Origin of the sequence: Curtobacterium sp. MCLR17_044 (assembly GCF_003234435.1) — a bacterium.
Classification (GTDB): Bacteria; Actinomycetota; Actinomycetes; order Actinomycetales; family Microbacteriaceae; genus Curtobacterium; species Curtobacterium flaccumfaciens.
Window position 1 is genome coordinate 1 of sequence record NZ_QKTC01000018.1, and the last position, 56,061, is coordinate 56,061.

The following is a 56,061-nucleotide window of genomic DNA, read 5'->3' on the forward strand; positions in this document are numbered from 1 at the left end:
TCGGCGCGGCTGCTGTGTGCGCGCCGAACACACCCTTGGTGGGGTGGAGAACCAGCGATGTGCGGCTGGTGAGCGCTCCGGGTGTTTCCCGGTCGTTGCAGGTGATTCGGCACCCTGCGGCGAAGGGTTTGGACGGATCTGCTGTCGTTACCGCTCTGTGACCTTCGGGCGCATCCGGACAGCGCTCACGCCCGCAAGTACGTTCTCTGAGAGGCCGCTGAACGTGGTCCATCGAGAAAGGCACTCCCCATGGCATCGACGTCCAGTCGTCCCACGTCCGTCACCGTCGCGTTCGTCATCTGGCTGGTGGTGGTCCTGGCGAACATCCTGCAGGGCATCATCAACCTCACGTCGGGCTCCTCCGCCGACGTCGCTGACAGTGTCGGCACCGCCCCGCTCGTCGGCGGCGCGATCTTCGCGTTCATCCTCGCCGTGATCGAGCTCATCATCGTCTTCAAGATGCGCGACGGCCGCAACTGGGCCCGCATCGTGCTGACCGTCCTCGCGGTCCTGCAGCTCATCGGTGTCGGCGTCGGCGCGGCCTCGGGTGGCAACGCCTTCGGCTGGATCGGTGGCGTCGCGGTGCTCATCGCGACGATCCTGATGTACGTCGGCGGCGCGAACGGGTACTTCCGTCGCCACTGAGCGCGCGTGCGTGCGGATGCGCTCCTGCGTGACGCACACCGGTCGCTGAACGCGACCACCTGACGGACGGGAGGCCCGGTGCCAGCTGGCACCGGGCCTCCCGTCCGTCGTCCGCTCGGGTCAGAACGCCTTGCCCGGGTTCAGGGTCCCCGCCGGGTCGAGCGCGTCCTTCACGGAGCGGTGCATCGCGAGCACGCGGTCGCCGAGCTCGACGCGCAGGCCCGGCAGCTTCAGCAGGCCGACGCCGTGCTCACCGGTCACGGTCCCGCCGAGCGCCAGGCAGTCCGCCACGATCTGGTCGAACGCGGTCTTCGCGCGGGCCTTCGCGGCGTCGTCGCCCTCGGGCGCGATGATCAGCGGGTGCAGGTTGCCGTCGCCGGCGTGCGCGATGTTGGCGATCGTGACGTCCTGCGCGTCCGCGGTCACCTGGATCCGCCGGAGCATCTCGGGCACCGCGCTCCGCGGCACGCAGATGTCCTCGGTCAGCACCGGACCAAGCCGTTCGAGAGCCGGGTAGGCGAGCCGGCGGGCCTGGAACAGCCGGTCGATGTCCCCGGGGTCGGTGGCCCGCTCGACGTCCGTGCCGCCGGCCTCGGCGAAGACGTCCGCGACGTGGTCGGCGATCGCGTCCCCGGCGGCACCGCGCTCGTCGACCCGCGCGAGCAGCAGGGTGTCGACGTCCGCCGGCAGCCCGAGGTGCATCCAGTCGTCGACGGCGCGCAGGCAGGTGCGGTCGACGATCTCGAGTGCTGCGGGGATGATGCCCGCCCGCGAGATCGCGGCCACGGCGTCGCCCGCGGCGGTCAGCGAGGGGAAGTACCCGATCACCGCCCGTTCGTCACGGCCGGCCAGGGGGAGCAGCTGCACGGTGACCGACACGACGATGCCGAGCGTGCCCTCGGAACCGACCATCAGCCCCGTGAGGTCGTACCCGGCGACGCCCTTCGCCGTCCGGCGGCCGAGCTCGACCACCGATCCGTCGGCCAGCACGACGGTCATGCCGAGGACGTAGTCGCGGGTGACCCCGTACTTGACGCAGCAGATGCCGCCGGCGTTCGTCGCGACGTTGCCGCCGATCGTCGAGATCGCCGAGCTCGCGGGGTCCGGCGGGTACCAGAGGCCGTGCTCGGCGACCGCGGCGCGGAGTGCGTCGTTGATGACGCCGGGTTCGGTGACCGCGTACCGCTCGTCAGTGTTCACCTCGAGCACCCGATCCATCCGCTCGAGCGACACGACGATCGAGTCGGCCATCGCGTTGGCGCCGCCGGACAGACCGGTGCCGGCACCGCGGGGGACGACCCGGAGGCCGGCAGCGGCTGCCCAGCGGACGGCGGTGACGACGTCGTCGGTGCTGCGTGCCAGGACCACGGCGAGCGGTGCCGTGGAGTCGGCCCACTCGGCGTCGTCGTGGCGGTAGCGCTCGAGCGACTCCGGGTCGCGGAGGACCTGGTCGGACCCCAGCAGGTGCTCGAGGGCGGTGGCGTCGGCTGCGGTGGCGGATGCGGCGATGACGGTCATGCGGGGTGCGGGTCCTTCCGGGGCGCGGCGATGCGGTTCGGGTCCGTCGACGATACGCCGGTCAGTCCAGGCAGAACTCGTTGCCCTCGACGTCCTGCATGACGATGCACGACTCGTTCACCTGGTCCGCCGTCATCCGACGGACCTGGGTGGCGCCGAGCCCGACCAGTCGGGTGCTCTCGGCGTCGAGGGCCGCGAGCCGTTCGGCGCCGACCATCCCGGTGCCGACCCGGACGTCCAGGTGCACGCGGTTCTTGACCGTCTTGCCCTCGGGGACGCGCTGGAAGAACAGGCGGGGCCCGGCACCGGTCGGGTCAACGCACGCGAAGGCTGAGCCCTGGTGCTCCGGCGGCAGCGACCGGTCGAACGCGTCCCAGTCGGCGAACCCCGGTGGGGGCGGTGGCACCACGTAGCCGAGGACCTCGCACCAGAACCGGGCGACACGCTCCGGCTCGGCGCAGTCGAACGTCACCTGGACCTGTCGCACCGTTGCCATGGCGCCGAGGATACGACGATGCACGACCGGCGTCCGCTCAGCGTCCGCCCCGTCAGCGGTGGGCGCACGGTGCGCCGGACGGGAGGCACGGTGCCAGGCCGCCACGGGCCTCCCGTCCGCCGTGCAGCCGCGTCAGTGCTGCGTGCCGCGCAGGCGGCCGATGCCCAGCACGATGCCGACGACGACCATGCCCAGCGCGAGGCCGGCCACGGCCGACACAGCGGTGTCGGCGACCCAGACGACGACGGGGCCTGCGGCCTCGAGTGCGTGCTCGATCACGTGCAGCAGGTCGTACGGTCCGTGCCAGACGGTCTCGGCGAGGTTCGCGATGACCAGGTGTCCGCCGACCCACAGCATCGCGACCGTGCCGATGACGCTGATGACCCGGAAGACCATCGGCATCGCGCGGACGATGCGGGCACCGATCCGACGGGTGCGGCGGACGGAGTTCTTCATCATCTGCAGGCCGATGTCGTCGACCTTCACGAGCAGTGCCACGGCGCCGTAGACGACGGCCGTCATGACCAGACCGATCACGATCAGGGCGCCGAGCGTCGGCCAGAGCCCCAGATCGGGGTCGAGGCCCGCCAGCGCGATGAGCATGATCTCGGTGCTCAGGATGAGGTCGGTGCGGATGGCGCCGAAGACGAGCTTCGGTTCGGTGACGGCCTCGTCGGACCCGCCCTCGTGGTGCACGCCGAACCACTCGGTGACCTTCTCGGCACCCTCGAAGCACAGGTACGTGCCGCCGAGCAGGAGCAGCCACGGCAGCACCCCGGGCGCGAAGGCCGTGAGCAGCAAGGCCAGCGGGATGATGATGATGAACTTGTTGAACAGGCTGCCGAGGGCGATGCGCCCGACGACGGGGAGTTCACGAGCGGGCTCGAGGCCCTGCACGTACTGGGGCGTGACGGCGGCGTCGTCGATGACGACCCCGGCGGTCTTCGCGCTGGCCTTGAGGGCTGCGGAGAGGATGTCGTCCACCACGGCGAGCAATCCAACTGACAATGCGTTCTCCACTCGTCTGACCTGTGACCGTGCACAGCGTAGTGGCCGCGGGGCATCCTGAACGCCCGCCGCGGGGCGTCCGTAGGCTCGCGGCATGGCTGACTTCACCGCATCCCAGGCCGCCGTCGTCCGGATCGAGCGTTCCGAGCAGGGCCGCTGGGACCTCTCCGTCATCAGCGACGCCGGTGTCGCGATGGGGCACGGCGTGTACCTGTTCGACGCGGACCACGACGACGCCGAGGACGAGCAGGCCGCGGCCCTCGACTTCGTGCGCGACTACGGGTTCCGGTTCGAGCGCGACGCCGTGCAGGCCGACGGTCCCGACGCCTTCTGGGCGCCGCTGCTGCCGTCCGACCAGCAGTAGGCGCTGCAGCGCGCCGGACTCAGCGCGCGGAGTCCTCGAACCCGATCAGCCAGGTGACCCCGTGCGCGTCGCGGACGGTGCCGTCCCAGTCGCCCCACGGGCGCTGCTGCAGCGGGTCGATCACCGTGCCGCCCTCGGCGAGCTGGTCGAACCACCGTCGCAGGACGTCCGGTTCCGCAGCGCCGAGCAGTGAGAAGAGCAGCCCGGTCGCCGAGAACGGGGTGTCGCCCTCGCTCGCGTCCGCGGCGAACAGCTGCAGCTCGCCGGTGAGCTGGCCGTGCGCGACGGCGTCGGCCGGGCCGTCCGTGCGGGAGAAGTCCGCGTAGGTCGCGATCTGCACGTCGCCACCGAACACCCGCTGCCAGTGCTCGAGGGCCTGCCTGGCGGTGCCGGCGAACTGGAAGTACGGCGCGGGTCCGGTCGTGTGCATGCCCGGCAAGGTACTCCGGAGTGCGGCGTGCGGGAACCCCGGGGCTCGTCAGTCGAGCAGCGCCAGTGCGCGCTCCAGGACGTCCTCCGGACGGCCGTCGCCGTGCAGTGCCCACCAGGTCAGTGCGGCGCTCGCGGCGGCGGCCAGCGTGTGGGCGCGCACGGCGACGGCGAGGTCGTCGGCGGTGACCCCGTCCCGCTCGGCCACGTACCGCAGGATCTCGTCGGTCAGGGCCGTGACCGTGGCAGCGCCGACGTGCTCGAGCGACGGGTTCGCGCGGATGACCCGGAGCCGGTGTCGGGTGACCTCGACCGCGTCGTCCGGGAACGTCGCTCCGATCCGGTAGGCCGCCCGGAGTGCCACCGCCGAGGGTTCGTCGGCCGGCCGTGACCGCAGGGCCTCGCGGAACCGTGCGGCGAACTCGTCGAGACCGCCCCACACCAGCGCCGCCTTGTTCGCGAACAGCCGGAAGAGGGACCGACGGCTGACCCCGGCCGCCGCGGCGACGTCGTCCATCGACACCGCGTCGAAGCCCTGGTCGTCGAACAGCCGGAGTGCGACGAGGGACACGGCGTCGGGGTCGATGGTGCGCGGGCGCCCCGTCGGACGGTCGTTCGTCGAGCTCATGGAGACCTTTCGGCACTGAGTGCTATAACCGGTGTGGCGCAGCGAGCGCCTCTCATCGAGGAGACGACATGACCGACACCACCACCGCCGGACGGTTCACCGGCAGGACCATCATCGTCACCGGAGCGGGTTCCGGCATCGGACGCGCCACGGCGACGCGCATCGCGAACGAGGGCGGGCGCGTCATCGCGACCGACGTCGTGGCCGAACGGCTCGACGCACTCCGCACGGAGCTCGAGGGCTTCGCCGTGGAGACCGTCGTCGGTGACGTCGCCGCGAGCAAGACCATCGACGCACTCATCGCCGCCGCCGGCGACCGGGTGGACGGGCTCGCCAACGTCGCCGGCATCATGGACGCGTTCCTGCCGCCGGACGAGGTCGACGACGCCACCTGGGAGCGTGTCTTCAGCGTCAACGTCACCGGCCCGATGCGCCTTACCCGGGCGGTGCTGCCGCTGATGATCGCCGCCGGCAAGGGATCGGTCGTGAACGTCGCGTCCGAGGCTGCGTTGAAGGCCTCGGCCGCCGGTGCTGCCTACACCTCGTCGAAGCACGCCATCGCCGGGTACACCAAGAGCGTCGCGTTCTTCCACGGGCCGCAGGGCATCCGGGCGAACGCCGTGGCGCCGGGTGCGGTCGCCACGAACATCGAGGCGCCGATGCGCAGCGAGTACGCGGCTCGCCGGGTCGGTCCGATCATGCAGACCACCATCCCGCCGGTCGCCCAGCCCGAGCAGCTCGCCGCCGCCATCACCTGGCTGCTGAGCGACGACTCGGCGAATGTCAACGGTGCGGTGCTGCCGAGCGACGGTGGCTGGTCCGTGGTCTGATGGATTTGCTCAGATACGAGTAGAAATCTACCTGGAGTGGTAGATTTCTACTCGATCTGATCGGATATCTCCATGCAGTTGCAATCTCCCCTCGCGACGGTCACCACCTCCGTGGACGGCGATGTCCTCGCGGTGTTGGCACTGGCCCCCGGACCCCTGACGATCGCGGGAATCTGCAGCCTGGTGCCCGACCGGTCGTACGCCGGGGTCCGGAACAGTGCGGATCGGCTGGTCGAGCAGGGCCTCGTCGACGGGCATCGGACCGGACGGACGAAGTCCTTCACCCTGAACCGAGAGCACCTCGCCGCTGATGCGGTCACCGCCCTGGCCGACCTCCGGCGTGCCCTGCTCGAACGACTCCGCTCCGGCTGTCGGTCGATCCCCCTCCGGTACGCCGCGCTCTTCGGATCCGGAGCCCGCGGTGCGATGCGCCCGGACAGCGATCTCGATCTCTGCTTCGTCGTCAGTCGCGGCCGACGCCCGGACGCCGAGGACCAGATCCACGCCTTGTGCCGCGCAGCCGGTCGTTGGACCGGCAACGCCGTGCGGCCGGTCGTCTTCGACGAGGACGAGATCGAGGGCACGGATCCGCTCCTCGCGTCGGTTGCTCGGGACGGGATTCCCATCGCAGGTGATGGTCGATGGCTGTCCCGGAAGCTCCGTACGCTGAACGGATGACCCCGCGAACCGGCACCACCGCACCGGGTGACGAGTCGTTCCGGCGGGGCCGGCTCGCCAAGGCGACGGAGTTCCTCGACGCCGCTGACGTCCTCCGCACGTTCGGTGGTGACGGAGGGGTCCTCAGTGCCGGGTCGCAGTTCGCGAACGCGTTCGTCACGCTGCGTCCTCAGCGGCATCGCCGCGGCTGACGCGATCTGCGTGGCTCGGACCGGCAGGTACTCGCGATCGGGAGCGCACGACGAGGCCGTGCCCGTGCTCCGTGCAGCTGCCGGGCCGGCGGTCGCGAAGCACCTCGAGGTGCTGTTGGCGGTGAAGACCAAGGCCGAGTACAACGCGAGGTCGGTCAGTGACGGTGACATCGTGCGCGCCGGCGAAGCCGCTGAGGCACTCGAGGCGGCCGCGCGGTCGGTCTGACGCGCTGGTCGAGCGGGCGACCACGACATCGTCGTGCTGCGCGTGCTCCGGTTTGCCCGCGACCGCTCGCGGAACGCACTCGTGTGGCACCGGCCGGCGCGGCGGCGTCAGGGCGTCTCCACCTGACGGACGGGAGGCCCGTGGCGACGCCGCCACGGGCCTCCCGTCCGCCCTTCGCTCGCGTCGACGACGCGCGGTTCCTTCCCAGAGCACGTGCGCTGGAAAGCGGAATCGGGCGTACCGGGCAGGAAGTTCCTGCCCGGTACGCCCGATTCGACCAGGTACGCCCGATTCGACCCCGCGCCCCGCTACCCCCGCCTCAGGAGACGAGCGCCGCCATCTCGCGCACGACGGCACGGAGCCGGTCCGCGAGCTCGTCGTTGCTCCGCACGGTCTCGCGGTGCGCCACCTCGCTGAGCGCCGACATCACCAGGGTCACCGCGGTGCGGGCGGTCTGCGCGTCCGTGCGGGTGCCGACGACGCTGAGCAGGGACTGGCGCGACTCGGCCATCCACTGCATCACCATCGACGACATCTCCGGCCGGAGCACGAGCAGCTCCTTCATGCGGCGGCGGTCCTGCGAGAGCGGGACGGTGGCCGCGACCAGGGCACACAGGTCGTCGACCAGGGCGCCGTCGGCCTCGGCGAACCAGGCCGCGGAGCGCTCCGGGACCTCGACCGAGTCGAGCCCGAGCGCCGCGTGCGCCTTCGACGAGAAGTAGTTGAAGAAGGTGCGGGGGGAGACGTCGGCGTCGGCGCAGATCTGCTCGACCGTGACGCCGTCGAGCCCGTGCGCGGACACCAGGGTGAGCGCTGCGTCGTGCAGTGCCTGCCGGGTCTGCTGCTTCTTCCGTTCACGCAGCGTGCACGGCTCCGTTGCCGCAGCCGCTGCCGGGGTGGTGATCACGTGGACTCCTGGTGGGTTGGTGTGTGTGGGAGGGGCGCCCGCCCGGAAAGGGGGCACGGACGGACGCCCCGGTCGGTCACCGACGGTGCGTCGGCGTGGACCCGGTCGAACCCGAATCGGTCGAACCCGAACCGGTCGGCACGGACCCGGTCATCGGTCCGGTGAACGAGCCGGCCTCGGCTGCGGCGGCGCCCGCCTCGGCCTCGAGCTGCGCCTCGGCGGACATGTCGGCCTGCTCCTGCAGCGCGGAACGCTGGCGCAGCGGCGGCACCCGGAAGAACCAGGTCAGCACGAACGCGAGCAGGATGACGCCGAGACCGACCCAGTAGATCGTCACGGACGAGGCGTTGAAGCCCGCCATGAACGGCCGGGTCAGGCGGCTGTCGGCACCGGTCAGGAACGAGGTGTCGTTCGTGCTGGTGGCGCTGTCGCTCGTGGTGTTGCCGTCGTCGATCTTCTTCGCCAGCTCCGGGGTGAGCTCGTCGACCCAGTAGGAGCGCTGGTCGGCGTCCGCCCAGTCGACGGACACGGTGTCGCCCTGCACGCTGGCGTGCGCCTGGTCGGCGACCTGCTCGAGTGCGGACTGCTCGGCGGCCGGCGTGGCCGCGGCGACCTGCTGGTCGATGACGGTCTGCGCTGCGGCGGCGGGCACGACACCGGCTGCGACCTGCTGCTGCACGGCCGCGGTGACCTGCTCGGTGACCGCGGCGTCGGCGGCCTGCTTCGCCTTCGTCGAGGCGGCGTCGAGCTGCGACTGCACGGTCTTCGTCAGCGGGGTGACGACGGGCGTCCAGATCTTGTCCATGGCGCCCTGGTTCGCCTTCGCGCTGGCGACGGTCGGGTTGAGCGCGGCGTCGAGCGCCGGACCGAGGTCCTTCTGGTTCGCGGTCGCGGTCAGGATGTTCGCCGGCATCACCGAGAACAGGATGGACAGCAGCACGGCGGTGCCGAGCGTGCCACCGATCTGACGGAAGAACGTGGCGGACGACGTGGCGACGCCCATGTCACGCGCCTCGACCGAGCCCTGCGACGCGAGGGTCAGCGACTGCATGACCGAGCCGAGGCCGAGACCGATGAGGAACATGCCGATCATCAGGAACCAGAGCGGCTTGTCGATCGACATGAAGGTCAGGACGACGTAGCCGGCGGAGACGAGCGCGGTGCCGATGACCGGGAAGATCCGGTAGCGGCCGACGCGGGCGACGATCTGACCGCTCGTGATCGAGGCGATCATGAGACCGCCGACGAGCGGCAGGGTCGCGAAACCGGACTCGGTCGGGGTGAGCCCGACGACGATCTGCAGGTAGAGCGGGATGGTGAGCATCGCGCCGAACATCGCGAAGCCGACCAGGAACCCGATGACGGTCGCCATCGAGAACGTGCCCGAGCGGAACAGCTTGAGCGGGATGATCGCCGCGTCGCCCATCTTCGACTCGATGAGCAGCAGACCGATCAGGCCGACGACACCGACGACGTAGCAGGCGATGGCGGCGGGGGAGCCCCAGCCCCAGATGCGGCCCTGTTCGGCGACGAGCAGGAGCGGCACGAGGGTGACGATGACGGCGGTCGCGCCCCACCAGTCGACCTTCGGCTTCACGTCGCCAGCGCCGTGCACCTTCGGCAGGTGCAGGAACACGATGACCATGAGGAGCGCGGCGACGCCGATCGGCACGTTGATCAGGAGCACCCAGCGCCAGCCCGTGATCCACAGGATCTCGGAGGAACCGGCGAGCAGACCGCCGATGAGCGGGCCGATGACGGACGAGATGCCGAACACGGCGAGGAAGTACCCCTGGTACTTGGCGCGCTCACGCGGGGCGAGGATGTCGCCCATGATCGCGAGCGGCAGCGACATCAGCGCGCCGGCACCGATGCCCTGCACCGCACGGAAGGCGGCGAGCATGAGCATCGAGGTGGACATCGACGACAGGACGGCGCCGAGGATGAAGACGACGATGCCAAAGATGTACAGCGGGCGGCGGCCGAAGATGTCGGACAGCTTGCCGTAGATCGGCGTCGCGATCGTCGAGGTGATGAGGTACGCGGTCGTCACCCAGGCCTGCTGGTCGAGCCCGTGCAGGTCGTCGCCGATCGTGCGGATCGCCGTGCCGAACACCGTCTGGCCGAGCGAGGACAGGAACATGCCCGCCATCAGGCCGTAGATCACCAGGAGGATCTGACGGTGGGTCATCAGCGGCTGCTGGCCGGCGCCTCCGGAGGCCGCGGGGGCCTCGGCGGTGTGCCGACCGTGCTGCACCGAGACGGGTGCGGTGGCGGTCATCGAACTCCTTTTTCTGGCTGTGAAACTTTGCAGACCGCGCAACGATACATCTGTTGCTTCCGGCAAGCAACTAAATGTGCCCGCTACGCTGAGCGCGTGACCGACGACCGGCGTGCCGCCGAGCGACTCCTGCGATCCCAGCTCGACCGGCTGTGGGTCCGGCAGACCCTGCGCTCCTCGCTCATCGAGTCCCGCGGCGGCCTCGACCCGACGGCCCGCGTGATCCTGCGTGCCGTCGCCGGGCACGGTCCGGCCCGGGCGACCGCGATCGCCGACGCGACGGGGCTGTCGCGGCCGGTGATCAGCCGCCGGGTCGCCTCGCTGATCGAGGCCGAGCACCTGATCGGGTCGCCCGACCCCGCGGACGGCCGCGCCACGCTCGTCACGCTGGCCCCCGCCGGCCGACGGCTGCTCGACGAGCTGGACGCCGCCGGCGCCGAGGTGTTCGACGACCTGACGGAGGAGTTCGCCTCCGACGAGCTGCGCTCGCTCGCCGAGATGCTGACGCGACTGAACGACCGGGCGGACGCGGTCCTGGGGATCGGCACCACGCGCTCCTGACGTGACCAACACGGCGGACGGGAGGCCCGTGGCGGCGCCGCCACGGGCCTCCCGTCCCTGCGGAGCGCGCATTCGAGATACCGTTGGTGGTATGAGCACGGACACCACCCCCACCACTGAGACCCTCGACGACGGGCCCGTGGTGACGTTCGCCGATCTCGGCCTGAGCGACGCTGTGCTCAAGGCCGTCAAGGACATCGGTTACGAGACCCCTTCCGCCATCCAGGAAGCCACCATCCCCACGCTCCTCGCCGGGCGCGACGTCGTCGGCCTGGCGCAGACCGGTACCGGCAAGACCGCGGCCTTCGCGCTGCCGATCCTGTCCCGCATGGAGTCCGGCAGCAAGAAGCCCCAGGCGCTCGTGCTGTCCCCGACGCGCGAGCTCGCCCTGCAGGTGTGCGAGGCGTTCGAGCAGTTCGCGTCCCACATGAAGAACGTCCACGTCCTGCCGGTCTACGGCGGCCAGGCGTACGGCGTGCAGCTCTCCGCCCTGCGCCGCGGCGTCGACGTCATCGTCGGCACCCCCGGCCGCATCATGGACCACCTGGCGAAGGGCACGCTCGACCTGTCCGAGCTGAAGTACCTGGTGCTCGACGAGGCCGACGAGATGCTCAAGATGGGCTTCGCCGAGGACGTCGAGACGATCCTCGCCGACACCCCGGACGACAAGCAGGTCGCGCTCTTCTCGGCGACCATGCCCGCGCAGATCCGCCGCATCTCGCAGCAGTACCTGACCGACCCGGCCGAGATCACCGTCAAGACCAAGACGAAGACCGCCGCGAACATCACGCAGCGCTACCTGATGGTCTCGTACCCGCAGAAGGTCGACGCGCTCACCCGCATCCTCGAGGTCGAGGACTTCGAGGGCATGATCATCTTCGTCCGCACCAAGAGCGAGACCGAGACCCTGGCCGAGAAGCTCCGTGCCCGCGGGTACGCCGCCGCCGCGATCAGCGGTGACGTCGCCCAGGCCCAGCGCGAGCGCACGGTCAACCAGCTGAAGTCGGGCAAGCTCGACATCCTGGTCGCCACCGACGTCGCCGCCCGTGGCCTCGACGTCGACCGCATCACGCACGTCGTGAACTTCGACATCCCGGTCGACATCGAGTCCTACGTGCACCGCATCGGTCGTACCGGCCGCGCCGGTCGCTCGGGTGACTCGATCAGCTTCGTCACCCCGCGTGAGCGTCGTCTGCTGTCCGCGATCGAGCGCCACACCAAGCAGCCGCTCACGCAGATGCAGCTGCCGACCATCGACGACGTCAACGAGACGCGCCTGACCCGCTTCGACGACGCCATCACCGCGGCGCTCGAGGACCAGGGCCGGATCGCCGCCTTCCGCGACGTCATCGCGCACTACGTCGAGCACCACGACGTCCCCTCGGACGACGTCGCCGCGGCCCTGGCCGTCGTGGCGCAGGGCGACTCGCCGCTGCTCCTCACCGCAGCCGACGACGCGCTCCGCAGCCAGATGGAGCGCGACGCCCGCCGCAGCGAGCGCGACGAGCGTGGTGCCCGCGACGACCGTGGCGGCCGCAACGACCGCGGGGACCGTGGTGGCGACCGCGACCGTGGTGACCGCGGCGACCGTGGCCCTCGCCGTTCGCAGCCGATGTCCCCGTACCGCATCGAGGTCGGCCGTCGTCACCGCGTCGAGCCGCGCCAGATCGTCGGTGCCCTGGCCAACGAGGGTGGCCTGCGCCGCGACGACTTCGGTGCGATCCAGATCCGTCCGGACTTCTCGATCGTCGAACTGCCGGCCGACATGGACCCCGGTGTGCTCGACCGCCTGACCGACACCCGGATCAGCGGCAAGCTCATCGAGATCCGTGCGGACCGCCGTGGTGGTGGCCGCCGCGACGACCGCGACGACCGTCCGGAGCGCAAGCCGCGCTACTGAGACGCGACCCCTTTTTGACGGGAGGCCCGGTGCCAGCTGGCACCGGGCCTCCCGTCCGTCGTCGGTGCGGGTCCCGTGCCCGCGAGACGCCGTCGTGTCGGCTCCACGCCGCCGAGTCGGCGAGACGCCGTCGGATTCGGCGGCGTCTCGGGAACACGACGGCGTCTGCCGGTCCAGCCATGCGGCATCTTGCGGTGCGGGGAACCGCAGATCCGACCCGCAGGCGTTCCCCTGGGGTCAGCGCGGTGCTGTGATACGTGGAGCCGTGACGCAGGGAGCCGCGGAGAAGGCAGGGGAACCATCGTGTACCGAGCACTCATCACCGCGGTCGCCGCCGCGGCGCTCGTCTTCGGAGGTGCGGTGCCGGCGACGGCGCACACCTCTCCGTCGGTGCCGGGCGCACCGACCGCCGTCCGCGTCACCGGCGACGCGGACAGTGCCACGCTGACGTGGCGTGGCCCGAAGCACGGCGCGAAGGTGGCGGGCTGGAAGGTCGCGGTCGCCGCCGTTGCGAACCGCCACGACCGCCAGGTCGACCGACTCCACCCGCGCGCCCGCTCCGACCGGTTCGACGAGCTCTCGCCCGCGACCACGTACCGCTTCTCGGTGCGTGCCCTCGGCCACCGGGGGACCGGCCGCACGATCACGCTGCGCTGGACGTCACCGTCGGTGCCCGAGCCGGAGACGACGCAGTCGCTGTTCGCGCTCGACGGCAACGGTGACGTCGTACGGTTCGCGGACTCCGGCAGCGGTGCGGAGAGCGTCGTCGCGACGGACGGCGAAGGCTTCACCGCGAACGCCGACGGTGACGTGTTCACCCCGTCGGCGGACGGCACCGAGATCCTGCGGGACCCGGCCGACGGCAGCGGGGTCTCGATCATCGCGTCCGGCCTGCACCTGACCCCGGACCTGCGCTCCGACGCCGAGGGCAACCTGTACTGGGTGGACTCGTTGAGCGGTGCGGTGCAGAAGCTGTCCGTCGGCACCTCGACCCCGAAGGTCGTGCTGGACCTGGGTGGCAAGGCCGTCGGGAGCGATCAGCGTTTCTGGACGGTCACCCCGGACGGCAAGGTCGTCGTGCTCGGCGGAACGGTCAGCCAGCCGTACGTCAAGGGCACCGGCATCGCGCCCCGCACGTTCACCGGGCCCGCCGGCTCGACCGTCGGCTACCCCGCCGGTGTGCTCGCGGACTCGCAGGGCAACGTCTACGTCGACATCCGCTCGCCCGGTGCCGCCGGGTCGTGGATCTGGTACCAGCTCAAGCCAGGGGCGACCGAACTGACGAAGATCGAACCGCGGTACGCGTTCGAGTACGCCGCCGCGAACGCGGACGGCTTCTCGCTCCTGCAGTCGGCGCAGTTCTGCCCCGCCCCGTCGGAGTACCCGACCAGCCCGACCGGTTGCACGATCGACCGCGGCATCCCGGACAAGCTCGTGGTGGGCAGCGGCGGGACGTCGACCGTGCCGGTCACCGGGCTGACCGCCGGGTCGCGTGGCGAGCACCTGGGTGCCGCCTCCGCCGACGGGGACGTGTTCGTCTCCATCGACAGCGGCCCCTCGGTCGGGCTGTGGAAGGTCCCCGCCGCGGGTGGAGCTGCGCAGCAGCTCGACGCGGCGCAGTACTCGAGGCTGCTGGTGATCTGACCGGCGGTGCGAGGCGGAAGGGGGTGGGACGCAACGGCGCGTCCCACCCCCTTCCGTGTGTGGCGGCGGCGGCGGGTTGTGGCGGTGGCGGTGTCGGCGGCGGTGGTTCAGGCCGCGCCGGCGGCCGTCCGGCGGCACACCTCGTCCCACGGGGTCGGTTCGATGCCGAAGTGCGCCCGGCTCTCGCGGTCGTCGACCACGTACGGCGCGGTCCACTGGTAGGTCAGGTCGGCCAGCTCGCGCATCATCGGCGACACGAGTGCGCCGACGCGGAACAGGGCCGCGGGCATCCGGCGCACCGGCGCCGAGGGCTTCCCCGCCGCCGCGAGGACGTCGGTGAGCGCCTGCCGCTGCGTCCGCGGTGCGTTGCTCGGCACCATCCACGTGCGACCGTGGGCGCTCTCGTCCTCGGCGGCGGCGACGAGGGTCCGGGCGACGTCGAGCACGTCGGTGAAGGTGTGCGGCAGGTCGGTGCGCCCGACCATCGCCACCGCACGGCCCCGGAGCGCGGCCGGGAGCACACGCGTCACGTGGCCGTTGGCACCGATCCCGGGGCCGAGGTAGTCCGAGGCGCGGACCTCGACGGCGCGGACCCGGCCGGCGTCGTGCGCAGCGAGGGCATCTGCCCACAGCGTCGCCCGGAGCACCCCCTTGTGGTCGGTGGCGGCGTCCGGCAGTCCCTCGTGCATCGGCCCGTCGACCGGGCCGTACGGGTACAGGTTCCCGGTGATGGCGTAGGTCGCCCCGGTGCGTTCGGCCGCGGTGAGCAGTGCTGCGGCGAGCGGGGGCCAGGTGCGCTCCCACTGCGTGTAGTCGCCGGGGTTCGCGCAGTTGTAGAGGGTGGCTGCTCCCTCGGTGGCGCGGGAGAGGGCGTCGGCATCGGAGGCGTCGAGCGCGAGGTGCTCGACACCGGCGATGCCCGTGCTGCGACCGGAGCGGGAGACGACGGTGACGCGGTCGCCCCGGACGGTCAACAGCTCCGCGACGTGCCGGCCGACGGGGCCGGCGCCGACGATGAGGTGGTGGGGCATGGGCTCCTGCTTCCTGGTTGATCGCTTCTTGGTCGATCGCTTCGTGGTCGATCGCTTCGTGGTCGTTGCGAGAGCACCGCTCTCGGAATCGAGCATGACGGTTCGCCGTTGCAAAAGCAAGAGCAGTGCTCTCCTTTGTGTGCGGTGCTCTCTCGTGCCAGGATCGTCGGATGGCACCCACCGCCCGAGCACTCGCACGGCAGACGGTCACCGCGGACATCCTGGCCGCGGCACGCACCCGCCTGACCGAAGAGGGTCCGGCCGCCCTCAGCCTGCGTGCCGTCGCCCGTGACGTCGGGATGGTCTCGTCGGCCGTGTACCGGTACTTCCCGAGCCGCGACGACCTGCTGACGGCCCTGCTCATCACCGACTACGACGAACTCGGCGCCGCGGTCGAGGCCGCCGGTGCCGCGGCCGGACCGGCTCCCGGTGCACGCTGGGTCGCGATGTGCCGGGCGATCCGCGACTGGTCGATCGCGCACCCGGGGGACTTCGCGCTGCTGTTCGGTTCGCCCGTGCCGGGCTACGCGGCGCCGCGCGAGACCGTCGTGCCCGCGTCGCGGACGGCGCTGGCGCTGGTGCGCGTGGTCGCGGACGCCGTCGGGTCCGGTGCGCCTGCTGCGGCGGGCTCGTCCGTCACGTCGACGCCGGGGCCGGCCGGGAGGCCCGGATCACCCACCGCGCCCACGGCGGCTCCCGGGGTGGCCGGTCCCGCCGTCGCCGACGGGGTCGCCACCCTGCGCGCGTTCGGCATCACCCTGCCCGACGAGGTCCTGGTCCGCACGCTGATGGCCTGGACGACGGTGTTCGGGACGATCTCGTTCGAGCTCTTCGGGCACTTCGTCGGTTCCGTGTCCGACCCGGCCGCCTACTTCGACCAGGTCATCGTGCGCCTGGCGGATGACCTGGGGTTCACCGCCACGTTCTGACGCGGGTGCTGTCCCCAGATCGGGTGCGCAGCCTGACAGAGCGCCCGCCCGTGCGGTAGACAGGTCGTCACGCCGAGGTCGCGCCCGATGACCGGAGCGGACGACCGGCACGGTGCCCTCGGGGCAGCTGCCGGCCGGAACCACGCTCGGGCGTGTGTGACGCGGCCGGGGCCCGCGCTGATCAGGAGGCATGCTTGCGACGCAGCACGTGCGGCGGCACGACGGACGGGGCGACCCGGTGACCGCGCTCGACGTCAGCCGACAGGACCGCCGCCGCCTGACCACCGGCACCGCCCGCCGACGCCTGGTGACCGTGCGGACGGTGGCGCTCCTGGCGTCCCTCGCCGGGGTGAACTACATCGTGTGGCGCTGGGCGGCCTCGGTGAACTGGCACTCGTGGTGGATCGCGGTGCCGCTGATCCTCGCCGAGACCTACAGCGTCATCGACTCCCTGCTCTTCGCCCTCGGGGCCTGGCGGCTCCGGGAGCGCGGCGAACCACCGGCGAAGCCGTCCACCGACGTCACCGTCGACGTCTTCATCACGACCTACAACGAGCCGATCGACCTGGTCGAACGCACCGCTCGGGCGGCGAAGGCGATCACGCACCCGCACACCACCTGGATCCTCGACGACGGCAATCGCCCCGAGATGCGTGCGGCGGCCGAGGCGCTCGGCATCGGCGTCATCACCCGTGGTGCCGACTGGGTGGACCGACCCCGGCACGCCAAGGCCGGCAACCTCAACAACGCCCTGCTCGCGACCCAGGGCGAGTTCCTGCTCATCCTCGACGCCGACCAGGTGCCCGACCCGGCGATCCTCGACCGCACCCTCGGGTACTTCAAGGACCCGCGGATGGCGCTCGTGCAGACGCCGCAGTGGTTCGAGAACGTGCCGGACGACGACCCCCTCGGCAGCCAGGCGCCGCTGTTCTACGGTCCGATCCAGCAGTCGAAGGACGGCTGGAACGCCGCGTTCTTCTGCGGGTCCAACGCCATCCTGCGACGTGAAGCGCTCATGCAGCTCGGTATCTCGCGCTACGTGGCCGAGGTCGAGGCGTCCGTGCAGCGCACCCTCGCCACCTCACGCAAGCTCCTCGCCCGCTCCCGTGAGACCGAGACCGACCCGCGCGTGCTCGCCGCCCTCGACGACGCCGAGGCCGTGGTGGACCAGGCGCGCGAACAGGTCCGCGCCGGTGAGCCCCTCGGTGACGTGACCTACGCGTTCCAGCGGGGGATCGACGCCATCGCGTTCCGGTTCGCCGCTGCCGACCTCGAGTCCGTGCGGAACGACCTGCAGGAGCTCGCGGCGATGTCCACCGACGCCAACACCTTCGCCGGTCTCGACGACGCCGCGCTCGACGTGCTCGGCCGGCGCGAGGCCTCACCGGTCGCCGCCATCGAGTCCATCGCGGTGCTCGCCCGTGCCCTCGACGTGAACCGTGACGACGAGGCGCAGCCGATCATGCCGCTGGCGACGATCTCGGTGACCGAGGACATGGCCACGGCGATGCGCCTGCACGGCCTCGGCTGGAAGTCTGCGTACCACGACGAGATCCTGGCGAAGGGCCTGGCCCCCGAGGACCTGCCGACGATGCTCGTGCAGCGACTCCGCTGGGCGCAGGGCACCATGCAGGTGTTCTTCCGCGAGAACCCCCTGGTGCAGAAGGGGCTGTCGTGGGGGCAGCGGCTCATGTACTTCTCAACGATGTGGAGCTACCTGTCGGGATTCGCCGCGATCGTCTACATCGCCGCCCCGGTGCTCTGCCTGTCGTTCGGGGTCATCCCGGTGCAGGCCTACAGCGTCGACTTCTTCGCCCGGCTCATCCCGTTCCTGGTGTGCAACCAGCTGCTGTTCTGGGTGGTGGCCGCCGGCAGACCGACCTGGCGCGGGCAGCAGTACTCGCTCGCCCTGTTCCCGGTCTGGATCGAGTCGGTGACCAGCGCCTTCCAGAACGTCTACCGGGGCAAGCCGCTCGGGTTCCGCGTCACCCCGAAGGTGCGCGACGAGACCGAGCAGAAGCCGCGGTGGGACCTGGTCAAGCCGCAGCTGTACGCGATGGGTGCCCTGGTCGCCGCCCTGGTCATGATCGGCATCCGCTACCTGACCGGCCAGGCCGAGGGGATCGCGCCGCTCGTGAACACCGCGTGGGTCGTCTTCGACCTGTTCATCTTCAGCATCGTGATCCGGGCCGTCCGGTACCGCGGCCCGGCCACCCCAGCCCAGTCCGAACACGAGTCGAGCACCGCCGGAGGACCCCTGTGAGCACCGAGACCACGTTCGAGGTCGCCGCGACGCCCGACTCCCTCGACGAGGTGCAGGACCGCTTCGCCGCGTGGTGGGACGGCCTGGGCATCGACGACGTGCGGCTCCGGTTCGCACTCGAGACCGCGTTGGCCGAGGTCGCCGCGAACATCGTCGAGCACACCGTCCGTGCCGACCGGGGGACCGGGCGCCGGTACTCCGTGCGCCTCGAGGCCACCGACCAGGCCCTGACCGCGGTGCTGACCGACAACGGGATGCCCGTCGACATCGACCTGAGTGCCGTCACCATGGCCGACGTCGAGCAGGAGAGCGGCCGCGGGTTGGCGCTCGCCATCGCCGCCCTCGACCGCCTCGAGCACCGGCACGAGCCCGGCCACAACGTCTGGACGCTTGCGTGCGACCGGTGAAGCAGCCGGTGGTCCGCGCGGTCGCCCTCCTCGTCACGATCGCCACGCTCCTGCTCGGTGGTGCGCTGCCGGCGTCGGCTGCGTCCGTGCACCCGGCCGCCGCCGTCCAGCCGGCCGAGGGGACGACGTGGTTCGGCCCCGACCTCGACTGGGCCAGCGACTCGCCCGAAGGGTACGAGGGACGGCTCGGCGCGACGCCGTCGATGTACGGGGTCTCCGTCGACTACCCGCTCGACCGCACGGCGAAGCAGGAGATCCTCCGCTCGGCGCGCGCGGCGGCGACCCAGGGCGCGGTGCTCGTCGTGAGCCTCGAACCCGACCGCGAACTGCGGTCGCTCGACACCGCGGACACCCGTGCCGTCAACACCGTGTTCGAGGACCTGCACGACCAGTACGACACCCAGGTACTCGTCCGGTTCGCACCGCAGATGAACGGCACGTGGGTCCGCTGGGGCCAGCAGCCGACGGAGTTCGTCCGGGCGTTCCGGGCGCTCGGGACGACCGTGCACGCGGGCACGTCGGACGCGCTCATGGTCTGGTCGCCGGGGTACGGTGCCGGCTACCCGTTCGGCGAGTCCGCCGGGCGGCTGCGGAACCTGTCCCCGGTCGACGTCGCGAAGGCGGACACGAACGGCGACGGACAGCTCACCGGTGCCGACGACCCGTACGGGCCGTACTGGCCGGGGGCGGAGGCCGTCGACTGGGTCGGGCTCTCGATGTTCTCGTACGGCAAGGGCGACCCGACCGAGGCCGCCGGTCGCGCCGTGCCGCTCACCCGCAGCGGTGAGGTCGAGTCGCGGTTCGACGAGGACTGGGGCTACGACCAGCCGCAGTCGGGCACGTTCTACGACCGGTTCGCCGCGGCCGACGACCGTCCGATGCTGCTCGACACCGGTGCCCTGTACAACCGCGAGCTGCAGGGCGACGCCGAGCTCCAGGTCAAGCGGAGCTGGTGGCGGCAGGTGCTCGCCGCGGTGCAGGAGCGCCCGCTGATCCGGGGCATGACCGTGCTCGAGGCGGAGCGACGCGAGCCCGAGGCCGGCAACCGCGTGGCCGACTGGCGGCTCACCGCGGACCCGGACGTCGCGGAGGCCTTCCGCGCCGATCTCGAGCGGTCCGGTGACTTCGCCTTCGGCCCGGTCACCGACCGCGTGACCGTGCAGCAGGGCAACGCCGCGATCTCCCAGGAGTACGAGACCGGCGGCGACCAGATGGCGTGGATCGTCTGGCTGGCCGCCGGCCTGGCGATCGTGTTCCTGCTGAGCGGGGTGTTCGGTCGGCTGCTGCCGAGCTGGCGCTACCCCGACGACGGCAAGCCCGGCCGTGACCTGCGCCTCGACCTGTTCCGCGGGTTCATCATCCTCGCCGTGGTGATCACCCACATCGAGATCGGCGGGCCGTACTCGTACCTCACGCTGCACGCCGTCGGGGCGATCACCGGCGCCGAGATGTTCGTGTTCCTGTCCGGCATGGTCCTCGGCATGACGTACCCGTTCGCCGTGAAGAAGTTCGGCGAGTGGGCGGCCGCGATCGGGGCGTGGAAGCGCGCGCGCAAGCAGTACGTCGTCACGCTCGTGGTGATCCTGGTGGTCTTCGCGCTGAGTTTTGTCCCGTTCCTGAACACCGACGCCATCACCACGTTCACCGACCGCGGCACGGGCACCGGCGGCGTCGAGGCCGAGGGCCGGGTCTACGACCTGTACCCGAACGCGATGCAGCTGCTCGCCTACCCGCCGCCCTGGTACGCGATCCGGCAGTTCCTGCTGCTCGAGATGGGGCCGTGGCCGTTCAACATCATGGGCCTGTTCGTGGTGCTGAGCCTGTTCATCCCGGCGTTGATCTGGGTGATCCGCCGCGGGTTCTGGTGGGTGGTCCTCGCCGCCAGCTGGGCGCTCTACGTGTTCCAGGCGCTCAACCCCGACTTCCGTCCGCTGAACTCACAGTTCGAGGCGGTGTTCCCCCTGTTCACCTGGCAGGTGGTGTTCACCCACGGGCTCGTGCTCGGGTACTACCGGCGGCAGATCGTCGGCGCGCTCACCGGACGTCTCGGCAAGGTCCTGGTCGGCGTCGCCGTCGGCGGGTACGCGGCGTTCCTGGTCTACGTGTGGGCCGGTGACCACTTCGGGTTCACCCCGGTGCCGTTCCCGGCGACGATGTACGAGTCCCTGTACAACACGGCGTACCAGCGGGTGGACCTGCAGTGGGGCCGCCTGGTGGACATCGCGTTCTTCGCGGTCGTGTCCTACGCGATCCTCACGGTGTTCTGGAAGCCCATCGCCGCCGCCATCGGCTGGCTCTGGATCCCGCTCGGGCAGGCGAGCCTGTACGTGTTCGTCTGGCAGGTGTTCTTCGCCCTGGCGATCGCGTCGATCCCCGGTGTGCCGTGGGGCGACTTCTGGATCGGGTTCGTGGTGCACACCGCGCTGATCCTGCTGGCCTGGTACATGGTCCGCAAGAAGTTCCTGTTCTCGGTCATCCCGCGCTGACCGCGCGCACGGATGGTGAGCAGGAATGGTCGGGTCCGACGTGCGGACCCGACCATTCCTGCTCACGAAGCGAGGCAGGACGGACGGGAGGCCCGTGGCGGTGTCGCCACGGGCCTCCCGTCCGTCCTGCGGTCGCGTCTCAGGACGCGGGCAGGCGCTCGCGCAGGGCGCCGCGGACCGACTCCCAGCCGGCCAAGCGGTCGCGGATCGCGTCGTCCTGCTCGGCGGCCAGGGCGTCCCGGTGCGCCTGTTCGAGCACCTCGTCGATGACGACCCGGCGGCCGCTGCGGGCCGACGTGATGGCTGCGTCGACCATCGTGAGGCTCATCACGTTGCCGTGCACCTCGCCGTCCGGCACCTCGCCCGAGCGGACCGCCCGGACGAAGGACGCCAGCGACCCGGCGATCTCGTGCCCGACCGACGGCGCAGCGGCAGGGGAACCGGGGGTGCCGTCGAGGTCGCTCGACGGGTCGTGGTCGCCGTCCCAGAGCGCCGTGCCGGCCGCGCCGGAGGCACGCCAGTCGCCGTTCCACGAGGTCTCGGCACCCGGCGCGCACCACGAGCCGTCGTAGACGTAGCGGACGTCGTCCTCGAACGTGAAGACGGCCGCGGCGGCCGCGTCGCCCCGGTACCAGGACCACGACGGGTTCCACGACTCGCAGTACACCGACACCGGGTCGCATTCGAGCACGTACCGGGCGGAGTCGAAGGCGTGGATGGCCATGTCGAGCAGCAGGACGTCGTCCATCTCCTCGCGGAACCCACCGAAGTGCGGCGCCTTCGCGAACCGGGTGCTCAGCCCGCCCACGGCACCGAGGTCGCGGACGTGCTGCCGGAACGCGACGAGCTGGTCGTTGTACCGGCGGGACTGCGACACCATGAACAGCTTGCCCGTGGCCTCGGCGGCGGCGGCGAGCGAGAGTGCCTCGGCGACGGTCTGCGCTGCTGGCTTCTCGCCGAGCACGGGGAGCCCGGCCCGGAGCGCCTGCAGCGTGACCGGGTGGTGCGCGACCGGCACGGTGATGTCGAGGACGGCCTCGGCACCGGTCTCGGCGGCCAGCGCGGTCAGGTCCGTGCCGACCGGGATCGACGGGTTGCCGGCGTGCTCGGCCCCGGCGCGTGCGGCGTCGAGGTCGAGGTCGACGATGCCGACCAGCTCGACCTCGGGGTCGGCGGCGACGGTGGCGAGCCAGGCCCGTCCCATCCCGCCGGCGCCGACCTGCAGGACGCGGAGCGGGCTCACGCCTGCGCCCCGTCGCGCTCGGCTGCCTGCTCGCTGGCTGCCGGCTCGCTGGCTGCCGGCTCTGCGGTCTCGGGCTCGGCGTCGTCGAACGGGCCGCGGTAGTGCTGCCCGTCGAAGTACTCGCCCAGGTCGTATCGGCGGAGCGTCGGGATCTCCCGCTCCCGCTCGGGCCGGGCCCACTCGGCGCCGTTCGCGATCACGCGGCGGACGTCCGGGTGGTGGTAGACGGGGAAGTCCTGGTCACCGGGGGAGAAGTAGAAGATCTTCCCGAGGCCGCGGCGGTAGGTCATGCCGCTCCGGAACACCTCGCCGCCCGTGAAGCCCGAGATGAACACGAGCTCGTCGGGCGTCGGGACGTCGAAGTACTCGCCGTACATCTCCTGCTCGGGGATGACGATCGGGTTCGGCACCCCGCGGGTGATCGGGTGCTGCGGGTTGACGGTCCAGACGAGCTCCTGGTCGTGCTCGCTGCGCCAGCGGAGGGTGCAGGTGGTGCCCATCAGCCTGCCGAAGATCTTCGACCAGTGCCCGGAGTGCAGGACGAGCAGCCCCATGCCGGAGAGCACGTGCTTGTGCACGCGGTCGACCACGGCGTCGTCGACGTCCTGGTGTGCGGCGTGCCCCCACCAGGTGAGGACGTCGGTGTTCGCGAGGACCTCGTCGGTGAGGCCGTGCTCGGGCTCCTGCATGGTGGCGGTCCGGACGACGGCCTCGGGCAGGTGCTCGCGGATGCCGTCCGCGATCGCGCCGTGCATGCCGTCGGGGTACCGCTCGGCGACGTGCTGCTCGACCTGTTCGTGGACGTTCTCGCCCCAGACGGTGATGCGGAGCGGGGTGGTGGTCATGGTGTGCCTTTCGGGGGATGCGTGGCGGCGTCGGTCCGGTGCCGTCACTTGACGGCACCGCCGAGGGCACCAGCGGAGATGTACTTCTGCGCGAAGATGAGCAGGACAGCAGCGGGCAGGGACGCCAGCACCGAGGTCGCCATGACGGGCCCCCAGTCGGTGACGTTCGACCCGATGTAGTTGTAGATGCCGAGCGTGATCGGTCGGACCGCTGTCGTCGACGTCAGGGTCAGTGCGATGAGGAAGTCGCCCCACGCGCCGAGGAAGGTGAAGAGCGCCGCGGTGACGATGGCGTTCCGGCTGATCGGCACGACGATCGACACGAACGCCCGGAAGTCGCTGGCGCCGTCGACCAGTGCGGCCTCGACCAGGCTCGGCGGGATCGACTCCATGAACGCCCGCATGAGCAGGATGGCGAAGGGCACCTGGACCGCGCTGTCGGCCAGGATCAGGCCGACGTAGCTGTTGAGCAGCCCGATGTTGTTGAACAGCGTGTACAGCGCGTTCGCGATGACGATCGCCGGGATCATCTGGGTGATCAGCAGCACGAGCAGGAACACCCGGCCGCCGCGCATCCGGAACCGTGCGAGCCCGTACGCGGCGGGTGTCGCGATGGCCAGCGTCAGCAGGACGGTGCCGAGTCCGATGATCATGCTCGACACGAAGTTCTGCCCCTGCTGGGCGAACGCGGCCTGGTACCCGGCGAAGGTGGGGGAGAACGGGAACCACGTCGCCGTGGCGGCCCCGGACGTCGCCTGCAGGCTGGTGTTCACCATCCAGTAGACGGGGAACACCATGATCGCGAGGAACACGCAGCCGAGGATCGTGAACGGGATGCCCTTGGCCGAACCGCGTGGCCGGGGAGCACGGGCGCTCTTGGTCGTGATCGCGCGGGTGGCGGTGACGGTCTGGTTCGCGAGTCCGACGCTCATTCGTCGACCGCCTTCCGTGAGATCGCGATGTACACCATCGCGAAGACGAACGAGACGACGATCAGCACGTTGCTGACCGCGGCTCCGATGCCGAACTGGAAGTTGATGAACGACTGGTGGTAGGCGTTCGTGGCCAGGGTCTGGGTCGAGTTCGCCGGGCCGCCGCCGGTCAGGCCGAGGATGATGTCCACGACCTTCAACGTGTAGACGACCCCGAGCACGATCACGACGCTGACCACCGACCGGATGCTCGGCCACGTGATGTACCAGAACGCCTTGAACCCGGTGGCGCCGTCGAGCGAGCCGGCCTCGTAGAGCTCCGGGGGCACGGACTGCAGACCGCTGTACAGGATCGTCGTGTTGAACGGGATGCCGAGCCAGACGTTGACGCCGATCACGGCGATGAGCGCCAGGCTCGGGCTGACCAGCCACGGCACGGGGGCGATGCCCACCACTCCGAGGAGCTGGTTGAGCGCGCCGCTGTCCTGGTCGAGCAGCCACTTCCACACCGCGCTCGACGCGATGAGCGGCAGGAGCCACGGCAGGAGCAGGAGCCCCCGCAGGAAGCCCGACAGCGGGAAGTGTCGGCGGAAGAACAGCGCTAGGCTCAGCCCGATGACGAACTGCAGGATGATCGAGCCCGCCGTGAACAATGCGGTGTTCACGAGGCTCGTCGTGAAGACCGAGCTCTGGAACACCGAGATGTAGTTGGCGAGTCCCACCCAGGGGGCCTCGCCGGTGAAGAAGGTCGCCGTCGTGTAGTCCTGGAAGGACATGACGATGTTCTTCACCACCGGGTAGCCGAAGAAGACGGCCACGAAGACCGCCGCTGGCACCACGAAGAGCCATCGGGTCACGCCGGATCGGAACCGGGCTCGTCGTTGCCCGGGTCGTGGTGTCGTCACGGGCGGGATCGTCCGTGGTCGTGTCTGTGTCGAGGCGCTCACGCCGGGGTCCTTTCCTCGTCGCCGGAGGGAGCCGACCGGTCGGCCGGCTCCCCGTGGACTACTGCTCTTGGGACTGCGCCTGCTTGAGCGCTGCCTCGGGGCTGGCCTTGCCGGTGAGGGCGAGCTGGACGGCGGTGTAGATCTTCGTGGCGGCCTTGGGCCAGTCGGGTCCGAGCTCACCGGTGCGGGCGCGAGCGGTCTGCACCGTGGTCACGAAGGACGCGACCTGCGGGTGGTCCTTCGCCCACGCGGCGCCGGCCTCGAGGTTCGTCGGCACGTTGCCGCTCACCTCGGACAGGGCCTTCTGCATCTTCTGGGTGTGCAGGCAGCCGACGAACTTGCCGGCGAGCTGCATCTTGTCCTTGTCGCCGGTCTGCGGGACGGTGAAGGCCTCGCCGCCGAGCGGTGCGACCGTGGCCTCGCCGGTGCGTGTCGGGATCGGCACGCTGTCGAACTCGAGGCTCTTCTTCTCGTTGAGCGCCGGGAGCTGCCAGGGGCCGTTGATCATCATCGCGGCCTTGCCGGCCAGGAACTGGTTGTTGACGTCCGCCTGGGCCCAGTTGATCGAGCTCTTGGACATCGAGCCGTCGTCCTGCAGATCCTCGACGAGCTGCAGGGCCTGGGTGGCGTCCGCGGTGGCGATGTTCTTCTCGTCACCACCGTTCGACCAGAAGAAGGGCAGGAACTGCCAGGTGCCCTCGTACGTGTTGATGTTGCTCATCGCGAAGCCGTAGGTCGAACCCTTGGTGAGCTTCTTCGCGGCGGCCTTGAGTTCGTCCCACGTCTTGGGCGGCTGGACACCGGCGTCCGAAAGCAGCTTCTTGTTGTAGTAGAGCGCGATGGAGTTCGTGTTCGACTGCAGGCCGTAGAGCTTGCCCTTGTAGGTGCTCGCCGCCTTCACGCCGGGGACGTCGCCGTCGGCGTCGAGCCCGTAGGCCGACAGGTCGGACAGCGCACCAGACGAGGCGATCTGCTGCACGTCGGGGTTGTCGAGCATGAGGACGTCGGGCAACGTCTTCGACGACGCCTGCTGCAGCACCTTCGAGATCAGGCCGGCACCGGCGACGTGGTTGATCGTGACCGTCGCGCCGACCTCCTTGGCGCACTGCTTGTAGACCGGGTTGTAGTTCGCGTCGTAGTAGTCCTCGATCGTCAGGGCCTTGCTGCCGCCCGACGAGGCCGAGCCGGAGCCGGAGCACCCGGACAGGACCAGGGGGACCGTGGCGAGCACGGCGACGGCGCCGACGAGGGCGCGGGTCCGGCGCGACTGGGAGGGGAATCTTTGCTTCATTGCAGAGCTCTTCTCTTGACGGATGCTGGGACAGGCACGCATCGACGAGGCCGCTGACGTCATCGTCGCTGTGCTCCTGGGGCGAGAAGCTAACAGATAAGCGCTTCACCTGTAAAGCGCTTTTCTGACTTGACGAGCGCTAGGATCGGCGGCATGGCCACGATGCAGCAGGTCGCCGATCGGGCGGGGGTCTCGATCGCCACCGTGTCCTTCGTGGTGAACGGGACGAAGTACGTGACCCCCGGAACCACGGCGCGGGTGCGGACCGCGATGCGCGAGCTGAAGTTCCGCGGCAACGTCGTCGCCCGTGCGCTCGCGAGCCGGCGGACTCGGATCATCGCACTGCTGTTCCCGACCACCGGCAACCGCTTCAGCCCGACCACCTCGCAGTTCTTCATGAGCGCGGCGGAGCGTGCGTCCGAGCGGGGGTACCACCTCGTGCTCTGGCCCGTGGACCCCGCGGGAGACGACCTCGACGACCTCGTGTCCGGCGGGCTCGTGGACGGCGTCATCCTGATGGAGGTGCGGATGGACGACCCTCGCGTCGCCGTCCTCACCGACCTGGACGTGCCGTTCACCCTGATCGGCCGGACCCGTGACAGCAGCGGGCTGCCCTTCGTCGACATCGACTTCGAGACGACGATCGAGGACAGCCTCGACCACCTCCAGGCCCTCGGGCACCGGCGGTTCGGGCTCGTCCTCGAGGACCTCGAGGGCACCCCGATGGCCGGCTACGCACCGCACCTGCGCGTCGATTCGACGTTCCGGCAGGCGATGGTCGAGCGCGGACTGACCGGGACGATCGTCACGGCTGGGCCCGGCAGTGACGGCGGGCGGCAGGCCACGAGTGACCTGCTCGCGGCGGACCCCGACGTCACCGCCGTGCTCGTCATGAAGGACGACTCGTCCGCCGGCGTCCTGGTCGGGCTCTACACCGCTGGGCGGCGGGTCCCCGAGGACGTCTCGGTGCTCAGCATCGCGTCGTCCGAGGCGAACGCGGACCAGCACTACCCGCGGCTGTCGACGATGGTCGCTCCGGGCCCGGAGCTCGGTGTGCGGGCCGCCGACGCCCTCATCGAGCAGCTCGATGGCACCTCCGAGGACCTGCCGCACTTCCTGCTGCCGTGCACGCTGCGGATCGCCGAGTCCACGGCCCCCGCCCCGGCCTGACCACCCGCCGGCCACGTTTCGGGCTGAGCGACAGTTCGCGGGGCCGCGAACACGTGAACTGTCGTCCACCGCGAAAGCGCGGCACCACCCGCCGCCGCCTGGCGGACAGACCAGGCTCCGCCTGGTTGTGTGGACGTACAGGTTCGCAGCACCACACGTCGAGGAGGACGGATGGCAATCGACCGGAGGACGTTCATGCTCGGGGGAGCGGGGGTGCTGCTGCTCGCCGGCTGCTCCACCCGACCCGAGCGCACGCGCGTCGAGGACTGGCCCACCGAACCGCCCGAGGGCGAGGCGACGATCAGCTGGTGGGCCGGCCAGGTCGCCTCGAAGGACGGCGGTGACCTGCGCCGCCGGCTCATCGCGGAGTTCCAGAAGGAGCACCCAAACATCCGCGTCCGGATCGTCAGTGCCCCGAGCGACACCGACACGAACCGCACCAGCCTGACGACCCAGATCGCGGCCGGCAGCAGCACGCCGGACGTCTACCTGGGTGATGTCGCCTGGCCCGGGCAGTTCGCGAAGAACAAGCTCGCGACCCCCGTGAACCAGCTCGTCGGCGAGGACTTCTTCGACCAGTTCCCCGAGGGCCTGCGGCTGGCGGCGAGTGTCGACGGCACGTACTACATGTTCCCGCTCTACATCGACGAGTCGTTCTTCCTGTACCGGAAGGACCTGCTCGCGAAGCACTCCCTGCAGGTGCCGGGGTCGTGGGAGGAAGTGCGCGAGACCGCCGCGAAGCTCGTGGACACCGGCGACGTGTCGTACGGGTTCGCGTTCCAGGGCGACGTGTACGAGGGGCTGACCTGCAACGTCACCGAGTTCGTCGCCGACGCGGGCGGGTCACTGCTCAACGACGACCTCACGAAGCCCGAGACGACGAGCTCCGAGACCAAGCGCGCGTTCGAGTTCATGCGGTCGCTGGTCACGTCGGGGGCGTCGCCACGGGCCACCCTGACGTACCAGGAGCAGGACACCAACGACGCCTTCTCCGGCGGCCGCGCGGCGTTCCTCCGCAACTGGTCGTACGCGTGGGGGATCGCGAACGGCCCGGACAGCCAGGTCGCCGGCAAGGTGGGGCTCGCCGCCCGGCCGACGTTCGACGGCATGGACGAGCACCACTCGACGATCGGTGGGTGGGGGAACTACATCAACCCGCACACCCAGGAACCCGCGGCGGCACTGACCTTCGCGCGCTGGATGTCGAGCGAGACCGCGCAGCAGTTCCTGACCCGCGAGGGCGGGGTCCTGCCGGCCCGAAGCGCCTCGCTCGTGAGCGAGGACGCGAAGCGGCAGGAGCGCCCGACCTACGACACGGCGGCGGGCATCACGCTCGTGCCCCGCCCGACCTCGACCGCTTACTACCCGAAGGTCTCGCAGGGCGTCTACCAGAACGGCAACAGCATCCTCGGCGGACAGGCGTCCGTCGACGGCGGCACCAGCGCGATGGCCTCCGCCATCTCGCTCGCACTGCAGGGAGCAGCGCTGTGAGCGCCGGCACGGCGACACGACCGGCACGGCCTGGAGGCACGGGTCGCGTCGATCCGCCGCCCCGGCCGACGGGGCGGTCACGTCTCGACCGCATCCGCTCGCGGGGCGCGTGGGGCTTCGCGGCACCGGCGCTCCTGGTGGTCGCGGCGGTGACGATCTTCCCGGTCGTGTACTCGGTGGTCCTGAGCTTCGCGGACGTCGAGGTCGGCTACGAGGGCTTCACGATCCAGTCGTTCGGGTTCGACAACTACGCGGCCCTGCTGCAGAGCGCCGACTGGTACCGGGCGCTGGGCTTCACGGTGCTCTACACGGTGGTGACGGTGTCGGTCGAACTCGTGCTCGGCATGCTCGTCGCACTGGTGCTCGAGCGGCTCGGGGCCACCCGCGGCTGGATGCTCGCGCTCATGCTCATCCCGTGGTCGCTCGTCACCATCGTGAACGCGCAGCTGTGGAAGTACATCTACGACAGCACCTACGGCGTCGCGACGTGGTTCTTCGGGTTGTTCGGGGACGCCCCGGTGATCCTCGGCGAACCGGTGCCCGCGATCACCGGGCTGATGGTCGCGGACATCTGGAAGACGACGCCGTTCGTCGCGATCATCCTGCTCGCCGGGCTCGTGCAGATATCGGAGGACCACTACGAGGCCGCCGAGCTCGACGGCGCGAGCACCTGGCAGACGTTCTGGCGCGTGGTGCTGCCACAGCTCACCCCGACCCTGACGATCGCGGTGCTGTTCCGCATCCTGCAGGCGTTCGGGGTCTTCGACCTGCCGTTCGTGCTGACGAACGGCGGACCGGGCACCGCCACCCAGTCGCTCGCGATCATGGGCTACAAGGTGCTCTTCCAGGACATCAACATCGGACCGGGCGCGGCGATCGCGACCTCCACCGCGGTCATCGTCGCGGCCGGGTGTCTGCTGTTCCTCCGGGCGTTCCGGAACCAGGCGAAGGGAGGGGACGACTGATGCCCCGTCAACGTGTGCGCAAGGGCTGGCGCAAGTGGGTCAACACCGTCAACGTCAGCGGTGTCGTCATTGCGGTGCTCACCGCGCTGCCGCTCTACTGGCTCGTCACGACGTCGCTCAAGCCGGCGTCCGAGATCGGGCAGTCGCCGCCCACCGTCTGGCCGCAGTCGTTCACCTTCGACAACTTCGTGGTGGCCTTCCGCGACAACGCGCTCGGCCAGTACATGGTGAACAGCGTCATCGTGTCGGTGTCGACCACGGTGATCGTGCTCGCGCTGGCGTTCCTCGCCGGGTACGCCCTGGCCGGTCGGTTCATCCGGGGGCGGACGGCGATCATGACCTCGCTGCTCATGCTGTCGGTGTTCCCGGCGATCGCGGTGCTGACGCCGCTGTACCTGCTCGAGCGCAACCTCGGGCTGCTCAACTCGTACCCGGGTCTGATCGTGCCGTACGTGGCGTTCAACCTGCCGTTCGCCATCTGGATCATGCGGAACTACCTGCAGGGGATCCCGTCGACGATCGAGGAGGCGTCCGAGATCGACGGCGCCGGGGCGTGGCGGACCGTGCTGTCGGTGATCCTGCCGATGGCGAAGCCGGGCCTGTTCACGGTCGGCGTCTTCACCTTCACGGCCTCGTGGAGCGAGTTCCTGATGGCCCTGACGTTCAACAGCGAGAACTCGTTCCGGACGATCCCGGTCGGCATCGCGCTCTTCGGGACGCAGTTCACGGTGCCGTTCGCGCAGATCTTCGCCGCGAGCGTCGCTGCGACGGTGCCGATCGTCATCCTGGTGCTGGTGTTCCGCCGCTCGATCGTGTCCGGTCTGACCTCCGGAGCCGTCAAGGGGTGACGGGCGTCCGGCATGCGGAGATAGGTAGAGAACTTACCTAGCTGCGCATGCTGGACATTCGTCCGAGCGCCGTCCTGACCGCCCGTACCCTGCCGTCAGGGGCTCGGTGCGCCGAGATCAACGGCTGCGACGATGCGGTCGATGATCCGCACGAACCTGGCCCGCTCCCGTTCCGAGAAGGAGGCCATCAGGTCGTGCAGGTGCTTGTTCGTGCCGTCCATCGCGCGCGCGTAGTCGCGGCGGGCAGCATCGGTCAGCTCGATGTACCGGCTGCGGCCGTCGTCGGGGTTCGGGACACGGCTGAGGTGTCCGCTGTGCTCGAGGCGGTCCACCATGCCGGTGACCGCCGGGCCGGTGAGTCCCAGGTGCTTCGACAGGTCCTTCACGCGCACCGTCCGACCCGCTTCCTCGGCGCGCGAGACGAACTGCAGCAGCGTCAGGTCGCCGCCGGAGACGCCGAGCTCGTCGCGCAGTCGACCGCGCAGTTCGGAGACCGCGGCCTCGAGCCGGGTCAGCGCCGCGTCCAGGTCGACATCGCTCACGACAGCGTCCCCTCTGCACGGGTCTCGTCCGGGTCACGATACGCCGCAGTCACCGCCCCAGCGTATCCACATAACGCGAAGCATGGAACGGTGCAGGTGGCGCTGACGGATTCGGGGCACCGTGGCTGACCCCGTCCCGACTCCGCATTCCGCCGCACGCGTCGGTGAACCGGTGCGTTTCGAGGTCTCCGGCGGTGACCCCGACTCGGCCGAGCGTGACCTCGCCGCCGTCCACGGCGCCGATCGGTGGTCCGTCCGGCGCCTCGACGACGACTTCTCGTACCGGTACACGGCCGTCGGGGACTCCGACGTGAGCATCCGGCGTTCGCAGCTCCGCGGTGCCGTGCGCGGCTCGGTGCCCGTCGGTGCCGACTACGTGGTGACGTGGATCACCAGCGGGACCGCGCACCTGGACTCCGGGCGCGTCCGGATGGAGTTGCGCCGGGACGTCCCCGTGCTCCTGCCCCCCGAGGACGACTTCGTGTTCACGGCCGAGGACCACGACCAGCGGCTGGTGCACTTCGGGCGGGAGTACGTGCACCGCGTCGCGTTCGAACACCTGGAGGTCGAAGCGGCACCGCTGCGGTTCGACCCGACCCGCATGCCGGAACCGGAGACCGCCGAGCGCTGGCAGGAGGCGCTCGTGGCGCTGTCCCGGGCACTGCGTGCGGAGGGGCCCGACTCCGACGCGTGGCACGAGGCCAAGCGGTCGGCGGCCACCGCGTTCCTGGACACGTTCCCGCCGCAGGCCGACGACCTGCCCGCGGTGCTCGGCCTGCCCCGGAACGCCCGGCTGCGGGCAGCGGTGGAGTACATCCACGCGCACGCTGCCGAGCCGGTCACGGTCCAGGAGCTGTCCGAGGTCGCCGGCCTGAGCGTGCGGTCGGTCCAGGAGTCGTTCCGCCGGGTCTTCGACGTGTCGCCGCTGACGTACCTGCGCGAGGTCCGGCTCGACCGCGTGCGCGGCGAACTGCTCGAGCTCGACCCGCAGGCCGGGGTCGTCGGCGACGTTGCCCGCCGCTGGGGGTTCGCCCACCTCGGCCGGTTCTCGGCGGCCTACGCGGCCCGGTTCGGCGAGTACCCGAAGCAGACCCTGCGCCGCTGACGGCGGCGGGTGCTCAGCGGCCGGGCGTCGGCCTCGGCGCGGGGCCCGTGCTTGCCCGAACCCGCAGGGTCGTGGGGAGCCGGACGTGGTCCGTGGTCGGTTCGCCACGGAGCATCGTCAGGAGCATCTGCACGGCGTGCGACCCGAGTTCCGCGAGCGGCTGCGACACCGTGGTGAGCGGCGGGGTCGTGGTGGACGCCTGCGGCACGTCGTCGAAGCCCACGACGGACAGGTCCTGGGGGACGCGGAGCCCGACCTCGGCCGCGGCGCGGAGCACACCGATCGCCGACGAGTCGTTCGCGGCGAACACCGCGGTGGGGCGGTCGGCGAGGGTCAGGAGCTCGCGGGCGACGGCCGCGGACTGGTCCTCCTGGTAGCCACCGTCACGCAGCAGGCACTCGTCGACCGTGATGCCCGCGGCGGTCAGGGCCGAGCGGTACCCGGCCGCGCGCAGCTGGGCGGAGGCCAGGTCGGCGCGTCCCTGCAAGTGCGCGATGCGGGTGTGCCCGAGTGACAGCAGGTGTTCGACGGCCTGCACCGCGCCGGCCTCGTTGTCCGCGTCGACGGTGGCGTGCCCCTCCGGCCCGGTGTGCGGGTCGATCGCCACGACGGGGATCGACGAGCTCGACAGTGCCGTGGTCGGGGTGACGACGATCGCGCCGTCGATCAGGGTGCCGGACAGGCGGGACAGCGACCGGCGCTCCCACCCGGGTCGGTCGGCGCCGGTCATCAGGCCGGCGTAGGCGAGGAGCTCGTAGCCGGTGCCGGTGGTCGCCCGCGAGATGCCGCGGAGCAGCTCGGTCGAGAACGGCTCGAACTCGGGCACCAGGATGCCGACGACCCCGGTCCGCGAACTCCGCAGGCTCCGGGCGACCAGCGACGTCTCGTACCCCAGGTCGTCGACCACCTGCTGCACGCGGAGCATCGTGGCGGGTGCGACCCCGTCGCGCTGGTTGATCACCTTGGACACCGTCGGGATCGACACCCCGGCCACCCGCGCCACGTCGCCGATCGTCACCCGGCCGGCACCGGGACGCGCGCCGAGTGCCGAGTCCATGTGCACACCGTACCGCTGCGGCACCATGCGGACGGTAAAGAAAACGTTATCGATATCGATTGACATGGACCTGGAGCAGCAGGCATGCTCTCCGCAGCGGCAGTCGATGTCGCGCATGTCAACGACGACACTTCAGGAGTTCCACGATGACGAGGAAGATCCGTGCCGCGGCAGCCATCGCGCTGATCGGGGCCACAGCACTGGTGGCCAGTGGGTGCTCGGCGGGCAGCGATGCCTCCGAGGACGGCGGGAAGGTCACGATGACCTTCTGGCACAACTCGACCACCGGACCGGGCAAGGCCTACTGGGCCTCGACGGTCAAGGCGTTCGAGGAGAAGTACCCGAACGTCACCATCAAGACCCAGGCGATCCAGAACGAGGACCTGGACGGCAAGCTCCAGACCGCCCTCAACTCCGGCGACGCCCCCGACGTGTTCCTGCAGCGCGGCGGCGGCAAGATGGACGCGATGATCGCTGCCGGGCAGCTCATGGACATCTCCGACTCCATCAGCGCCGACGCGAAGAAGTCCATCAGCGCGGGCACGTTCGCCGGGTACGAGAAGGACGGCAAGACCTACGCCATGCCGGGCGCGGTGCTCCCCGAGGGCATCTGGTACTCGAAGGACCTGTTCAAGGAAGCCGGCATCGAGGGCACGCCCACGACCATGGACGAGCTGAACGACGCGATCACGAAGCTCAAGGCCAAGGACATCGACCCGGTCGCCGTCGGCGCGAAGGACGCCTGGCCGGCCGCCCACTGGTACTACAACTTCGCGCTCCGCGAGTGCAGCCAGAAGACCCTCGAGGACACGGCGAAGTCGCTGAAGTTCGACAACGCCTGCTGGACGAAGGCCGGCGAGCAGCTCGAGGACTTCAACGCCACCAAGCCCTTCAACAACGGCTTCCTGACCACCGCCGCACAGCAGGGCGCCGGCAGCTCCGCCGGTCTCCTCGCCAACCACAAGGCCGCCATGGAGCTCATGGGCGCGTGGGACCCGGGCGTGATCGCGTCGCTGACGCCGGACGCCAAGCCGCTGCCCGACCTCGGCTGGTTCCCGTTCCCCGCGATCGACGGTGGCAAGGGTGACCCGAAGTCGATGATGGGTGGTGTCGACGGCAACTCCTGCTCGGCACAGGCCCCGAAGAAGGCGTGCACCGACTTCCTGAACTTCATCGTGCAGAAGGACAACCAGGAGGGCTACTACAAGGCCTTCAACGCCATCCCGGTCAACAAGGAAGCCCAGTCGGTCGTCGACTCGGACTACCTGAAGACGGCCCTGGCCGCCTACCAGGAGGCCCCGTTCGTCTCGCAGTACCTCGACACCCTGTACGGCCAGAACGTCGGCAACGCGCTGAACACCAGCGTCGTCGACCTGCTCGCCGACAAGGGCAGCGCGAAGGACATCGTCGAGACCACCAACCAGGCTGCGGCCAAGGGCTGAGCATGACCCTCGACACCTCGCTCGGTACGACTCCGGCCACCGGCTCGGACACGGCCGCGGGGACGTCCCCGGCGGGGAGCGGTTCGCCGCTCCCCGCCGGTCGGCGGACCAAGCGCCGCATCGCGGACTGGCGGAAGCGCGTCGAGATCGCGGTCCTCGCCGGACCCGCGGTCATCGTCTTCGTCACGTTCGTGATCCTGCCCGTGGCGCTCGCCGCCTACTACGGGTTCTTCAAGTGGCAGGGCTACGGCCCGCCCACCGACTTCGTCGGGCTGCAGAACTACCTGATCATCTTCCAGGACAAGGCGTTCCACGCGGTCCTGATGCACAACGGCTTCATCGTCGTGCTCTCGCTGGTGCTGCAGGGGCCGATCGCGATCGTGCTCGCACTGCTGCTCAACCAGAAGATGCACGGCCGCGGGCTCGTCCGCGTGCTCGTCTTCGTGCCGTACGTCATCTCCGAGGTGATCGTCGGCACCGGGTGGAGCCTGATGCTCCAGTCGAACGGCGCCGTGAACGACCTGTTCCAGAGCATCGGCCTGGGCGGGCTCCGTGCGGACTGGCTGTCGAACCCCGACATCGCCATCTGGACGCTGCTCGTGATCATCTCGTGGAAGTACATCGGCTTCGCGGTGATCCTGTTCCTCGCCGGCCTGCAGAGCATCCCCGAGGAACTGTTCGAGGCCGCCGCGATCGACGGCGCCGGCTACTGGCAGATCCAGCGGCGCATCACGCTGCCGCTGCTCGGTCCGACCATCCGCATCTGGGCGTTCCTGTCGATCATCGGCTCGCTGCAGCTGTTCGACCTCGTCTACATCATCTGGGGGCAGTACATCGCGTCGACCGCGGGCACCTCGACGATGGCGACGTACATGGTCGCCAACGGCCGGACCTCGGGCAACTTCGGCTTCGGCAGCGCCGTCGCGGTCGTGATGTTCGTGATCTCGCTCGTGGTCGCCCTGATCTACCAGCGCTTCGTGCTCCGCCGCGACACCGCGGGTGCACTCACCGAGAGGAAGAACTGATGGCCACCACGAGCATCGTCGCCCCCGGGCGCCGGGCCGTGCGGGAGCGCCGGTCCAGTGCCGCGATCGGACGCGCGAACCCGCTGACCTACGTCGTCGCGATCCTGTTCGTCGCCGCCAACCTGGCACCCGTGCTCTACATCGTGCTGGGCGGCTTCCGGACCAACTCGCAGATCACCACGAGCCCCGCCGGGCTGCCGGCACCGTTCGAGTTCGGCAACTACGGTTCCGTGCTGTCCAGCGGCATCTTCTGGCAGCAGCTCGGCAACTCCACGATCAGCGCCGTCACGACCACCCTCGGGGTCGTCGTGCTCGGGCTGATGGTGAGCTTCGTGCTCGCCCGCTACCGGTTCGCCGGCCGCGGGGCGCTCTACGCCCTGTTCGCCGCGGGCCTGATGTTCCCGATCACCGTCGCGATCACCCCGCTGTACCTGCTCGTCAAGGACCTCGGTCTGACGAACAGCCTGGCCGGCGTGATCCTGCCGCAGATCGCGTTCGCGCTGCCGACCACCGTCATCATCCTGGTGCCGTTCCTGCGGGCGATCCCCGACGAGCTCGAGGAGGCCGCGTCGATCGACGGAGCGAGCCGTCTCGGGTTCTTCTTCCGGATGGTCGTGCCGCTGTCGCTGCCCGGCGTCGTCACGGTCGGCATCCTGGCGTTCATCGCCAGCTGGAACAGCTACATCCTGCCGCTGTTCATCCTGAACAACGAGGCCGCGTACACGCTGCCGCTCGGGGTCCAGTCGTTCTCGTCGCAGTACTCCGTCGACACCGCCAAGGTGCTCGCGTTCACCTCGATGTCGATGATCCCGGCGCTCGTGTTCTTCACGATCTTCCAGCGCCGCATCGTCGGCGGCCTGACCGGGGCGGTGAAGGGGTGACCGCGACGGACGCGACGCAGACCGCCGGACGCGACCCGCGCCTCCAGACCGACAGCGCGACGGACGCGACGCAGACAGCGACCACCGCCGGCCCCCGCGCCGACGCCCTGCTCGCCGTGATGACCCTCGACGAGAAGGTCGCGCAGCTCGTCGGGTACTGGCTCGACCAGAACGGCGTCGTCGCCCCCATGCAGGGCGAGATGGCAGCCGTGCAGCAGGGCAGCACCCTGGCGGACATCACCCGCGACGGCATCGGGCAGTTCACCCGCGTCTACGGCACCCGCCCCGTCGAACCCGACGAGCGTGCCGCCTGGCTCTGGGCCGAACAGCGCCGGCTGCAGCGCGAGACCCGGCTCGGGATCCCGGCGCTCGTCCACGAGGAGTGCCTGACCGGGCTCGCCGCGTGGAAGGCCGCGACTTTCCCGACCCCGCTGGCGTGGGGCGCGTCGTTCGACCCGGAACTCGTCGAGCAGGTCGGCGCCGCGATCGGTGCGTCCATGCGCCAGCTCGGCGTCCACCAGGGGCTCGCACCGGTGCTCGACGTGATCCGCGACCCGCGTTGGGGGCGGGTCGACGAGTGCATCGCCGAGGACCCGTACCTGGTCGGCACGGTCGGCACCGCGTACGTGCGTGGGCTGCAGTCGGCCGGGGTCGACGCGACCCTGAAGCACTTCCTCGGGTACTCGGCGTCGCAGGCGGGGCGCAACCACGCCCCCGTGCACGCCGGGGCCCGCGAGGTCGCCGACGTCTACCTGCCGCCGTTCGAGATGGCGCTGCGCGACGGCGGCGCCCGGAGCGTCATGAACTCGTACGCCGAGATCGACGGCGTGCCCGTCGCGGCGAACGGCGAGCTGCTCACCGACCTGCTCCGCGACCGGCTCGGCTTCGACGGCACGGTCGTCGCGGACTACTTCTCGGTGGCGTTCCTCGAGGTCATGCACGGCATCGCCGCCGACCGTGGCGAGGCCGCGGCGCTGGCGCTCGAGGCCGGCATCGACGTCGAGCTCCCGACCGGTGACGCGTACCTCGCGCCGCTGGTCGAGCGGGTCCGCAGCGGGCAGGTGGACGAGGCACTCGTCGACCGCGCCGTGCTCCGGGTGCTCCGGCAGAAGGAGCGGCTCGGCCTGCTCGAGACGGACGCGTTCGCCGAGGACGCCCCGACCGGGATCGACCTCGACACCCCGCTGCACCAGGCACTCGCACGCCAGCTGGCGGCGAAGTCGCTCGTGCTGCTGTCGAACGACAGCGGCAGCGCCAACAGCGGCAGCGCCAACAGCGGCACCGCCGACAGCGGCACCGCCGACGGTGGCACCGTCGACAGCGCCACCCCCGTCCTCCCGCTCGCACCGGGGGCGTCCGTCGCCGTCATCGGCCCGAACGCCGACCGCGCCGAGGCCCTGCAGGGCTGCTACTCGTTCGCCAACCACGTGCTCGCCTCGCACCCCGACCTGCCGCTCGGCTTCGCGATCCCGACCGTCCGCGAGGCCGTCGCCCTGGCCCTCGGCCCGTCGGCGGTCCGCTTCGCCGCGGGCTGCGCCGTCACGGGCGACGACCGGGCCGGCTTCGCCGACGCGGTCGCCGTGGCCGTCAACTCGGACGTCGCGGTGGTCGTCGTCGGCGACCAGGCCGGACTCTTCGGCCGCGGCACGGTCGGCGAGGGCAACGACACCGAGTCGCTCGACCTGCCCGGCGTGCAGCGCGAGCTGGTCGAGGCCGTCGTCGCGACCGGCACCCCCACCGTGATGGTGCTGCTGACCGGCCGGCCGTACGCGATCGGCTGGGCGCTCGACGGCGACCAGCCGCGTCCGGCCGCGGTCGTGCAGGCGTTCTTCCCTGGCGAGGGCGGCGGTTTGGCGATCGCCGACCTGCTGACCGGCGCGGCCTCGCCCTCGGGCCGCCTGCCGCTGTCCCTGCCCCGGTCCGCCGGTGCGCAGCCGTTCACGTACCTGCACCCGCGGCTCGGCGGTCCGTCCGACGTCACGGCCGCCGACTCGACGCCGGTGCGGCCGTTCGGCTTCGGCCTCGGCTACACCGACTTCGCCTACGAGGAGCTCGTCGTCGACCCGGACGTCCGCTCCGACGGCGTCTTCACCGCGTCGGTGACGGTCCGGAACACCGGGTCCCGTGCCGGCGAGGACGTCGTGCAGCTCTACGGGCACGACGTGCACGGCAGCGTCACCAGGCCCGAGGTGCAGCTCCTCGGCTACGCGCGGGTCGCGCTCGCCGCGGGGGAGTCCGCGCGGGTCCGCTTCCGCGTCCCGGTGCAGCGCTTCGCGTTCACCGACCGTCGGATGCGCAAGGTGGTCGAACCCGGCGACGTGCAGGTCTGGGTCGCGTCGCACGCGGCGGCGTCCCGGCCGGGAGGCCCGGTGGCAGCGGGTGGGATCGTCGCCTCGGGCGACGGGCCGGTCCGACACCCCGTCCCCGGCACCGCCACGGAGCGCGCCACCGTCGCGGTGACGGGCGCGGTGCACGAGGTCGCCCTCGACGACCCCCGTCTGGTGGAGTGGTCGCTCGTCTGACCTGGTGACGGGCCACGCGCGCTGGGCGTGACCGGGTGACGGACAGGAGGCGCGGTGCGAGCTCGCACCGCGCCTCCTGTCCGTCAGCGGGTCGGGATCACCCGACCGGTTCGATCCGGTCGGACAGGTCCAGCGACCAGACGGCGACGCCCGTCAGGCCGAGCCGCTGTGCCAGGGCGACCCGTTCGCGCAGCGAGCGTGCGTCGGACCACCAGAGCACCTCACCGCTCGGCAGGGTCGCGGTCCACTCGCCGACCGTCGCGTCCCACCGGGCGGTCGCGCCCGCCTTCCGGACCCGGAGCCGGGCCTGGGCGTCGGACAGCTGACCGGCCGGGCGCGTGCCCTTCCAGTGGTAGCCGTACCCGGCCACACCGAGCACGATCTGGTCGGCGGGAGCGAGGGTCGCGAGTGCACGGGCGGCCTTCGACGACCACGCGAGCGATCCGACCGGGCCGGGTGCGTCCGGCTCCCAGGGGCCGTGCTGGTCGTAGGCCATGAGCGTCAGGTGGTCGAGCGGGGCGCGGAGGGCGCGGACGTCGTAGCCGAGGCGGGCGTACCCGGCGGCGGTGGTCGACGCGGACAGGGCGATGTCGAGCCGGACGTCGTCGCCGACGGCGGCCCGGAGCTCCCGGGCGAAGGCGGTGAGACCGGGCTTCTCGGCCGGGGTCAGCGCCTCGAGGTCGATCATGACCGATTCCCAGCCGCCCATGGCCACGTCGGCGGCGAGCGACCTGACGACCCGGGCGCGGTTCGCGGGCGAGGTGAGCAGCTTCCGGGCGATCGGCTCGCTGAAGTCCCCGTCGGCCTCGGAGTAGTTGCTGACGAGCAGCTGCGCGGTGAGCCCGTTGGCGTGCGCCCGGTTGCGCTGGGCCTTGGCGGCGCGCGACGGGGCGGTGACCTTCGTGCCCGTGCGGTTCACCAGCAGCCCGTCGACGCCGACCACGTCCATCGCGGCGGCGTTCGCGTCCACCAGGGCGGTGTCGGCGTTCTCGGGCTGGAAGCCGGTCACGTCGAACCCATCAGCGTGGGCGGCGGTCGGGGCCGTGCAGCCGGCGAGTGCGAGTCCTGCGGTGAGCGCGGCGGCGAGCAGCGCGGAGCGGCGTCGACGCGGGGTGGTGGTCACGGGGAGGGGCATCCTGTCGTTCGTGCCCGGTCGGGGCGCGTCGTCAGCGCTCCGGTCAGGAGGCGCTGATGGTCGTGGTGGGTCGTGCCGGTGGGGCGCCGGCGACGTCGTCGGCGGAGACCGGCCCCTCGGCGTCCGTCGGTTCCGGGCTCAGGACGAGGCCGGAGCCGCTCGCCGCGCTGGCGTAGAGCTCGTCGAGCCACGAGCGGTTCACGCTCGGGGACTTGCCGCCGGCGAACTTGAAGTGCAGCCCACAGTACGGGTGGATCCAGATGCTGCTGCGGCCGCCCCCGACGGCGGGGTCGTCCTTCCACGAGAACACGAAGCTCTCCCCGCGGCGGATGAGGTTCACGATGACGATCTGCAGGTGCGTGAGGGCACGGTCGTCGAGGCGGAGTTCGAGGGGTTGCGAGTCGTAGATGAGCTGGCCCATGGCGCTGCCTTCCGTTTGCCGGGGCCCGCCGCACGTGCCGGGCCCGCGGGGTCCATCCTCCCGCGGATCCACGAAGTGTGGCGCATTCCGTCCATCGACGGCGTGATCAGTCCCGTTCCGGGCCGATGCCCGGCGGCGGGACGGCCGGTGCCGACCACGGCGGGAGCTCGGCGGACGGGTACCCGCCGTGCTCGTCCGGCGCCCGCATCATCGGGTTGACCGCACGCAGCCGGATGCCGGAGGTCTCTCCGGCGACCCCGCGGACGGCGCTCGCCAGCAGGAACGCGACGACGTCGGCCGTGCTGCCGTCGGGGTCGTAGCCGTGCCAGGGGCGGTCGTCGCCCTGGGCACGACGCAGGGCGCTGGCGAACGTCGCGTCGGCGTCGTCGACCTCCACCTCGCAGTCGAGCACGATCCGGAAGCGTGATCCTTCGCCCGGGGACCCGGCGAGGTCCGACGTGGCGCGGGGGTCCGGGTCCTCCGGGTCGAACGACCGGAGCGCCGCCGACGGTGCGGTGCCGAACGCGGCGCGGTACTCGGCCGCCATCCGGCCGGCGTTGCTGAAGTGCCAGTGCCTGGCGACGTCCGCGATGGTGCGACGGTCGGCGGGTGTCATGGACAGCAGGTCCCGGCGGACGCCCTCGAGCCGCACCCCGCGCAGGTACGACGCGGGTGAGGTCTGCAGCTCCCGCCGGAACGCGCTCTGCAGGCCGCGGGTCGACAGGTGTGCGGCGGCGGCGATGTCCGGTACGGAGATCGCTTCGCGGGCGTGGGCGTGCACGAACCGCAGCGCCTCGTGCACGGTGCGGGACAGCCGTGCTCCGCCGTGCTCGGGACCACTCGCCGTGGTCGGTGCCTGGTCCATACGTGGAGAGTACGAGTCGGTCGGGCCGATCGGCCTCCGACGCCACGACGCCGCCGTTATCCGGCGTGCGCGGATGTGGATCGCACCCGTTCGGGGGTCATTGTGGACCCCGGTGAGGGCGCTTATCGTCCAAGAGGTACTCAAACTGTCCCCCTCCGAACAGGGTCGGAGGCACGGGGACAGATCGGAGGATCTGATGAGTGGTTACGAGCGTGCACCGGGGGTCGCCCCGGTCCACATCACCTCCTACCGGGCTCGGGCACGCGCTGCCCGACGCGGGTGGATCGTGCAGTCCGAGGACGACGTCGACCGCGAGCGGTTCACCTTCGCGGACCTCCGCGCCCGGCGAGGGTCGGGCCAGTGAGCAGCGACACCGTCCCGCGGGTCGCCGTCGGCAACGCGCCCCGGACCGCCGAGCGGTGCGGCCGGACCACCGCGGACGCCGTCCGGACGGTGCGTGCCGTGTACGACGGTCGCGACGTCCGGTTCGCGCCCACCGACCGGTTCGCGTTCCGCCACCGGACGGTGCGCCACCACAACGTCGCACTGCTGTCATCGGCGGTGTCGACGACCACCGCCGCCTCGTTCACGCCGGACGGCACACCGGTGCTGGCGTGGTCGACCGCGGGGTGCCTGCGGGTCGACGACGACGCGCCCACCCGGCCCGGTGTGCCGGTGCTCCTGCCGACGGACCGGCCGTTCACGCTGCTCGTGCCGGCGGGGACCGTCCAGGTCCTGCGGGTCGACCGCGGCTTCCTCGACGCCGTGAACGGGGTCGTGTTCGACCACCGCTTCGCCGGCCGACTGCGATCCCGCCCGGCCGAGGCCGAGGTGTCCCACCTGCTCGCCCGCATCGATGCGGTCGCCGTCAACGCGCTGCACCCCGACCGCAACCCGGGCGGGCACCTGTCGGCACAGGTGCTGCTGGCCGAGTCCGTGCTGCGGGCCTTCGGCGGGACGGACGCCGAACCCGACGCATCGCCGGTCCGCCGGACGGTGAACACCGTGCAGCTCGCACAGGCCTGGCTCGCGGAGCACTGCGACCGGCCGCTCCAGCTCGCGGATGTCTGCGGGGCCGTCGGGGTCAGCTCCCGCACGCTGCAGGAGAACTTCGTGCAGCACGTCGGCGTGAGCCCCATGACGTACCTGCTGCAGGTCCGCCTCGACCGGGTCCGGATCGCGCTCCAGCTCGCCGACTGTGCGCAGACGACGGTGGCCGAGGTCGCGCACCGGTGGGGGTTCCGCCACATGGGGCGGTTCTCGAGCACGTACTTCCAGCGCTTCGACGAGTACCCGAAGAAGACGCTCCAGACGAGCACCTGAGCGCCGATCCGTGCGTACCCGACACCAGCGGCTGATCGGGCTGGCGGAGCGGGCCCTGCTCCACCAGCCGGACGTCGTGCCGGACAGCATTCTGTTCGAGTGGGGCGACCACCGCGGACGCGACTGGGAGCAGACCCTCACCGTGCACTACGACGTCGGTGGCGGGAGCGCCGGCCCCCACCACCGGCACCACTACTTCATCTGACGGAGCGCTGCAGCCGGTCCGCCAGGAACGCCGCCTGACGCTCCCAGTGCCGGAAGCCGCCGCCCTCGTGCCCGTTGTACGGGTACACGACGATCTCGCGGTCGGTGGAGCCGAGGGCGTTGAACGCGGCGAAGGTCGTGCGCGGCGGCACGACGTCGTCCATCAGCGCGACCGAGAACAGCGCCGGGGCGGTGATGCCGGCGGCGTGGTTGACCCCGTCCAGGTACGCGGCGGTCGCCCACACGGTGCCGGCCGCGTCGCGGTGGACGGCGAGGTACTGCGCGAGCTCCACGTACGGCCCGCCGACCGCGACGTCGGTGCCGTTCCGCCAGTCGGCCAGGAACGCCACGTCGGGCAGCACCGCGACGAGCGGTCCGACGTGTGCCTCGACCAGGGCCGCTGCGGCGATCGTGATGCCGCCGCCCTGGCTGCCACCGGTCAGGGCGATGCGCTCGGGGTCGATCCCGGGCAGCGTGCGCACCGCCTCGACGAGCCGCACGGCGTCGGTGTAGACGCGGCGGTAGTAGTGGTCGGCGGGCGAGCCGATGCCGCTCGTCATCCAGCCGCTGGCGTGCGGTGCGGAGCCGTGCGGGTCCGGGGTGTCGCCGCCGGCCCACCCGGAGCCCTGGCCGCGGGTGTCCATCACCACGTGCACGTACCCGGCGAGGGCCCAGTGCACGCGCTCGCCCGGGCGACCACGGCCACCGCCGTAGCCGAGGAACTCGACGACGACCGGCAGCGCGCCCGGGTCGTCGGTCACGGGACGGTTGACCCACGCCCGCACCGGGTCACCGGCGAACCCGGGGAACGTCAGGTCCTCGACGACGAGCCCGGTCACCGGGGTCTCGGCCGGCACGAGGGTCGTCTCGAACCCCTCGCCCGCGGTCCGGGCGGCGGCGATCGTGTCCGCCCAGAAGGCGTCGAAGTCAGCGGGACGACGGACGTCCGAGTGGTGGGCGCGGAGCGCGTCGAGGGGCAGGTCGGTCAGTGGCATGGGTGTCCTCCGGGGACGATGATGCCCCCGGCGCCCTGGTGGAGGGCGCCGGGGGCGGGGAGTGTCGGATCCGGTGCGTCGGTCAGCGCGCCGCGGCGCGGTACTGCTCGAGCACCTCGGGGTGCGGGTCGGACGGCACGGTGGTCGTCGCGGTGTCCCACGTCGGCAGGGCGCCGGTGAGCGCCCACGCGGCCTGCTTCGCAGCACCCGCGGCGACGTACTCGCCGGGCTCCGGCACCAGGACGTCACGGCCGAACACCTGTGCGGCGACGGCGCGGACCGCCGGGTTCCGCGCAGCGCCGCCGATGAGCAGCAGCCGCTCGACGGTCACCCCGGTGTCCTGCACCGCGGCCAGTCCGTCGGCGAGGGCGCAGAGCATCCCCTCGACGGCTGCCCGGGCCAGGTGCGCCCGGTCGGTGGTCGCCGGCGTCATGCCGAGCAGCGATGCGGTCGCGTCCGGCCGGTTGGGCGTGCGCTCGCCGACGAAGTACGGCACCAGCACGAGGCCGTCGGCCCCGGCCGGCGCCTGCAGCGCCAGCTCGCCGAGTGCGTCGTGGTCGACGCCGAGCAGGCCGCCGATCACCTCGAGCACGCGGGCCGCGTTGAGCGTCGTGACGATCGGGAGGCGCGACCCGGTCCCGTCGGCGAAGCCCGCCACGGTCCCGCTCGGGTCACGCACCTCGGCGTCGCTGACCCCGAAGACCGTGCCGCTCGTGCCGAGGGACACCGCGACGTCACCCGGGCCGAGACCCAGGCCGAGCGCTGCCCCGGCGTTGTCGCCGAGTCCGGCGCCGACGACGAGGCCGGACCGGGCGACCGCGCCGCCGGGCAGTTCGACGTCGGTGGACAGGGTGCCCATCGCCTCGTCGGGAGCGACCACGCGGGGCACGACCACGGCGTCGTCGTCACCCATCGACGCCGGCCGCATCGGCCGCCCGAGCGCGAGCTCGAACAGCTCCGGGTCGTACTCGCGGCGCACCGGGTCCCAGTACCCCGTGCCGCTGGCGTCGGACGCATCCGTCGCCAGGGCTTCGAGGTCGGGGCCGAGCGGGCTCTCGTCCGCCGGTCCGTACCCGCGGAGCCGCCACGACAGCCAGTCGTGGGGGAGCGCCACGGCCGCGACGCGGGCCGCGTTCTCGGGCTCCGCGTCACGGAGCCACCGCAGCTTGGTACCGGTGAACGACGCGACCGGCACCAGCCCCGTCCGGGCGACCCACGCCTCCTGGCCGAGCTCGTCGACCATCTGCGCGGCCGCGTCCGCACTGCGGACGTCGTTCCAGAGCAGGGCGTCGCGGACGACGCGGCCGTCGGCGTCGAGCGCGACCATGCCGTGCTGCTGCCCGGCGATCGCGGCGGCACCGACGTCGTCGAGGCCACCGGCGTCCGCGACGGCGGCACCGAGCGCGTCCCACCAGTGGCGGGGGTCGACGGCGGTGCCGTCCGGGTGGGACGCGCGTCCCTCGCGGACGACCGCACCGGTCGCGGCGTCACGGATGGTGACCTTGCAGGACTGGGTCGACGAGTCGACCCCCGCGACGAGTGCCATCAGTTCTCCTCGGCGGCAGGCCGCCTCGGCGCGCAGAATGCGGCCGCTGGCGCGTCCGCGTTCAATTCCGCGCGCCCATGAGGTGCTCCATCGCGAGCTGCTGCAGGCGGACGAAGCCGAAGCCCTTGCCGCCGAAGTACGCGTCGGCGTCGAAGTCCTCGTAGGCGGAACGGTCGGCGAGGAACGTGTCGTACGACTCGCCGTCGTTCAGCGTCGGCGTCGACAGCTCGCCGACCTTGGAGGCCTCGAGCGCTGCCTGCACCTCGGGGTCGGCACGGAACGCCTGCGCACGCTCCTTGAGGAGCAGGTACATGCGCATGTTGGCCGACGCGGAGTCCCAGACGCCGGTGATGTCCTCGGTGCGGCTCGGCTTGTAGTCGAAGTGGCGCGGGCCGTCGTACGCCGGGCCGCCCTGCGGGGCGCCGTGCTCGAGCAGGTCGACGAGCGAGAACGCGTTCTGCAGGTCGCCGTGACCGAACACCAGGTCCTGGTCGTACTTGATGCCGCGCTGACCGTTGAGGTCGATGTGGAAGAGCTTGCCCTGGTAGAGCGCCTGCGCGATGCCGGCGGTGAAGTTCAGGCCCGCCATCTGCTCGTGGCCGACCTCGGGGTTGATGCCGAACAGCTCGGGGCGCTCGAGCGTCTCGGTGAAGGCGATCGCGTGGCCGAGGGTCGGCAGGAGGATGTCGCCGCGGGGCTCGTTCGGCTTCGGCTCGATGGCGAACCGGATGCCGTAGCCCTTGTCGGTGACGTACTGGGCGAGCAGGTTGACGGCCTCGCGGTACCGCTCGAGCGCTGCCTGCACGTCCTTGGCGCTGTCGTACTCGGAGCCTTCGCGGCCACCCCACATCACGAACGTCGACGCGCCGAGCTCGGCGGCGAGGTCGAGGTTGCGGAGCACCTTGCGGAGCGCGAAGCGGCGGACCTGCCGGTCGTTCGAGGTGAAGCCGCCGTCCTTGAAGACCGGGGCCGAGAACAGGTTCGTCGTGACCATTGGCACGACGAGCCCGGTCGACTCGAGGGCACCCTTGAGGCGGTCGATCTGGGTCTGGCGTTCGGCGTCGGTGGAACCGAACGCGAACAGGTCGTCGTCGTGGAAGGTCAGGCCGTAGGCCCCGAGCTCGTCGAGCTTCTCGACCGCCTCGACCACGTCGAGGGCGGGTCGGGTCGGCCCGCCGAAGGGGTCGGAGCCGTTGTAGCCGATGGTCCAGAGACCGAAGGAGAACTTGTCTGCACGGGTGGGCGTCGTTGCCATGGTGGTCACCGTTCGTCGTCGAAACAAAATGTTGCCGCGCCCAACATAAGCGGTAGTGTTGGCTGTGGCAAGCACGTGATCGCAAAGGAGCGAGCGGATGGCAAGTGAGTCGACGGTGCAGCAACGACTGCGGGTCGCGATGGTGGGGCACGGCTTCATGGGAGCCGCACACTCACAGGCGTGGCGGACCGCCCCCAGGTTCTTCGACCTCGGAGCCGAGCCGGAGATGGCGGTGATCGTCGGGCGTGATCCCGAACGCACCGAGGCCGCTCGGCAGCAGTACGGCTGGCAGTCGGCGTCCACCGACTGGCGTGCCGTCGTCGCCGATCCGGACATCGACGTCGTCGACGTCGTGTCCCCGGGGTCCTCGCACGTCGAGATCGCGATCGCCGCGCTCCAGGCCGGCAAGCACGTCCTGTGCGAGAAGCCGCTCGCGAACACCGTCGCCGAGGCCGAGGCGATGACCGCCGCCGCCGATAGCGCCCGTGCACAGGGTGTCCGGGCGATGGTCGGGTTCAGCTACCGCCGGGTGCCGGCCATCGCGTTCGCGCGGCAGCTGGTGCAGGACGGGCGGATCGGCACCGTGCGCCAGGTCCGCGCGCTCTACCTGCAGGACTGGCTGGCGGACGAGGACGGCCCGATGACCTGGCGCCTCGACAAGTCGCTCGCCGGCTCCGGTGCGCTCGGTGACATCGGCGCGCACGCCATCGACCTGGTCGAGCACGTCACGGGCGCGTCGCTCGCCACCGTCTCCGGCACGCTCGAGACCTTCGTGACGGAGCGTCCGCTGATGGCCGAGGGGGTCGGGCTCTCCGGCACCGCGTCGAGCGAGCGCGGGCAGGTCACCGTCGACGACGCCGCGTTCTTCACCGCCCGCCTGGGTGGCGGCGCGGCCGACGGTGCGATCGGCACGTTCGAGGCCACGCGCTACGCGACCGGGCGGAAGAACGGTCTGACGCTCGAGATCAGCGGGTCCGAGGGCGCGATCCAGTTCGACCTCGAGGCGATGAACGAGCTCCGGCTGTACGAGTCGAACGCCCCGGCGGGGGAGCAGGGGTTCCGCCGCATCCTCGTCACCGAGCCCGAGCACCCCTACATGGCCGCGTGGTGGCCGACCGGGCACCTCATCGGGTACGAGCACACCTTCAGCCACCAGGTGAAGGACTTCGTCGACGCGATCGTCGCCGGCACCGACCCGTCGCCCTCGTTCGCCGACGGCCTGCACGTGCAGCGGGTCCTCGACGCGGTCGAACGCAGCGCCGCCGCCGGCAGCACCTGGACGGCGACGTCGTGAGCGCCGCCGAGCAGACCCGCCAGGCGCTCGTCGTCCGCGGCGGGTGGGACGGCCACCAGCCCGTCGAGACCACCGACCTGTTCGTCCCGTTCCTGCGCGAGAACGGGTTCGAGGTCCGGGTGTCGGACTCGACGGTCGTCTACGCCGACGCCGCCGTCATGGACGAGGTCGACCTGATCGTGCAGGTCGTCACGATGTCGACCATCGCCGACGACGAGTTCGCCGGGCTGCAGCGCGCGGTCCTGGGCGGCGCCGGACTGGCCGGCTGGCACGGCGGCATCGCGGACGCGTTCCGGAACACCGCCGACTACCTGCACATGGTCGGTGGCCAGTTCGCCCACCACGCCGGCAAGCACCCCGACGAGCGCGTCGGGGAACAGTCCGACAACTACATCCCGTACACGGTGCACCTCACCGACCTCGGGCACGAACACCCGATCACGCAGGGCATCGAGGACTTCGACCTCGTCACCGAGCAGTACTGGGTGCTGTCCGACGAGTACAACGACGTCCTCGCGACCACCACCCAGGACGCGCGCGACTTCGACGCCTGGAACCGCCCGGTCACCGCACCGGCGATCTGGACACGGCAGTGGGGCGAAGGCCGCGTGTTCGTCTCCGCACCAGGGCACCGCCTCGAGGTCGTCGAGTCGCAGCCACTCCGCACCATCATCGAACGGGGACTCCTGTGGGCAGCACGGTGAACGAACGAGCACTGCGGGTCGGCGTCGTCGGCGTGGGCGTGATCAGCCAGCAGTACTTCGAGCACTTCCCGGCGCTGCCCGGGCTGTCGCTCGTGGCGGTCGCCGACCTCGACGTCGCCCGCGCCCAGCAGGTCGGTGAGGCACAGGGCGTTCGCGGCACCACCGTGGACGACCTGCTCGCCGCCGACGACGTCGACGTGGTGCTCAACCTGACGATCCCGGCCGCGCACGCCGACATCGCCACCCGGGCCCTCGCCGCCGGCAAGCACGTCTACGGCGAGAAGCCGCTCGCGATGTCCACCGCCGAGGCCGCACCGGTGCTCGAAGCAGCCCGCGCCGCCGGCCTGCGCGTCGGCAGTGCCCCGGACACCGTCCTCGGTACCGGCATCCAGACCGCACGGGCCGCCCTCGACGACGGCGCGATCGGCACCCCGGTCGGTGCCGCCGTCGCCTGGAGCGCCCCCGGGCACGAGCTCTGGCACCCCGCGCCGGCGTTCTACTACCAGCCGGGCGGCGGACCGCTCCTCGACATGGGGCCGTACTACCTGACCAGCCTCGTCACGTTCTTCGGGCCGGTCGTCCGGGTGAGCGGCAGCGCCACCCGCTCCACCCGTGCACGGACGATCGCCACCGGGCCGAACGCCGGCACGTCGATCCCGGTCGACATCGACACCCACGTCGTCGCGATCCTCGAGCACGAGGGCGGCGTGGTCTCCACCGTCACCGTCTCGTTCGAGGTGTGGGCCACCCGCGCCCCGCTGTTCGAGGTGTACGGCACCGCGGGCACGCTGGGCGTCCCGGACCCGAACCGGTTCTCGGACACCGTGTCGATCGCCACCGCCGACGACCGCTCGTGGCGCGACCTGCCGGTCGCCGCCGGGTACGCCGACGCCGGCCGTGGTTACGGCCTCGCCGACATGGCGCACGCGATCGCGACGGACCGGCCGCACCGAGCCTCCGGCGACCTCGCGTTCCACGTGCTCGAGGTCATGGAGGCGGTCTCCGCCGCCGCCCGAGACCACTCGGTCGTCGACGTGCACTCGCGCGTCGAGCGACCCGCCACCGTCCCCGCCGGGTCCGCACCCGGATCATGGTGACGGAACCCGACCACCGCGAAGAAGGACGACGACGATGACGACGACGGACGCGAGCGACACGACGGAGACGACCCGGGCCTCCAGGCCGGTCACCCTGTTCACCGGACAGTGGGCCGACCTGCCCTTCGAAGAGGTCGCCCGGCTCGCCGGCGAGTGGGGGTACGACGGGCTGGAGATCGCCTGCTGGGGTGACCACCTGGACGTCCGGCGCGCCGCGACCGACCCCTCGTACGTTGCCGAGCGCAAGGCGATCCTGGAACGCAACGGGCTGCAGGTCTGGACGATCGCCAACCACCTGGTCGGCCAGGCCGTGTGCGACGACCCCATCGACCAGCGGCACGAGGACATCGTCCCGCCGCACGTGTGGGGCGACGGCGACCCCGAGGGCGTGCGGCAGCGTGCGGCCGAGGAGCTGCAGTGGACCGCCCGTGCCGCTGCGGCGCTCGGCGTCGACACCGTCACCGGCTTCTCCGGCTCGTCGATCTGGAAGACCGTCGCCGGGTTCCCGCCCGTGCCCCCGGGGATGATCGACGCCGGGTACCAGGACTTCCACGACCGCTGGTCACCGATCCTCGACGTCTTCGAGGAGGTCGGGGTCCGGTTCGCGCTCGAGGTGCACCCGTCCGAGATCGCCTACGACTACTGGACCGCTGCGCGGACCCTCGAGGTGTTCCGCGACCGGCCGGCGTTCGGGTTCAACTTCGACCCGTCGCACTTCGTCTGGCAGGACCTCGACCCCGCGGCGTTCCTGCTCGACTTCGCCGACCGGGTGTACCACGTGCACTGCAAGGAGTCGGTGAAGCAGCTCGACGGGCGCAACGGGCGGCTGTCCTCCCACCTGCCGTGGGGCGACCCCCGGCGCGGGTGGGACTTCGTCACCGCCGGCCACGGGGACGTGCCGTGGGAGCGGGTGTTCCGCGTGCTGAACCACATCGGGTACACCGGACCGACCAGCGTCGAGTGGGAGGACGCCGGCATGGACCGGCTCATCGGCGGGCCCGAGGCGCTGGCGTTCGTCCGGCAGCTCGGTACCATCGCGCCGCCGGACGCTTCGTTCGACGCCGCGTTCTCGCAGTCGCGCTGACCGGCCGACCACGACCGCAGGACCCCACCCACCACCGAGGAGGACCCATGGCACGGCAGCCCACGGCGACGCCGGGCAACGCCGCGCGCGTCCTCCGGCTCGTCCACGAGGACGGCCCCGTCACCCGCGCCGAGCTCACCCGGCGCACCGGCCTGAACCGCTCGACCATCCTCGCGCTCGTCGGGGAACTCGTCGACGCCGGGCTCGTGCACGAGGAGACGCCGGCCGCGGGGACCCCCGGTGCCGGTGTCGGACGGCCGAGCGGGGTCGTCCGGGCGTCCGCCGACGTCCTCGCCGCCGCGGTCACGGTCGAGATCGACGCCGTCGGGGTCGCCCTCGTCGGCCTCGACGGCACCGTCCGCGACCGGCTGGTCGAGCCGCAGACCACCGTGCCCACCGCGGCGCAGGCGATCGACGCCGTCGCCCGGGTCCTCGCAGCACTCCTTGCCCGCACCGGACCGGCGGCCCGGATCGTCGGGGTCGGCGTCGCCGTGCCCGGCATCGTGCGGGTCGAGGACGGCACCGTGCGCGACGCCCCGCACCTCGGCTGGCGTGACGAACCCCTCGCCGCACCGCTCGCGGAACGCCTGGGGCTGCCGGTCCGGGCCGCGAACGACGCCAACCTCGGCGCCTGGGCGGAACGGCTGTACGGCAGCGCCCGCGGCGTCGACGACCTGGTGTACCTGAACGGCGGCGCGAGCGGCATCGGCGGTGGGATCGTCAGCGCCGGCCGGCCCTTCAGCGGCGCCGACGGGTACGCGGGCGAGCTCGGGCACACCTTCGTCGCGGCGAACGGGATCCGCTGCCACTGCGGTGCGGTCGGCTGCCTGGAGACCGAGGCCTCACGCTCCGCCCTCACCGCGGTGACCGGGACCCCGCCGGACGACCTCGATGCGCTCGCCGCGGCGCTCGCCGAGGGCCGACCCGAGGTCGAGCGGGTCGTCGACCGACAGGTCACCGCACTCGCGACCGCACTGCGGAACGCCATCCACACCGTCGACCCCGAGGTCGTCGTGCTCGGCGGGTTCCTCGGTGCGCTGCTCGGACACGTCGGCGACCGGGTCGAGACCGACGTCCGGGCGCAGACGATGGCCGCGATGACCGATCGGCTCCGGATCGTCCCGGCGGCACTCGGCCGCGACGTCCTGGTCCGTGGCGCCGCCGAGATCGGCTTCGCGGAGCTGCTGCGCGACGCCACGATGCCGGCGGCACCGGCACCGGCGACCATGTCCGCGGCGCCCGCAGCCGCCCCCTCCACCACCCACACGTCCGGCCGCGACGACGCGGCCGAGGAAGCGAGAACCGCATGACCTCCACCCAGCGCACCAGCGTCCTGCTCGGCACCCAGGACCTCACCGTCGAGGACCGCCCCGTCCCCGCCGTCGACCCCGGCGACGTGCTCGTCCGGGTCGCCGCCGTGGGTGTCTGCGGCTCAGACGTGCACTACTTCCGCCACGGTCGCATCGGCGACTTCGTCGTCGAGGAGCCCCTCGTCCTCGGCCACGAGCTCTCCGGCACGATCGAGGCCGTCGGCGAGGGCGTCGACCCGTCCCGCGTGGGGGAGCGCGTGGCCATCGAGCCGCAGCGCCCCTGCCACCGCTGCGCGCAGTGCCTGGCTGGCCGCTACAACCTCTGCCCGCACATGCGCTTCTACGCGACGCCGCCGGTCGACGGGGCCTTCACCGAGTTCGTCACCATCGAGGCCGAGTTCGCGCACGTCCTGCCCGACGCCGTCTCGTTCGAGGCCGGCGCGCTCCTCGAACCCCTGTCCGTGGGCATCGCCGCTGTCCGCAAGGCGGGCATCGTGCCCGGTTCGTCGGTGCTCATCGCCGGCGCCGGTCCCATCGGCATCATCTGCGCCCAGGTCGCGAAGGCCTTCGGTGCGTCGCGCATCGTCGTCAGCGACCTGGTGCCGGAGCGTCGTGCGCGGGCCCTGGAGTACGGCGCCACCGAGGTCGTCGACCCCACCGCCGTGTCCGTCGCGTCCGACATCGTCCCCGTCGACGCGTTCATCGACGCCAGCGGTGCACCCCGTGCGGTGTCGGACGGCATCAAGGCGGTCGGTCCGGCGGGTGCCGCGGTGCTGGTCGGGCTCGGCAACTCCGAGATGACCCTGCCGGTCGAGCACATCCAGAACCTCGAGGTCACGGTCACCGGGATCTTCCGGTACACGAACACGTGGCCGGTCGCCATCGAGCTGGTCGCGTCCGGGCAGGTCGACCTCGACTCGCTCGTCACCGGCCGCTTCGGGCTCGACGACGTCCGCGAGGCCCTCGAGAGCGACACCGACCCGGAGTCGCTCAAGTCCGTCGTCTACCCCGGCGGCGTCCCGGCCTGAGCGGGCACGGTGCGGGCTGAGCCGGCCCGGGCCGCGTTGCGCGCCTGGTGCGGCGTTGCAGCCGGGCACGGTGCGCGGAAGCTCGCACCGGGTGACGACGCATGCACGGTGCGGGCGGGAGGCGCGGGCCCAGGCCGCCCCGGTCCTCCCGTCCGGCACGGTGCGCGGCTTGTCGGATGGTGCGGGCTGAGCTGCCTGGTGCGGCGTTGCAGCCGGGCACGGTGCGTGGAGGCTCGCACGGGTTGGCGATGCACGCACGGTGCGGACGGGAGGCGCGGGGCCAGGCCCGCCCCGCGCCTCCCGTCCCGCACGGTGCGCGGCTTGTCGGACGGTGCGGGCTGAGCCGCCTGGTGCGGCGTTGCAGCCGGGCACGGTGCGCGGAAGCTCGCACCGGGTGACGACGCACGCACGGTGCGGACTGGAGGCGCGGGGCCGGGCCGCCCCGCGCCTCCCGTCCCGCACGTGACCCGGAACGGGGCCACCGCCGCGTCACCGGGACGCGCTACGGTTCGCGCATGACCGCTTCACCGGCCGCCGTCGTGCCGCAGCGCACCGACCGGCGCGCGCTCGTCTCCTGGGCGCTCTGGGACTGGGGTTCCGCCGCGTTCAACGCGGTCGTCACCACCTTCGTGTTCAGCACGTACCTGGCCAGCCGGGCGTTCGTGGACCCGGCGCTCGTCGGCGACACGTCCGCGGCCGGCAAGTCAATCGTGGAGCGGGAGCTCGCGCACAACGCGGCCGTCGTGTCCACCGCACTGACCATCGCGGGGATCGTCGTGGCCCTGGTGGCACCGGCCATGGGGCGGCTCGCGGACTCGTCCGGACACCGCCGCCGGTCGGTCCTCATCGCCACCATCGGCGTCGCGCTGTCGATCGGCGGCATGGTCTTCGTCGCGCCGAGCCAGCCGTACCTGCTGCTCGGAGCTGCACTGCTCGGCATCGGCACCGTCGCCTACGAGATCGCGAGCGTCGGCTACAACGCCATGATCGGGCAGGTCGCCTCCGGGGAACGCACCGGCCGCGTCTCCGCCATCGGCTGGGCGGCCGGGTACTTCGGCGGGATCGTGCTGCTCGTCCTGCTGCTCGTGCTCTGCATCCAGGACTTCCGGGGTGACGGGGTCGTCGGCGGGCTCCTGCAGTTGCCGGCCACCGTCGCCACCGGGCAGTGGGACGTCCGCGTCGCGATCGGCATCGCCGCCGTCTGGCTGGCCGTCAGCTCGATCCCGCTGTTCCTCACCGTGCCCGAGGCGGTGCCCGACCGCACCCGCGGCGGCGGCGTGTTCAGTGCCTACGCGGACCTCGGCCGGGACATCGCGCGGCTGTGGCGCGAGCGCCGCAACGTCCTCGCGTTCCTGCTCGCCAGCGCGGTGTTCCGCGACGGCGTCGGGGCCGTCTTCACGTTCGGCGGGATCGTCGCCGCGCAGGTGTTCGGGTTCACGCCGTCGCAGGTCATCCTGTTCGCCATCGCCGCGAACGTCGTGGCCGGCATCGCGACGTTCGTCTCCGGACGCCTCGACGACCGGTTCGGGTCGCGTGCGCTCATCATGGTCTCGCTCGTCGGTCTCGCCGTGTGCGGGGTCGGGGTCTTCGCCGCCGGCAACGAGACGCAGTGGTTCTGGGTGCTCGGGCTGACCCTCGCCGTGTTCGTCGGCCCGGTGCAGTCGTCGTCCCGCGCGTACCTGGCGCGGCTGACGACCCCCGGCCGCGAGGGCGAGCTCTTCGGCCTCTACGCCACCACCGGCCGGGCCGCGTCGTTCCTCGCGCCGGCGCTGTTCGGCGTCGCGGTGACCGTCGGTGGGTCGACCCGGTTCGGGATCCTCGGCGTGGTCGTCGTGCTCATCGCCGGGCTGGTGCTGATGGCGTTCGTCAAGCGGGAACCGCAGGGCGCGCGGGCCTGATCCTCGGCGTGCGGGGTCTGCCAGAGCTCCCCGTCAGGCGGCCTGGAGGCTCGGTGCCCGTCCGTCCACAGGCTGCGGTTGTGCGCACGGTTCCGCACAGGGCCGTGGTCGCGTCGGGCGGCCCGGGCTGCGGTGCGCCAGGATGGGTGCATGACCGACCAGCGCATCGCCGTC

General features: G+C 71.3%; 54 protein-coding genes (1 of these 54 only partly in view). 33 read left to right on the forward strand and 21 right to left on the reverse strand.

The genetic code is table 11. The features are described 5' to 3' along the window. Nucleotides 1-249: 249 nt before the first annotated feature. Nucleotides 250-645, forward strand: coding sequence for a hypothetical protein (locus DEJ04_RS13500; protein WP_111024640.1), 396 nt, complete (start codon nt 250-252; stop codon nt 643-645). A 120-nt stretch (nt 646-765) separates the two neighbouring features. On the opposite strand, the gene DEJ04_RS13505 is transcribed toward DEJ04_RS13500, so the two are convergent. The 3 genes from DEJ04_RS13505 to DEJ04_RS13515 form a co-directional block, all read right to left on the reverse strand. Beyond that, complete coding sequence (locus tag DEJ04_RS13505) at nt 766-2,163, reverse strand: FAD-binding oxidoreductase (protein ID WP_111047415.1); 1,398 nt, start codon at nt 2,161-2,163, stop codon at nt 766-768. Nucleotides 2,164-2,224: 61 nt separating this feature from the next. Further along, nucleotides 2,225-2,659: a VOC family protein gene (locus DEJ04_RS13510; RefSeq protein WP_111047416.1), complete on the reverse strand. Its 435-nt coding sequence runs from the start codon at nt 2,657-2,659 to the stop codon at nt 2,225-2,227. A gap of 132 nt (nt 2,660-2,791) precedes the next feature. Beyond that, a complete protein-coding gene (locus DEJ04_RS13515) occupies nt 2,792-3,667 on the reverse strand; it encodes a DUF808 domain-containing protein (RefSeq protein ID WP_111029665.1) in 876 nt (291 codons plus the stop codon). A 94-nt stretch (nt 3,668-3,761) separates the two neighbouring features. On the opposite strand from DEJ04_RS13515, the gene DEJ04_RS13520 reads away from it, so the two are divergent. Beyond that, nucleotides 3,762-4,031, forward strand: coding sequence for a hypothetical protein (locus DEJ04_RS13520; protein ID WP_071245932.1), 270 nt, complete (start codon nt 3,762-3,764; stop codon nt 4,029-4,031). 19 nt (nt 4,032-4,050) lie between these two features. Here DEJ04_RS13520 and DEJ04_RS13525 read toward each other — a convergent pair whose 3' ends face one another. Further along, nucleotides 4,051-4,461, reverse strand: coding sequence for a VOC family protein (locus DEJ04_RS13525; protein ID WP_111029643.1), 411 nt, complete (start codon nt 4,459-4,461; stop codon nt 4,051-4,053). Nucleotides 4,462-4,509: 48 nt separating this feature from the next. Then, on the reverse strand, nt 4,510-5,088 hold the full coding sequence (locus DEJ04_RS13530) for a TetR family transcriptional regulator (RefSeq protein ID WP_111047417.1): 579 nt from the start codon (nt 5,086-5,088) through the stop codon (nt 4,510-4,512). Nucleotides 5,089-5,156: 68 nt separating this feature from the next. On the opposite strand from DEJ04_RS13530, the gene DEJ04_RS13535 reads away from it, so the two are divergent. The 4 genes from DEJ04_RS13535 to DEJ04_RS18470 all read left to right on the forward strand — a co-directional run bounded on the left by DEJ04_RS13535 (nt 5,157) and on the right by DEJ04_RS18470 (nt 7,013). Then, nucleotides 5,157-5,918: an SDR family NAD(P)-dependent oxidoreductase gene (locus DEJ04_RS13535; protein WP_111047418.1), complete on the forward strand. Its 762-nt coding sequence runs from the start codon at nt 5,157-5,159 to the stop codon at nt 5,916-5,918. Nucleotides 5,919-5,990: 72 nt separating this feature from the next. Further along, nucleotides 5,991-6,596 (forward strand): nucleotidyltransferase domain-containing protein, encoded by a 606-nt coding sequence (locus DEJ04_RS13540; RefSeq protein WP_111047419.1) that lies wholly within the window; start codon nt 5,991-5,993, stop codon nt 6,594-6,596. Beyond that, nucleotides 6,593-6,787, forward strand: coding sequence for a hypothetical protein (locus DEJ04_RS13545; RefSeq protein ID WP_111047420.1), 195 nt, complete (start codon nt 6,593-6,595; stop codon nt 6,785-6,787). Before DEJ04_RS13540 ends, DEJ04_RS13545 begins: the two co-directional genes overlap by 4 nt. 64 nt (nt 6,788-6,851) lie before the next feature. Next, entirely contained in the window at nt 6,852-7,013 is a 162-nt protein-coding gene (locus DEJ04_RS18470; protein WP_181437823.1) for a hypothetical protein, read from the forward strand. 319 nt (nt 7,014-7,332) lie between these two features. On the opposite strand, the gene DEJ04_RS13550 is transcribed toward DEJ04_RS18470, so the two are convergent. Further along, complete coding sequence (locus tag DEJ04_RS13550; protein WP_051596480.1) at nt 7,333-7,920, reverse strand: TetR/AcrR family transcriptional regulator; 588 nt, start codon at nt 7,918-7,920, stop codon at nt 7,333-7,335. Between the two features lie 76 nt (nt 7,921-7,996). Then, nucleotides 7,997-10,201 carry an MDR family MFS transporter gene (locus tag DEJ04_RS13555; RefSeq protein WP_111047421.1) on the reverse strand — a complete coding sequence of 735 codons (2,205 nt, stop codon included), beginning with the start codon at nt 10,199-10,201 and terminating at the stop codon, nt 7,997-7,999. Between the two features lie 96 nt (nt 10,202-10,297). On the opposite strand from DEJ04_RS13555, the gene DEJ04_RS18475 reads away from it, so the two are divergent. The 3 genes from DEJ04_RS18475 (at nt 10,298) to DEJ04_RS13570 (ending at nt 14,306) form a co-directional block, all read left to right on the forward strand. Next, nucleotides 10,298-10,762 carry a MarR family winged helix-turn-helix transcriptional regulator gene (locus DEJ04_RS18475; protein ID WP_181437824.1) on the forward strand — a complete coding sequence of 155 codons (465 nt, stop codon included), beginning with the start codon at nt 10,298-10,300 and terminating at the stop codon, nt 10,760-10,762. 91 nt (nt 10,763-10,853) lie between these two features. Further along, nucleotides 10,854-12,662, forward strand: coding sequence for a DEAD/DEAH box helicase (locus tag DEJ04_RS13565; RefSeq protein ID WP_071245939.1), 1,809 nt, complete (start codon nt 10,854-10,856; stop codon nt 12,660-12,662). A gap of 303 nt (nt 12,663-12,965) precedes the next feature. Continuing rightward, complete coding sequence (locus tag DEJ04_RS13570; protein ID WP_181437825.1) at nt 12,966-14,306, forward strand: fibronectin type III domain-containing protein; 1,341 nt, start codon at nt 12,966-12,968, stop codon at nt 14,304-14,306. A gap of 107 nt (nt 14,307-14,413) precedes the next feature. On the opposite strand, the gene DEJ04_RS13575 is transcribed toward DEJ04_RS13570, so the two are convergent. Then, a complete protein-coding gene (locus DEJ04_RS13575; RefSeq protein WP_111047460.1) occupies nt 14,414-15,337 on the reverse strand; it encodes an NAD-dependent epimerase/dehydratase family protein in 924 nt (307 codons plus the stop codon). Nucleotides 15,338-15,507: 170 nt separating this feature from the next. Between DEJ04_RS13575 and DEJ04_RS13580 the strand changes: the two genes are divergently transcribed. The 4 genes from DEJ04_RS13580 to opgC all read left to right on the forward strand — a co-directional run bounded on the left by DEJ04_RS13580 (nt 15,508) and on the right by opgC (nt 21,422). Continuing rightward, the gene (locus tag DEJ04_RS13580) at nt 15,508-16,266 is read left to right on the forward strand and encodes a TetR/AcrR family transcriptional regulator (protein ID WP_111047423.1); all 759 of its coding nucleotides are present in this window, start codon (nt 15,508-15,510) and stop codon (nt 16,264-16,266) included. 190 nt (nt 16,267-16,456) lie between these two features. Beyond that, on the forward strand, nt 16,457-18,529 hold the full coding sequence (locus tag DEJ04_RS13585; RefSeq protein WP_258371385.1) for a glycosyltransferase: 2,073 nt from the start codon (nt 16,457-16,459) through the stop codon (nt 18,527-18,529). Beyond that, nucleotides 18,526-18,936: an ATP-binding protein gene (locus tag DEJ04_RS13590; RefSeq protein ID WP_111047424.1), complete on the forward strand. Its 411-nt coding sequence runs from the start codon at nt 18,526-18,528 to the stop codon at nt 18,934-18,936. The genes DEJ04_RS13585 and DEJ04_RS13590 overlap by 4 nt, the downstream gene beginning before the upstream one ends. Continuing rightward, nucleotides 18,933-21,422 carry an OpgC domain-containing protein gene (gene opgC, locus DEJ04_RS13595; RefSeq protein ID WP_146248714.1) on the forward strand — a complete coding sequence of 830 codons (2,490 nt, stop codon included), beginning with the start codon at nt 18,933-18,935 and terminating at the stop codon, nt 21,420-21,422. Before DEJ04_RS13590 ends, opgC begins: the two co-directional genes overlap by 4 nt. 139 nt (nt 21,423-21,561) lie before the next feature. Here the strand turns inward: opgC and DEJ04_RS13600 are convergent, their stop codons facing one another. The 5 genes from DEJ04_RS13600 to DEJ04_RS13620 all read right to left on the reverse strand — a co-directional run bounded on the left by DEJ04_RS13600 (nt 21,562) and on the right by DEJ04_RS13620 (nt 26,680). Then, nucleotides 21,562-22,665 (reverse strand): Gfo/Idh/MocA family protein, encoded by a 1,104-nt coding sequence (locus DEJ04_RS13600; RefSeq protein ID WP_111029632.1) that lies wholly within the window; start codon nt 22,663-22,665, stop codon nt 21,562-21,564. After that, nucleotides 22,662-23,510 (reverse strand): ThuA domain-containing protein, encoded by an 849-nt coding sequence (locus tag DEJ04_RS13605; protein WP_111029631.1) that lies wholly within the window; start codon nt 23,508-23,510, stop codon nt 22,662-22,664. Before DEJ04_RS13605 ends, DEJ04_RS13600 begins: the two co-directional genes overlap by 4 nt. A gap of 44 nt (nt 23,511-23,554) precedes the next feature. Continuing rightward, on the reverse strand, nt 23,555-24,442 hold the full coding sequence (locus tag DEJ04_RS13610) for a carbohydrate ABC transporter permease (protein WP_017886803.1): 888 nt from the start codon (nt 24,440-24,442) through the stop codon (nt 23,555-23,557). Continuing rightward, nucleotides 24,439-25,299: a carbohydrate ABC transporter permease gene (locus DEJ04_RS13615; protein ID WP_017886802.1), complete on the reverse strand. Its 861-nt coding sequence runs from the start codon at nt 25,297-25,299 to the stop codon at nt 24,439-24,441. The genes DEJ04_RS13610 and DEJ04_RS13615 overlap by 4 nt, the downstream gene beginning before the upstream one ends. Nucleotides 25,300-25,447: 148 nt before the next feature. Then, nucleotides 25,448-26,680 carry a sugar ABC transporter substrate-binding protein gene (locus DEJ04_RS13620; protein WP_111024619.1) on the reverse strand — a complete coding sequence of 411 codons (1,233 nt, stop codon included), beginning with the start codon at nt 26,678-26,680 and terminating at the stop codon, nt 25,448-25,450. Between the two features lie 153 nt (nt 26,681-26,833). On the opposite strand from DEJ04_RS13620, the gene DEJ04_RS13625 reads away from it, so the two are divergent. From DEJ04_RS13625 to DEJ04_RS13640, 4 genes are all read left to right on the forward strand, one after another. Further along, a complete protein-coding gene (locus DEJ04_RS13625; protein WP_181437826.1) occupies nt 26,834-27,850 on the forward strand; it encodes a LacI family DNA-binding transcriptional regulator in 1,017 nt (338 codons plus the stop codon). A 171-nt stretch (nt 27,851-28,021) separates the two neighbouring features. Next, nucleotides 28,022-29,341, forward strand: a complete 1,320-nt coding sequence (locus DEJ04_RS13630; RefSeq protein WP_111047426.1) for an ABC transporter substrate-binding protein — start codon at nt 28,022-28,024, stop codon at nt 29,339-29,341. Next, nucleotides 29,338-30,306: a carbohydrate ABC transporter permease gene (locus DEJ04_RS13635; RefSeq protein WP_171907805.1), complete on the forward strand. Its 969-nt coding sequence runs from the start codon at nt 29,338-29,340 to the stop codon at nt 30,304-30,306. Before DEJ04_RS13630 ends, DEJ04_RS13635 begins: the two co-directional genes overlap by 4 nt. Then, entirely contained in the window at nt 30,306-31,154 is an 849-nt protein-coding gene (locus DEJ04_RS13640; protein ID WP_027464448.1) for a carbohydrate ABC transporter permease, read from the forward strand. Before DEJ04_RS13635 ends, DEJ04_RS13640 begins: the two co-directional genes overlap by 1 nt. 95 nt (nt 31,155-31,249) lie before the next feature. Here DEJ04_RS13640 and DEJ04_RS13645 read toward each other — a convergent pair whose 3' ends face one another. After that, a complete protein-coding gene (locus DEJ04_RS13645) occupies nt 31,250-31,696 on the reverse strand; it encodes a MarR family winged helix-turn-helix transcriptional regulator (protein ID WP_071405206.1) in 447 nt (148 codons plus the stop codon). 172 nt (nt 31,697-31,868) lie between these two features. On the opposite strand from DEJ04_RS13645, the gene DEJ04_RS13650 reads away from it, so the two are divergent. Then, nucleotides 31,869-32,801 (forward strand): helix-turn-helix domain-containing protein, encoded by a 933-nt coding sequence (locus tag DEJ04_RS13650; RefSeq protein WP_111047427.1) that lies wholly within the window; start codon nt 31,869-31,871, stop codon nt 32,799-32,801. A 13-nt stretch (nt 32,802-32,814) separates the two neighbouring features. Here DEJ04_RS13650 and DEJ04_RS13655 read toward each other — a convergent pair whose 3' ends face one another. Further along, entirely contained in the window at nt 32,815-33,858 is a 1,044-nt protein-coding gene (locus DEJ04_RS13655; protein ID WP_181437827.1) for a LacI family DNA-binding transcriptional regulator, read from the reverse strand. Between the two features lie 146 nt (nt 33,859-34,004). Here DEJ04_RS13655 and DEJ04_RS13660 point away from each other — a divergent pair, with 146 nt between their 5' ends. From DEJ04_RS13660 to DEJ04_RS13675, 4 genes are all read left to right on the forward strand, one after another. Further along, nucleotides 34,005-35,300 (forward strand): ABC transporter substrate-binding protein, encoded by a 1,296-nt coding sequence (locus DEJ04_RS13660; RefSeq protein ID WP_027464451.1) that lies wholly within the window; start codon nt 34,005-34,007, stop codon nt 35,298-35,300. A gap of 2 nt (nt 35,301-35,302) precedes the next feature. Then, nucleotides 35,303-36,325, forward strand: coding sequence for a carbohydrate ABC transporter permease (locus DEJ04_RS13665; protein ID WP_071405209.1), 1,023 nt, complete (start codon nt 35,303-35,305; stop codon nt 36,323-36,325). After that, nucleotides 36,325-37,206, forward strand: coding sequence for a carbohydrate ABC transporter permease (locus tag DEJ04_RS13670; protein WP_017886791.1), 882 nt, complete (start codon nt 36,325-36,327; stop codon nt 37,204-37,206). The genes DEJ04_RS13665 and DEJ04_RS13670 overlap by 1 nt, the downstream gene beginning before the upstream one ends. A gap of 119 nt (nt 37,207-37,325) precedes the next feature. Continuing rightward, nucleotides 37,326-39,728, forward strand: coding sequence for a glycoside hydrolase family 3 N-terminal domain-containing protein (locus tag DEJ04_RS13675; RefSeq protein ID WP_375334734.1), 2,403 nt, complete (start codon nt 37,326-37,328; stop codon nt 39,726-39,728). A gap of 97 nt (nt 39,729-39,825) precedes the next feature. Here the strand turns inward: DEJ04_RS13675 and DEJ04_RS13680 are convergent, their stop codons facing one another. The 3 genes from DEJ04_RS13680 to DEJ04_RS13690 form a co-directional block, all read right to left on the reverse strand. Then, complete coding sequence (locus tag DEJ04_RS13680; RefSeq protein ID WP_181437828.1) at nt 39,826-40,851, reverse strand: glycosyl hydrolase family 18 protein; 1,026 nt, start codon at nt 40,849-40,851, stop codon at nt 39,826-39,828. A 55-nt stretch (nt 40,852-40,906) separates the two neighbouring features. Continuing rightward, on the reverse strand, nt 40,907-41,284 hold the full coding sequence (locus tag DEJ04_RS13685) for an ATP-dependent DNA ligase (RefSeq protein WP_071245963.1): 378 nt from the start codon (nt 41,282-41,284) through the stop codon (nt 40,907-40,909). Nucleotides 41,285-41,390: 106 nt separating this feature from the next. Next, nucleotides 41,391-42,149: a helix-turn-helix transcriptional regulator gene (locus DEJ04_RS13690; RefSeq protein WP_111047429.1), complete on the reverse strand. Its 759-nt coding sequence runs from the start codon at nt 42,147-42,149 to the stop codon at nt 41,391-41,393. 196 nt (nt 42,150-42,345) lie between these two features. Between DEJ04_RS13690 and DEJ04_RS18480 the strand changes: the two genes are divergently transcribed. From DEJ04_RS18480 to DEJ04_RS13700, 3 genes are read left to right on the forward strand one after another with little or no spacing between them, the layout of a single operon-like run. Beyond that, nucleotides 42,346-42,513: a hypothetical protein gene (locus DEJ04_RS18480; RefSeq protein WP_163343324.1), complete on the forward strand. Its 168-nt coding sequence runs from the start codon at nt 42,346-42,348 to the stop codon at nt 42,511-42,513. Continuing rightward, the gene (locus DEJ04_RS18235) at nt 42,510-43,472 is read left to right on the forward strand and encodes a helix-turn-helix transcriptional regulator (RefSeq protein ID WP_146247598.1); all 963 of its coding nucleotides are present in this window, start codon (nt 42,510-42,512) and stop codon (nt 43,470-43,472) included. Before DEJ04_RS18480 ends, DEJ04_RS18235 begins: the two co-directional genes overlap by 4 nt. 10 nt (nt 43,473-43,482) lie before the next feature. Beyond that, nucleotides 43,483-43,677, forward strand: coding sequence for a hypothetical protein (locus tag DEJ04_RS13700; protein WP_111047430.1), 195 nt, complete (start codon nt 43,483-43,485; stop codon nt 43,675-43,677). On the opposite strand, the gene DEJ04_RS13705 is transcribed toward DEJ04_RS13700, so the two are convergent. The 3 genes from DEJ04_RS13705 to xylA form a co-directional block, all read right to left on the reverse strand. Beyond that, nucleotides 43,670-44,671 (reverse strand): acetylxylan esterase, encoded by a 1,002-nt coding sequence (locus tag DEJ04_RS13705; protein WP_111047431.1) that lies wholly within the window; start codon nt 44,669-44,671, stop codon nt 43,670-43,672. The genes DEJ04_RS13700 and DEJ04_RS13705 overlap by 8 nt on opposite strands. An 82-nt stretch (nt 44,672-44,753) precedes the next feature. Next, complete coding sequence (xylB, locus tag DEJ04_RS13710; protein WP_111047432.1) at nt 44,754-46,217, reverse strand: xylulokinase; 1,464 nt, start codon at nt 46,215-46,217, stop codon at nt 44,754-44,756. Nucleotides 46,218-46,278: 61 nt separating this feature from the next. Continuing rightward, complete coding sequence (gene xylA, locus DEJ04_RS13715) at nt 46,279-47,472, reverse strand: xylose isomerase (RefSeq protein ID WP_111047466.1); 1,194 nt, start codon at nt 47,470-47,472, stop codon at nt 46,279-46,281. A 97-nt stretch (nt 47,473-47,569) separates the two neighbouring features. Between xylA and DEJ04_RS13720 the strand changes: the two genes are divergently transcribed. The 8 genes from DEJ04_RS13720 to glmU form a co-directional block, all read left to right on the forward strand. Beyond that, on the forward strand, nt 47,570-48,766 hold the full coding sequence (locus DEJ04_RS13720; RefSeq protein ID WP_258371386.1) for a Gfo/Idh/MocA family protein: 1,197 nt from the start codon (nt 47,570-47,572) through the stop codon (nt 48,764-48,766). Next, entirely contained in the window at nt 48,763-49,470 is a 708-nt protein-coding gene (locus DEJ04_RS13725; protein WP_111047433.1) for a ThuA domain-containing protein, read from the forward strand. The genes DEJ04_RS13720 and DEJ04_RS13725 overlap by 4 nt, the downstream gene beginning before the upstream one ends. Then, complete coding sequence (locus DEJ04_RS13730; protein ID WP_258371387.1) at nt 49,467-50,567, forward strand: Gfo/Idh/MocA family protein; 1,101 nt, start codon at nt 49,467-49,469, stop codon at nt 50,565-50,567. The genes DEJ04_RS13725 and DEJ04_RS13730 overlap by 4 nt, the downstream gene beginning before the upstream one ends. Nucleotides 50,568-50,601: 34 nt before the next feature. Beyond that, nucleotides 50,602-51,651, forward strand: coding sequence for a sugar phosphate isomerase/epimerase (locus tag DEJ04_RS13735; RefSeq protein ID WP_111047434.1), 1,050 nt, complete (start codon nt 50,602-50,604; stop codon nt 51,649-51,651). A gap of 47 nt (nt 51,652-51,698) precedes the next feature. After that, the gene (locus DEJ04_RS13740) at nt 51,699-52,961 is read left to right on the forward strand and encodes an ROK family transcriptional regulator (RefSeq protein WP_111047435.1); all 1,263 of its coding nucleotides are present in this window, start codon (nt 51,699-51,701) and stop codon (nt 52,959-52,961) included. Continuing rightward, on the forward strand, nt 52,958-53,989 hold the full coding sequence (locus DEJ04_RS13745; RefSeq protein WP_111029621.1) for an NAD(P)-dependent alcohol dehydrogenase: 1,032 nt from the start codon (nt 52,958-52,960) through the stop codon (nt 53,987-53,989). Before DEJ04_RS13740 ends, DEJ04_RS13745 begins: the two co-directional genes overlap by 4 nt. Before the next feature lie 515 nt (nt 53,990-54,504). Further along, nucleotides 54,505-55,887 (forward strand): MFS transporter, encoded by a 1,383-nt coding sequence (locus tag DEJ04_RS13750; protein ID WP_111047436.1) that lies wholly within the window; start codon nt 54,505-54,507, stop codon nt 55,885-55,887. Nucleotides 55,888-56,037: 150 nt separating this feature from the next. After that, nucleotides 56,038-56,061, forward strand: the start of a protein-coding gene (gene glmU / locus DEJ04_RS13755; protein WP_111047437.1) for a bifunctional UDP-N-acetylglucosamine diphosphorylase/glucosamine-1-phosphate N-acetyltransferase GlmU. The gene runs 1,404 nt beyond the window's last position; 24 of the gene's 1,428 nt are visible here — the first part of the coding sequence; its start codon is at nt 56,038-56,040; its stop codon lies off the right edge, out of view.

Coding starts and splice junctions, on each gene's coding strand:
- DEJ04_RS13500 (WP_111024640.1), top strand. CDS start 250: ATGGCATCGACGTCCAGTCGTCCCACGTCCGTCACCGTCGCGTTCGTC.
- DEJ04_RS13505 (WP_111047415.1), bottom strand. CDS start 2,163: ATGACCGTCATCGCCGCATCCGCCACCGCAGCCGACGCCACCGCCCTC.
- DEJ04_RS13510 (WP_111047416.1), bottom strand. CDS start 2,659: ATGGCAACGGTGCGACAGGTCCAGGTGACGTTCGACTGCGCCGAGCCG.
- DEJ04_RS13520 (WP_071245932.1), top strand. CDS start 3,762: ATGGCTGACTTCACCGCATCCCAGGCCGCCGTCGTCCGGATCGAGCGT.
- DEJ04_RS13525 (WP_111029643.1), bottom strand. CDS start 4,461: ATGCACACGACCGGACCCGCGCCGTACTTCCAGTTCGCCGGCACCGCC.
- DEJ04_RS13530 (WP_111047417.1), bottom strand. CDS start 5,088: ATGAGCTCGACGAACGACCGTCCGACGGGGCGCCCGCGCACCATCGAC.
- DEJ04_RS13535 (WP_111047418.1), top strand. CDS start 5,157: ATGACCGACACCACCACCGCCGGACGGTTCACCGGCAGGACCATCATC.
- DEJ04_RS13540 (WP_111047419.1), top strand. CDS start 5,991: ATGCAGTTGCAATCTCCCCTCGCGACGGTCACCACCTCCGTGGACGGC.
- DEJ04_RS13545 (WP_111047420.1), top strand. CDS start 6,593: ATGACCCCGCGAACCGGCACCACCGCACCGGGTGACGAGTCGTTCCGG.
- DEJ04_RS13555 (WP_111047421.1), bottom strand. CDS start 10,201: ATGACCGCCACCGCACCCGTCTCGGTGCAGCACGGTCGGCACACCGCC.
- DEJ04_RS13565 (WP_071245939.1), top strand. CDS start 10,854: ATGAGCACGGACACCACCCCCACCACTGAGACCCTCGACGACGGGCCC.
- DEJ04_RS13575 (WP_111047460.1), bottom strand. CDS start 15,337: ATGCCCCACCACCTCATCGTCGGCGCCGGCCCCGTCGGCCGGCACGTC.
- DEJ04_RS13580 (WP_111047423.1), top strand. CDS start 15,508: ATGGCACCCACCGCCCGAGCACTCGCACGGCAGACGGTCACCGCGGAC.
- DEJ04_RS13585 (WP_258371385.1), top strand. CDS start 16,457: ATGCTTGCGACGCAGCACGTGCGGCGGCACGACGGACGGGGCGACCCG.
- DEJ04_RS13605 (WP_111029631.1), bottom strand. CDS start 23,510: ATGACCACCACCCCGCTCCGCATCACCGTCTGGGGCGAGAACGTCCAC.
- DEJ04_RS13610 (WP_017886803.1), bottom strand. CDS start 24,442: ATGAGCGTCGGACTCGCGAACCAGACCGTCACCGCCACCCGCGCGATC.
- DEJ04_RS13620 (WP_111024619.1), bottom strand. CDS start 26,680: ATGAAGCAAAGATTCCCCTCCCAGTCGCGCCGGACCCGCGCCCTCGTC.
- DEJ04_RS13625 (WP_181437826.1), top strand. CDS start 26,834: ATGGCCACGATGCAGCAGGTCGCCGATCGGGCGGGGGTCTCGATCGCC.
- DEJ04_RS13630 (WP_111047426.1), top strand. CDS start 28,022: ATGGCAATCGACCGGAGGACGTTCATGCTCGGGGGAGCGGGGGTGCTG.
- DEJ04_RS13640 (WP_027464448.1), top strand. CDS start 30,306: ATGCCCCGTCAACGTGTGCGCAAGGGCTGGCGCAAGTGGGTCAACACC.
- DEJ04_RS13655 (WP_181437827.1), bottom strand. CDS start 33,858: ATGGACTCGGCACTCGGCGCGCGTCCCGGTGCCGGCCGGGTGACGATC.
- DEJ04_RS13660 (WP_027464451.1), top strand. CDS start 34,005: ATGACGAGGAAGATCCGTGCCGCGGCAGCCATCGCGCTGATCGGGGCC.
- DEJ04_RS13665 (WP_071405209.1), top strand. CDS start 35,303: ATGACCCTCGACACCTCGCTCGGTACGACTCCGGCCACCGGCTCGGAC.
- DEJ04_RS13670 (WP_017886791.1), top strand. CDS start 36,325: ATGGCCACCACGAGCATCGTCGCCCCCGGGCGCCGGGCCGTGCGGGAG.
- DEJ04_RS13675 (WP_375334734.1), top strand. CDS start 37,326: ATGACCCTCGACGAGAAGGTCGCGCAGCTCGTCGGGTACTGGCTCGAC.
- DEJ04_RS13685 (WP_071245963.1), bottom strand. CDS start 41,284: ATGGGCCAGCTCATCTACGACTCGCAACCCCTCGAACTCCGCCTCGAC.
- DEJ04_RS13690 (WP_111047429.1), bottom strand. CDS start 42,149: ATGGACCAGGCACCGACCACGGCGAGTGGTCCCGAGCACGGCGGAGCA.
- DEJ04_RS18480 (WP_163343324.1), top strand. CDS start 42,346: ATGAGTGGTTACGAGCGTGCACCGGGGGTCGCCCCGGTCCACATCACC.
- DEJ04_RS13705 (WP_111047431.1), bottom strand. CDS start 44,671: ATGCCACTGACCGACCTGCCCCTCGACGCGCTCCGCGCCCACCACTCG.
- xylB (WP_111047432.1), bottom strand. CDS start 46,217: ATGGCACTCGTCGCGGGGGTCGACTCGTCGACCCAGTCCTGCAAGGTC.
- xylA (WP_111047466.1), bottom strand. CDS start 47,472: ATGGCAACGACGCCCACCCGTGCAGACAAGTTCTCCTTCGGTCTCTGG.
- DEJ04_RS13720 (WP_258371386.1), top strand. CDS start 47,570: ATGGCAAGTGAGTCGACGGTGCAGCAACGACTGCGGGTCGCGATGGTG.
- DEJ04_RS13735 (WP_111047434.1), top strand. CDS start 50,602: ATGACGACGACGGACGCGAGCGACACGACGGAGACGACCCGGGCCTCC.
- DEJ04_RS13740 (WP_111047435.1), top strand. CDS start 51,699: ATGGCACGGCAGCCCACGGCGACGCCGGGCAACGCCGCGCGCGTCCTC.
- DEJ04_RS13745 (WP_111029621.1), top strand. CDS start 52,958: ATGACCTCCACCCAGCGCACCAGCGTCCTGCTCGGCACCCAGGACCTC.
- DEJ04_RS13750 (WP_111047436.1), top strand. CDS start 54,505: ATGACCGCTTCACCGGCCGCCGTCGTGCCGCAGCGCACCGACCGGCGC.